The 56,489-nt window shown below is 62.1% G+C and carries 52 protein-coding genes and 2 pseudogenes (1 of these 54 running past the window's edge); 38 read left to right on the forward strand and 16 right to left on the reverse strand.

Annotated features, from left to right (window positions below; all coding sequences use genetic code 11):
• Positions 1-171: pseudogene (locus ACFQND_RS14235) on the forward strand (methyl-accepting chemotaxis protein); the annotation flags it as partial.
• A gap of 105 nt (positions 172-276) precedes the next feature.
• Here ACFQND_RS14235 and ACFQND_RS14240 read toward each other — a convergent pair.
• From ACFQND_RS14240 to ACFQND_RS14265, 6 genes and pseudogenes are all read right to left on the reverse strand, one after another.
• Entirely contained in the window at positions 277-963 is a 687-nt protein-coding gene (locus tag ACFQND_RS14240; RefSeq protein ID WP_371438232.1) for a GntR family transcriptional regulator, read from the reverse strand.
• A 3-nt stretch (positions 964-966) separates the two neighbouring features.
• Complete coding sequence (locus ACFQND_RS14245; protein ID WP_371438233.1) at positions 967-2,433, reverse strand: NAD-dependent succinate-semialdehyde dehydrogenase; 1,467 nt, start codon at positions 2,431-2,433, stop codon at positions 967-969.
• 94 nt (positions 2,434-2,527) lie between these two features.
• Complete coding sequence (locus tag ACFQND_RS14250) at positions 2,528-3,379, reverse strand: alpha/beta fold hydrolase (protein WP_371438234.1); 852 nt, start codon at positions 3,377-3,379, stop codon at positions 2,528-2,530.
• Positions 3,369-3,959, reverse strand: coding sequence for an amino acid synthesis family protein (locus tag ACFQND_RS14255; RefSeq protein ID WP_371438235.1), 591 nt, complete (start codon positions 3,957-3,959; stop codon positions 3,369-3,371). The genes ACFQND_RS14250 and ACFQND_RS14255 overlap by 11 nt, the downstream gene beginning before the upstream one ends.
• A gap of 91 nt (positions 3,960-4,050) precedes the next feature.
• Positions 4,051-5,061 carry a Bug family tripartite tricarboxylate transporter substrate binding protein gene (locus tag ACFQND_RS14260; protein ID WP_371438236.1) on the reverse strand — a complete coding sequence of 337 codons (1,011 nt, stop codon included), beginning with the start codon at positions 5,059-5,061 and terminating at the stop codon, positions 4,051-4,053.
• A 245-nt stretch (positions 5,062-5,306) separates the two neighbouring features.
• Positions 5,307-5,402: pseudogene (locus ACFQND_RS14265) on the reverse strand (exodeoxyribonuclease III); the annotation flags it as partial.
• A gap of 11 nt (positions 5,403-5,413) precedes the next feature.
• On the opposite strand from ACFQND_RS14265, the gene pyrE reads away from it, so the two are divergent.
• On the forward strand, positions 5,414-6,175 hold the full coding sequence (pyrE, locus tag ACFQND_RS14270) for an orotate phosphoribosyltransferase (protein ID WP_371438237.1): 762 nt from the start codon (positions 5,414-5,416) through the stop codon (positions 6,173-6,175).
• Positions 6,168-6,860, forward strand: coding sequence for a DUF4124 domain-containing protein (locus tag ACFQND_RS14275; RefSeq protein WP_377413962.1), 693 nt, complete (start codon positions 6,168-6,170; stop codon positions 6,858-6,860). The genes pyrE and ACFQND_RS14275 overlap by 8 nt, the downstream gene beginning before the upstream one ends.
• Positions 6,861-6,939: 79 nt before the next feature.
• On the opposite strand, the gene ACFQND_RS14280 is transcribed toward ACFQND_RS14275, so the two are convergent.
• Positions 6,940-7,923, reverse strand: coding sequence for a Bug family tripartite tricarboxylate transporter substrate binding protein (locus tag ACFQND_RS14280; RefSeq protein WP_371438239.1), 984 nt, complete (start codon positions 7,921-7,923; stop codon positions 6,940-6,942).
• Between the two features lie 183 nt (positions 7,924-8,106).
• On the opposite strand from ACFQND_RS14280, the gene ACFQND_RS14285 reads away from it, so the two are divergent.
• Entirely contained in the window at positions 8,107-9,012 is a 906-nt protein-coding gene (locus ACFQND_RS14285) for a LysR substrate-binding domain-containing protein (RefSeq protein WP_371438240.1), read from the forward strand.
• A 7-nt stretch (positions 9,013-9,019) separates the two neighbouring features.
• Here ACFQND_RS14285 and ACFQND_RS14290 read toward each other — a convergent pair whose 3' ends face one another.
• The 4 genes from ACFQND_RS14290 to gatC all read right to left on the reverse strand — a co-directional run bounded on the left by ACFQND_RS14290 (position 9,020) and on the right by gatC (position 13,278).
• A complete protein-coding gene (locus ACFQND_RS14290; RefSeq protein WP_371438241.1) occupies positions 9,020-9,832 on the reverse strand; it encodes a TauD/TfdA dioxygenase family protein in 813 nt (270 codons plus the stop codon).
• Between the two features lie 122 nt (positions 9,833-9,954).
• Positions 9,955-11,415, reverse strand: a complete 1,461-nt coding sequence (gatB, locus tag ACFQND_RS14295) for an Asp-tRNA(Asn)/Glu-tRNA(Gln) amidotransferase subunit GatB (RefSeq protein ID WP_371438267.1) — start codon at positions 11,413-11,415, stop codon at positions 9,955-9,957.
• A 49-nt stretch (positions 11,416-11,464) separates the two neighbouring features.
• Positions 11,465-12,982 carry an Asp-tRNA(Asn)/Glu-tRNA(Gln) amidotransferase subunit GatA gene (gatA, locus tag ACFQND_RS14300; protein ID WP_371438242.1) on the reverse strand — a complete coding sequence of 506 codons (1,518 nt, stop codon included), beginning with the start codon at positions 12,980-12,982 and terminating at the stop codon, positions 11,465-11,467.
• Positions 12,979-13,278, reverse strand: coding sequence for an Asp-tRNA(Asn)/Glu-tRNA(Gln) amidotransferase subunit GatC (gene gatC / locus ACFQND_RS14305; RefSeq protein ID WP_371438243.1), 300 nt, complete (start codon positions 13,276-13,278; stop codon positions 12,979-12,981). The genes gatA and gatC overlap by 4 nt, the downstream gene beginning before the upstream one ends.
• A 259-nt stretch (positions 13,279-13,537) precedes the next feature.
• Here gatC and ACFQND_RS14310 point away from each other — a divergent pair, with 259 nt between their 5' ends.
• The 4 genes from ACFQND_RS14310 (at position 13,538) to mrdA (ending at position 18,321) form a co-directional block, all read left to right on the forward strand.
• Positions 13,538-14,581 carry a rod shape-determining protein gene (locus ACFQND_RS14310; protein WP_371438244.1) on the forward strand — a complete coding sequence of 348 codons (1,044 nt, stop codon included), beginning with the start codon at positions 13,538-13,540 and terminating at the stop codon, positions 14,579-14,581.
• A 57-nt stretch (positions 14,582-14,638) separates the two neighbouring features.
• Positions 14,639-15,568, forward strand: coding sequence for a rod shape-determining protein MreC (gene mreC / locus ACFQND_RS14315; protein ID WP_371438245.1), 930 nt, complete (start codon positions 14,639-14,641; stop codon positions 15,566-15,568).
• Positions 15,565-16,083, forward strand: a complete 519-nt coding sequence (gene mreD / locus ACFQND_RS14320; protein ID WP_371438246.1) for a rod shape-determining protein MreD — start codon at positions 15,565-15,567, stop codon at positions 16,081-16,083. The genes mreC and mreD overlap by 4 nt, the downstream gene beginning before the upstream one ends.
• A 189-nt stretch (positions 16,084-16,272) precedes the next feature.
• On the forward strand, positions 16,273-18,321 hold the full coding sequence (mrdA, locus tag ACFQND_RS14325; RefSeq protein WP_371438247.1) for a penicillin-binding protein 2: 2,049 nt from the start codon (positions 16,273-16,275) through the stop codon (positions 18,319-18,321).
• Positions 18,322-18,369: 48 nt separating this feature from the next.
• On the opposite strand, the gene ACFQND_RS14330 is transcribed toward mrdA, so the two are convergent.
• The gene (locus ACFQND_RS14330) at positions 18,370-19,128 is read right to left on the reverse strand and encodes a sulfite exporter TauE/SafE family protein (protein ID WP_371438248.1); all 759 of its coding nucleotides are present in this window, start codon (positions 19,126-19,128) and stop codon (positions 18,370-18,372) included.
• Positions 19,129-19,554: 426 nt separating this feature from the next.
• The gene (locus ACFQND_RS14335; protein WP_371438249.1) at positions 19,555-20,121 is read right to left on the reverse strand and encodes a pseudouridine synthase; all 567 of its coding nucleotides are present in this window, start codon (positions 20,119-20,121) and stop codon (positions 19,555-19,557) included.
• Between the two features lie 126 nt (positions 20,122-20,247).
• Here ACFQND_RS14335 and ACFQND_RS14340 point away from each other — a divergent pair, with 126 nt between their 5' ends.
• The 12 genes from ACFQND_RS14340 to ACFQND_RS14395 all read left to right on the forward strand — a co-directional run bounded on the left by ACFQND_RS14340 (position 20,248) and on the right by ACFQND_RS14395 (position 33,260).
• Entirely contained in the window at positions 20,248-21,729 is a 1,482-nt protein-coding gene (locus ACFQND_RS14340; protein ID WP_371438250.1) for an ammonium transporter, read from the forward strand.
• Between the two features lie 32 nt (positions 21,730-21,761).
• Positions 21,762-22,223: a hypothetical protein gene (locus ACFQND_RS14345; RefSeq protein WP_371438268.1), complete on the forward strand. Its 462-nt coding sequence runs from the start codon at positions 21,762-21,764 to the stop codon at positions 22,221-22,223.
• Between the two features lie 141 nt (positions 22,224-22,364).
• Positions 22,365-23,192 carry a phosphate/phosphite/phosphonate ABC transporter substrate-binding protein gene (locus ACFQND_RS14350; protein WP_371438251.1) on the forward strand — a complete coding sequence of 276 codons (828 nt, stop codon included), beginning with the start codon at positions 22,365-22,367 and terminating at the stop codon, positions 23,190-23,192.
• A gap of 151 nt (positions 23,193-23,343) precedes the next feature.
• Positions 23,344-24,117, forward strand: a complete 774-nt coding sequence (locus ACFQND_RS14355) for a crotonase/enoyl-CoA hydratase family protein (RefSeq protein WP_371438252.1) — start codon at positions 23,344-23,346, stop codon at positions 24,115-24,117.
• 47 nt (positions 24,118-24,164) lie between these two features.
• On the forward strand, positions 24,165-26,075 hold the full coding sequence (locus ACFQND_RS14360) for a feruloyl-CoA synthase (protein ID WP_371438253.1): 1,911 nt from the start codon (positions 24,165-24,167) through the stop codon (positions 26,073-26,075).
• Between the two features lie 10 nt (positions 26,076-26,085).
• The gene (locus ACFQND_RS14365) at positions 26,086-27,336 is read left to right on the forward strand and encodes a thiolase family protein (protein WP_371438254.1); all 1,251 of its coding nucleotides are present in this window, start codon (positions 26,086-26,088) and stop codon (positions 27,334-27,336) included.
• A 114-nt stretch (positions 27,337-27,450) separates the two neighbouring features.
• Positions 27,451-27,870 (forward strand): acyl-CoA thioesterase, encoded by a 420-nt coding sequence (locus ACFQND_RS14370; protein ID WP_371438255.1) that lies wholly within the window; start codon positions 27,451-27,453, stop codon positions 27,868-27,870.
• A gap of 40 nt (positions 27,871-27,910) precedes the next feature.
• Entirely contained in the window at positions 27,911-29,044 is a 1,134-nt protein-coding gene (locus ACFQND_RS14375; protein WP_371438256.1) for an ABC transporter substrate-binding protein, read from the forward strand.
• 152 nt (positions 29,045-29,196) lie between these two features.
• Entirely contained in the window at positions 29,197-30,237 is a 1,041-nt protein-coding gene (locus ACFQND_RS14380; RefSeq protein WP_371438257.1) for a branched-chain amino acid ABC transporter permease, read from the forward strand.
• A 1-nt stretch (position 30,238) separates the two neighbouring features.
• On the forward strand, positions 30,239-32,008 hold the full coding sequence (locus ACFQND_RS14385; RefSeq protein WP_371438258.1) for a branched-chain amino acid ABC transporter ATP-binding protein/permease: 1,770 nt from the start codon (positions 30,239-30,241) through the stop codon (positions 32,006-32,008).
• Between the two features lie 2 nt (positions 32,009-32,010).
• Positions 32,011-32,784, forward strand: a complete 774-nt coding sequence (locus ACFQND_RS14390) for an ABC transporter ATP-binding protein (RefSeq protein ID WP_371438259.1) — start codon at positions 32,011-32,013, stop codon at positions 32,782-32,784.
• The gene (locus ACFQND_RS14395) at positions 32,781-33,260 is read left to right on the forward strand and encodes a MarR family winged helix-turn-helix transcriptional regulator (protein WP_371438260.1); all 480 of its coding nucleotides are present in this window, start codon (positions 32,781-32,783) and stop codon (positions 33,258-33,260) included. The genes ACFQND_RS14390 and ACFQND_RS14395 overlap by 4 nt, the downstream gene beginning before the upstream one ends.
• A gap of 142 nt (positions 33,261-33,402) precedes the next feature.
• Here ACFQND_RS14395 and ACFQND_RS14400 read toward each other — a convergent pair whose 3' ends face one another.
• The gene (locus tag ACFQND_RS14400; protein WP_377413970.1) at positions 33,403-34,200 is read right to left on the reverse strand and encodes an SDR family oxidoreductase; all 798 of its coding nucleotides are present in this window, start codon (positions 34,198-34,200) and stop codon (positions 33,403-33,405) included.
• A 20-nt stretch (positions 34,201-34,220) separates the two neighbouring features.
• Positions 34,221-35,354, reverse strand: a complete 1,134-nt coding sequence (locus tag ACFQND_RS14405) for a hypothetical protein (RefSeq protein ID WP_371438262.1) — start codon at positions 35,352-35,354, stop codon at positions 34,221-34,223.
• A gap of 235 nt (positions 35,355-35,589) precedes the next feature.
• On the opposite strand from ACFQND_RS14405, the gene ACFQND_RS14410 reads away from it, so the two are divergent.
• The 14 genes from ACFQND_RS14410 (at position 35,590) to ACFQND_RS14475 (ending at position 51,020) form a co-directional block, all read left to right on the forward strand.
• The gene (locus ACFQND_RS14410; protein WP_371438263.1) at positions 35,590-36,258 is read left to right on the forward strand and encodes a TetR/AcrR family transcriptional regulator; all 669 of its coding nucleotides are present in this window, start codon (positions 35,590-35,592) and stop codon (positions 36,256-36,258) included.
• Between the two features lie 161 nt (positions 36,259-36,419).
• Positions 36,420-38,081, forward strand: a complete 1,662-nt coding sequence (locus tag ACFQND_RS14415) for a class I adenylate-forming enzyme family protein (protein ID WP_371438264.1) — start codon at positions 36,420-36,422, stop codon at positions 38,079-38,081.
• A gap of 228 nt (positions 38,082-38,309) precedes the next feature.
• Positions 38,310-38,777: a nuclear transport factor 2 family protein gene (locus ACFQND_RS14420; RefSeq protein ID WP_371438265.1), complete on the forward strand. Its 468-nt coding sequence runs from the start codon at positions 38,310-38,312 to the stop codon at positions 38,775-38,777.
• A 1-nt stretch (position 38,778) separates the two neighbouring features.
• Complete coding sequence (locus tag ACFQND_RS14425) at positions 38,779-39,651, forward strand: enoyl-CoA hydratase/isomerase family protein (RefSeq protein ID WP_377413974.1); 873 nt, start codon at positions 38,779-38,781, stop codon at positions 39,649-39,651.
• A gap of 6 nt (positions 39,652-39,657) precedes the next feature.
• Positions 39,658-40,428, forward strand: coding sequence for an enoyl-CoA hydratase-related protein (locus tag ACFQND_RS14430; protein ID WP_377413977.1), 771 nt, complete (start codon positions 39,658-39,660; stop codon positions 40,426-40,428).
• 30 nt (positions 40,429-40,458) lie between these two features.
• Positions 40,459-42,102 carry a flavin-containing monooxygenase gene (locus ACFQND_RS14435; protein ID WP_377413980.1) on the forward strand — a complete coding sequence of 548 codons (1,644 nt, stop codon included), beginning with the start codon at positions 40,459-40,461 and terminating at the stop codon, positions 42,100-42,102.
• A gap of 59 nt (positions 42,103-42,161) precedes the next feature.
• The gene (locus tag ACFQND_RS14440) at positions 42,162-42,815 is read left to right on the forward strand and encodes a carboxymuconolactone decarboxylase family protein (protein ID WP_371435901.1); all 654 of its coding nucleotides are present in this window, start codon (positions 42,162-42,164) and stop codon (positions 42,813-42,815) included.
• A gap of 225 nt (positions 42,816-43,040) precedes the next feature.
• A complete protein-coding gene (locus ACFQND_RS14445; RefSeq protein ID WP_377413983.1) occupies positions 43,041-44,219 on the forward strand; it encodes an aromatic ring-hydroxylating oxygenase subunit alpha in 1,179 nt (392 codons plus the stop codon).
• Positions 44,220-44,243: 24 nt separating this feature from the next.
• On the forward strand, positions 44,244-45,065 hold the full coding sequence (locus tag ACFQND_RS14450) for an ABC transporter ATP-binding protein (RefSeq protein WP_377413986.1): 822 nt from the start codon (positions 44,244-44,246) through the stop codon (positions 45,063-45,065).
• Complete coding sequence (locus tag ACFQND_RS14455) at positions 45,062-45,841, forward strand: ABC transporter ATP-binding protein (RefSeq protein WP_377413989.1); 780 nt, start codon at positions 45,062-45,064, stop codon at positions 45,839-45,841. The genes ACFQND_RS14450 and ACFQND_RS14455 overlap by 4 nt, the downstream gene beginning before the upstream one ends.
• Entirely contained in the window at positions 45,834-47,750 is a 1,917-nt protein-coding gene (locus ACFQND_RS14460; RefSeq protein ID WP_377413992.1) for an AMP-dependent synthetase/ligase, read from the forward strand. Before ACFQND_RS14455 ends, ACFQND_RS14460 begins: the two co-directional genes overlap by 8 nt.
• Positions 47,747-48,619 (forward strand): branched-chain amino acid ABC transporter permease, encoded by an 873-nt coding sequence (locus ACFQND_RS14465; RefSeq protein WP_377413995.1) that lies wholly within the window; start codon positions 47,747-47,749, stop codon positions 48,617-48,619. Before ACFQND_RS14460 ends, ACFQND_RS14465 begins: the two co-directional genes overlap by 4 nt.
• The gene (locus tag ACFQND_RS14470) at positions 48,619-49,665 is read left to right on the forward strand and encodes a branched-chain amino acid ABC transporter permease (RefSeq protein ID WP_371439512.1); all 1,047 of its coding nucleotides are present in this window, start codon (positions 48,619-48,621) and stop codon (positions 49,663-49,665) included. The genes ACFQND_RS14465 and ACFQND_RS14470 overlap by 1 nt, the downstream gene beginning before the upstream one ends.
• Before the next feature lie 191 nt (positions 49,666-49,856).
• On the forward strand, positions 49,857-51,020 hold the full coding sequence (locus ACFQND_RS14475) for an ABC transporter substrate-binding protein (RefSeq protein WP_371439511.1): 1,164 nt from the start codon (positions 49,857-49,859) through the stop codon (positions 51,018-51,020).
• A 234-nt stretch (positions 51,021-51,254) separates the two neighbouring features.
• Here the strand turns inward: ACFQND_RS14475 and ACFQND_RS14480 are convergent, their stop codons facing one another.
• Entirely contained in the window at positions 51,255-53,018 is a 1,764-nt protein-coding gene (locus tag ACFQND_RS14480) for a GMC family oxidoreductase (RefSeq protein ID WP_371439510.1), read from the reverse strand.
• 309 nt (positions 53,019-53,327) lie between these two features.
• Between ACFQND_RS14480 and ACFQND_RS14485 the strand changes: the two genes are divergently transcribed.
• The 4 genes from ACFQND_RS14485 to ACFQND_RS14500 all read left to right on the forward strand — a co-directional run.
• A complete protein-coding gene (locus ACFQND_RS14485) occupies positions 53,328-54,455 on the forward strand; it encodes an MlaE family ABC transporter permease (protein ID WP_371439509.1) in 1,128 nt (375 codons plus the stop codon).
• A gap of 125 nt (positions 54,456-54,580) precedes the next feature.
• Entirely contained in the window at positions 54,581-55,369 is a 789-nt protein-coding gene (locus tag ACFQND_RS14490; protein WP_371439508.1) for an ABC transporter ATP-binding protein, read from the forward strand.
• A gap of 47 nt (positions 55,370-55,416) precedes the next feature.
• Positions 55,417-56,349, forward strand: coding sequence for an MlaD family protein (locus ACFQND_RS14495; RefSeq protein WP_371439507.1), 933 nt, complete (start codon positions 55,417-55,419; stop codon positions 56,347-56,349).
• An 8-nt stretch (positions 56,350-56,357) separates the two neighbouring features.
• Positions 56,358-56,489, forward strand: the 5' end (the start) of a protein-coding gene (locus tag ACFQND_RS14500) for an ABC-type transport auxiliary lipoprotein family protein (RefSeq protein ID WP_377413999.1). 579 nt of this gene lie beyond the right edge of the window; only the first 132 of its 711 coding nucleotides appear in the window; the start codon lies at positions 56,358-56,360; its stop codon lies off the right edge, out of view.

Raw genomic sequence — 56,489 nt, forward strand, 5'->3', positions numbered from 1 at the left:
GACCAGGTGACGCAGCAAAACGCAGCCTTGGTGGAAGAAGCCGCAGCCGCAGCGGCTTCCCTGCAGGAACAGGCCAGCGGCTTATCTCAGGTGGTCAGTGTGTTCAGGCTGGGTGGTGGTGAGCGACGTAGCGCCCCTGTGGCGCTGGTTGGGTATCAAAAGGGCCTGTAGCCATTGATGAGTGCGCGCAGGCAGCTATTGTTTTGATAGCTTTCGGTAATGAGCGCTTGGGTTTGAGTCGCCGGTTTCTTGCCGGCGGTAGCCCGCATCCGGCATTTATCCCGCGCTTGCCGCCAGGCGCTGCGCCGCGATTTCTGCCACGCGCCGCACATGTGCCTGTGATGCTTCCTGGGCGGCCTGCGGGTCGCGATTGCGCAAGGCCTGCACAATGCGCTCCATCTCTGCCGCCGCTTCTGCCTTGCGGCCGCTGGAGCTGATGGTCATGGCGCGCAGGCGATTGATGCGCGCATTGAGGGATTGCACGACATCCCATGCCATGGTCAGGCCGCTGCCGATAAACATGGCTTCGTAGAAAGCCGATGTCCGCACCATGACCTCATGAAAGTCGTTTTCACTGAAGGCGGCCTGGATGTGGTCGTTCAGCTCGCCCAGGCGCTGGATGGTCGCATCGCTGGCCTTTTCCGCGCACAGGCGCGCGGCGTGGCCTTCCAGCAGCGCGCGTAACTCGTAGATTTGCGCGGCCCGGTCGGCATCCAGACTGGCGACCACCGGGCCCTGGTGCGGAATCGACTCGACCAGGCCCTCGGTTTCCAGGTGCCTGAGCACTTCCCGCACGACGGAGCGGCTGACATCCAGCTGCTCGCAGAGATTGCGCTCGACCAGGCGTTCCCCCGGCTTGAAATGGCCGCTGAAAATCGCACCGCGCATGCTCTCAAGCGTGAGTTCCCTCAGCGTCTTGGTGCTGCGGTCGACTTTGATGGAGCTGGTTTGGGTGGCTGGCACGGTTTAATGGTCCTGATCGAGATCGCCGAGGCAGAAGTATTTCACATCCAGGTAGTCATCCATGCCGTAGTGGGAGCCTTCGCGTCCGTAACCGGACTGCTTGATGCCGCCAAACGGCACGGCCTCGGATGAAATCAGGCCTGTGTTGATGCCAACCATACCAGTTTCCAGGGCTTCGGCAACGCGCCAAACCCTCGCCGTGTCCGCCGTGAAGAAATAGGCGGCCAGGCCAGCTTCCGATGCATTGGCTTGGGCAATCACGTCGGCCTCGTCCCTGAAACGCAGCAGCGGGGCCACCGGGCCAAAGGTTTCTTCCCGGGCGATCAGCATGGCCGGCGTGACGCCGCGCAGCACTGTGGGTTCGAAAAAGAACCCGCCCAGCGCGTGCGGCGCGCCGCCGGCCGCCAGCGTTGCGCCTTGCGCCAGTGCGTCCGAGATATGTGACTGGACCTTGGCCACGGCTTTCGCGTCTATCAGGGGCCCCTGGGTCACGGCCGGGTCCATGCCGTTGCCGACCTGAAGGCGGGCGACCGCTGCGGCGAGTTTTTCGGCAAAGGCCTCGTACACACCGTCCTGTACATAGATCCGGTTGGCGCAGACACAGGTCTGGCCGGCATTGCGAAATTTCGAGTCCATGGCGCCGCGCACGGCCGCGTCGATGTTGGCGTCGTCAAACACGATAAAGGGCGCGTTGCCGCCCAGCTCCATGCTGACGCGTTTGACGGTGTCGGCGCATTGTTTGATCAGCAACTTGCCGATACCGGTGGAGCCGGTGAAGGTCAGCTTGCGCACCAGCGGGTTGCTGGTCATCTCGCCGCCTATGGTTTTGGGGTCACCCGTCACGATGTTGATCACGCCGCGCGGAATGCCCGCCAGTTCGGCCAGCCTGGCGAGCGCCAGCGCCGACAGCGGTGTCTGCTCGGCCGGTTTGGCCACCACCGTGCAGCCGGCCGCCAGTGCCGGCGCCAGCTTGCGTGCCAGCATGGCATTCGGGAAGTTCCACGGCGTGATGGCGGCCACGACGCCGACCGGCTGCTTGAGTACGACAAAACGCTTGTCGGTCTGCGGCGCGGGAATCACGTCACCGTAGACACGTTTGGCTTCTTCCGCAAACCATTCGATATACGACGCGCCGTAAGCGATTTCGCCCCTGGCTTCGGCCAGCGGCTTGCCCATTTCCGCGGTCAGTATTTTCGCCAGCACCTCGGTATGCGCAACGACCAGGTCAAACCAGCGCCGCAAGAGCCGCGAGCGCTCCTTGGCAGGCAGCGCCTTCCAGGACACGCCGGCCTTGTGGGCCGCCGCAATCGCCAGCCGTGTTTCGGTCGCGCCCAGCAAGGGAACGCTGGAGACCACGGCTCCGGTCGCGGGGTTGATGACGTCGAAGTGCTGTATGCCGGCAATCCATTGGCCGTCGATATAACAACGGGTCGCCAGCAGTTCGTCATGGGTCAGGAGAGTCGTGCTCATGCGGTCTTTCGTGAAGGTGTTTCGGTTGCGTTCAGGCACGCCGGAGCCGGACCAGGGTGTTCCTGGCCCGGCTTTCATGTGTGCCGGTGGTGGTTCAGGCCGCGAGCGGGGTGGTCGCGGCTTGTTGCGCGCCGGGCATCGTCAATGGTTGTGCCAGGAATTCCTGCAGGCCCTGGTTGACGCGCTGCGGATCGGTCAGGTTCATCATGTGCCTTGCACCCGGCACGATGTTGAGTGTGGACACGGGTGTCCGTTCTGCCATGGCTTGCGACATGGCCGGGCTCGAATTCGGGTCGAACTCGCCGGTCATGAACAGGGCCGGCATGGCCAGTGTGGCCAGGCGATCGGCATGAACCCGGTCGCAGCTGGCAAACAGCTGGTAGGTGCGCGCGTAGCCCTGCGGATGCACGCGTGCGAGGATGCCGGAAACCAGGCTGGCAGAGGCCTGCAGGTCAGCCGGCACCGGGTCGCCGAACCAGCGTGCGATGGTCGAGTCCACCGTGGCCTGCACGCCTATGTCCTGCAATGCGGCGGCACGCGCCATCACGGCGGCCTTTTGCTCCGGCGTGCGCATGAACACCGCGTTCAGCGCGGCGACGCGCAGTGTGCGTGCCGGGTAAGCCAGCGCAAACTCCAGGGCCACCAGCGCGCCCATGGAATGGCCCACCACATTGGCGGCCGGCAGGCCGAGGTGGTCCAGCAGCTCTGCCAGCTGCGCGGCATACTCGGCCAGCGTCACGCCTTCGTCCGGGATGCGGCTGGCGCCGTGACCCAACATGTCGTAGACGATGACCTGGTGACCCCGGGCCAGCTCGCTGACCTGCGGTGTCCATGCGTCCTGCTCCATGCCGACGCCGTGGATCAGGACTAGCGGCTCACCTGAGCCATAAACGCTGTAGGCTGTCCCGCTCGCTATGCCCTTGACGGGCGTTGGCTCACGCGTCATTGCTGCCCAGCGCCTCGAGGTCCTTGTAGCGGTCGCCGATACGGTGGTGCGGCCGGCCGCCTATGGAAGCACCGAGCGCCACCACGATTTCATCGGGGGCGGGTGCATCGTTGATGGCGAACTGCAATGTCAGGTAGTGCGAGCGCATGCCCTCGTCATCCTTGTGCATCATGGGGATGGCGATGGAGCAATTGGGGCCGCCCCGCACGTTGGTAAAGCTCAGATAGCTTTTGGCGCCCACGGCCTTGCGGTAGAAGTTGCCGAAGTGCAGGGTGTGGATCAGGGCCGAGGCGTGTTCCACCTCGCCGCTGGTGCCGACGATGGCTGCCTTGCCATAAGCCTCGATGACAGCGCCGGAGCCGGTCATGCCGAGCATGGTGTCCGTCAGCAGCTTGCCGAGGACGGGCGCGATGGCCATGATTTCCGGCTTGAGGTCTTCAACAAAACCGCGACCGGCCCAGGGGTTCCTGAGCACGGCGGCGGCGCCAAACATCCTCAGGGGGGTAGCTGCCTGTTTCTGGCCTTCGATCAGGGTTTCTTCGCAATAGGTGACGATTTTGCGGATGCCGCTGTTTTGCATGACAAATTCTTTCGTGAATGAAAATTCGGGTAATTGCCCATCAAGGGGACAAAGGCCGCTGAAAAAAGCGGCCCTCTGTCATTGAGGCTTTTTATTGGCCGGTGATCTTGGCTGCCTTGACCACGGCGCGGTATTTTTCAACCTCGGTTGCCATGAACTTGCGCAACTCGTCAGCGGAAGCACCGGAAGCGCTGATGCCTTGTTCAGCCAGCTTCTTGCGGATGGCCGGATCTGCCAGCACCTGCTGCGCGGCCGCCTGGACTTTTTGCAGGATCTCGGGCGGCGTTTTGGCCGGCATGAACAGGCCGAACCAGACGCCCAGATCAAAACCTTCCAGCCCGCGCACCATGCCCAGCGCAGGAATGCCCGGTGCGAGCTCCGACGGTTTGGCGCTGGTCACGGCATAGGCCTTGATTTTTCCGGACTTGATGTAGGGTTGGGCGGCGCTGAGCGTCGAGACGCCCAGGTCGATCTGGCCGCCTATCAGGTCCACCAGCGCCGGTGCTGCGCCGCGGTAGGGAATGTGCGTCATGAAGATGTTGGCGCGCATTTTCAGTAACTCACCGGCGACGTGCATGGGTGTGCCGTTACCTGCCGAGGCGTAGCTAAGAACGCCGGGTTTGGCGTGTGCCAGGGCCAGCAGCTCGGTGACATTGTTCGCGGGCAGGCCGGGCTTGCCGACCAGCACCATCGGACCGGTGCCGACAAAAACGGCGGGTGCGAGGTCCTTGATGCCGTCGTAGGCGAGCGCCGGGTTGATCAGCTTGTTGATCAGGATTTCAGAGCCGGAGCCCAGCAGGATGGTGTAGCCGTCCGGTGCGGCGCGTATCGTGCGTTGCGTGCCGAGCAGGCCGCCGGCACCGGACACGTTGTCGATGATGACGCTCTGGCCAAGGCGCTCACCGAGCATGGGCGCCAGGTTGCGCGCCACGATGTCGGAGCTGCCGCCGGGGGCGAACGGGACCACCAGCGTGATGGGCTTGTCGGGGTAGGCGGCAAACGCGCCGCCCGCGCCCAGTAGCAGGCCGCAGATGGCGGCAACACGGCTCGTACGCGGCAAAAGGCGCTTGGCGAAGAAGTTTTTCAATGTAGGGATGCTCATGGAAGTCCTGTCTGGATGGGTTCAGGTGATTGAAATTGTATTCTTGTATGTTGGTATACCAATTATGAAGAGCAAAGGCGTTTAAAAATCCTAGGGAAAACCCTTGATTTATGCGTGAGTACCGAGCATTGGTGCGAATCACGCAGGCGCCACAGCGTGTGTGTCCGGAGGGCAGAAAAAGTGCCCAAAAGACGCTTTTGCCAAGGCTGCCGGCAATGTCGGGGCTGCGCTCGTGCAGACCCGCCAATACAATCCAGCATGGACTGCACAAGCCGGTCTTCAGGGCCTTTGCTGGTGGCAGAGCGGATGCCGTTGAGGTTCGGGCTGGTTAATTTAAACAAGGACATCTTCAATGAGCACCCCAACGGCAACGCCAGGGCAGAAAAACAACAACACGGCAAACGCGCAGACGGACAGCGCGCTGGCACTGGAATTCGTGCAATTTGCCGTTGAATCGGGGGTATTGCGCTTTGGCGAATTCAAGACCAAGGCCGGGCGCCTGAGCCCCTACTTTTTTAACGCGGGCCTGTTTGACGACGGCGCCAAGCTGGGCCGGCTGGCCCAGTTTTATGCGCGCCAGCTGCTGCTGGAAGAGAAAAACACCGGCCTGCAGTTCGACATGATTTTTGGCCCCGCCTACAAGGGCATTCCACTGGCGGCCGCAGTGTCCATAGAGCTTGCCAGGCTGGGCCGCAACCTGCCGTTTGCCTACAACCGCAAGGAAGCCAAGGACCATGGCGAAGGCGGCTCGCTGGTGGGCGCGCCGGTCAAGGGACGGGTGCTGATTGTGGACGACGTGATGTCGGCCGGCACGGCGGCGCGCGAGTCGATTGCCATCATCAAGGCCGCCGGGGCGATTCCCCATGCCGTGGCGATTGCCCTGGACCGGCAGGAAAAAGCCACGGAAAAGGGCCTTGACGTGAACTACAGCGCTGTGCAATATGTTACAAATCAGCTGGGTTTGCAGGTTTGTGCGATTGCCCGACTGACTGACTTGCTTCAGTATCTGGCTGCGCAGGGCGATGCTTCCCCGGCCGACCAGGCCGACGGTGGCTCGCTTGGCGGGCATTACCAGGCCGTATTGGCATACAGGGAACGCTACGGCGTTGATTGAAATTCAAGTGCTCTCGACAACGGTGGTTTTTGCGGGGTGGATGGCTGCGATGCTCGTGTCGGGCGCAGCCATGGCCCAGGGCATTTACACCTGCGTTGACGGCAAGGGCCGCAAGATTACCTCGGACCGCCCGATTGCGGAGTGCACGGACCGCACGCAACAGGAGATCACGCCAAGCGGCACGGTCAAGCGTGTGATAGGCCCGACGCTCACCGCACAGGAGCGTGCTGTGCAGGACGAAAAGGACAAGGCCGCAGCCGAGGCGCGTGCACTGGCGGCCGAGGAAAAACGGCGTGACCGCGCCTTGCTGCTGCGCTACCCCAACCGGCAGGTGCACGACAAGGAGCGCGGCCTGGCGCTGGCCCAGGTGGACGAGGTGATCAAGGCCTCAGCCAAGCGGACGCAGGAGCTAGCCGAGCAGCGCAAGGCCATCAATGCCGAGCTGGAGTTTTACAAAAAAGACCCCAACAAGGCGCCGCCGCCCCTCAAGCGCAGGCTGGAAGAAAACGAGAGCAGCGTGGCGGTGCAAAAACGTTTTGTGGCCGACCAGGACATGGAAAAGCAGCGTGTCAACCTGCGTTTTGACGAAGAGCTGGTCAAGCTCAAGCAGCTCTGGGGCATGATGGCGCCGCCGCCTACCAGTACCGCCGGCGCCAGCAGCCCCAAAGTCACTTCCAGTAACTGATTTCCGGGAGTTTCAGGCCCCTGGCGTCCATATTCAGCGTGCAGATAGCTATGGTTTTAATAGCGTGCCAGCTGCTGCATCATTCCACACGCACATTGGCTTTCTTCACCACCGCAGTCCATTTCGCAATGTCCTTGCGGGTGTAGGCATCGAAAGCTTCGGGCGTGGAACTGGTGGCATCTGTGCCCATCGTTTTGAGAGTGTCCAGGTAGGCCGGGATCCTGGCGATGCGCACCGTCTCGGCGTTGAGGATGCTGATGATGGCTTTGGGCGTGCCGGCCGGTGCCGACAGGCCGGTCCAGGAACTCGCGTCGAAGCCCGGGATGCCGGATTCCGCGACCGTGGGTATCTCCGGCGCGGCCGACGAGCGTTTGCCTGAAGTGACCGCCAGCGCATTGAGCTTGCCGCTGCGCACGTGGGGAATGGCGTTGGGGATCGTCTCAAGCATCATGGACACCTGGCCGGCCATCAGGTCGGGCATGGCGGCGCCACCACCCTTGTAGGGAACATGAACGATATCGATACCGGCGGAGATCTTGAACAGCTCGCCGAACAGGTGTGAGGCCGAGCCGTTCCCGGCCGACGCAAAATTGAGCTTTCCCGGATTGGCTTTGGCGTAGGCGATCAGCTCGCTGACGTTTTTTGCCGGTACACCGGGGTTTACAAGCAATATGTTCGGCAGCGTGTGAAGCAAGCCGATAGGGGCAAGGTCCTTTAGTGGGTCGATCTTGCGGGCCGGGTAAAGCGCCGGGCCTATGCTGTGCGTGCCATTGGTGGCGAACAGCACGGTGTAGCCATCGGGCGCTGCATGGGCCACGGCGTCCATCGCAATGACGCCGCCCGCGCCGGGCCGGTTGTCAACAATGACCGGTACCTTCAGCCCGTCGGACATGAAACGCGCGACCGAGCGCGCCAGCAGGTCCGACGAGCCGCCGGCTGCGAACGGGACCACGATGCGGATCGGTTTGTCCGGGAATGTCTGGGCTGATACGGGGTTTGCAGCGCCGAACACGGCAGCGGTCATTGCAAGGGACGCAATGGTCTTGATGAATTTTCTTTTCACTGGGGGGCTCCATGGAATTGAGGTAGGTGCATGACGCAAGTTTCAGTCCAAACGGCGGGTTCGCAAAGGCGTTTTAAGGGCAAAAGGCCGCGCGGCTGGTTGTGCCCATCACTAGCAGCTATGCGGCCAGTGCATACGACATCCGGATGCGCGTGTTAATGTTGTGCAGCCGGAAGAAAAAAAGTGGAACTCAGTCAACTCAGCTACTTCGTACAGGTTGCCGCACACGGCAGCTTTTCGCGTGCGGCGGCCGTCCTGGAAGTGACGCAGCCTTTTCTCAGCCGGCAGATTCGCCGCCTTGAAGTGGAGTTGCACCGGCATCTTTTTTACCGTCATGGCCGGGGCATCTCGCTGACGGACGATGGGCAAAACTTCCTGCTGATTGCCAAAAGCGTGCTGCACCAGCTGGAGCTTGCATCGCAGGTCAGGACGGCTGATGAAAACGAGTTGAGCGGCCGCTTTGTCCTGGGCCTGACGCCGTCGCTGGCACGCATACTGACCGTGCCGCTGGTCAGGGCCTTCACGGCCCGCTTTCCGCTGGCCAAATTGTCGATCGTTGAAGGGCTCTCGCGCAGCCTGCACGAAATGCTGCTGGTCGAACGGCTGGATGCGGCGGTATTGCACGACCAGGCGCCTTCGTCGCTGATCGATATAGAACCTGTCATGGTGGATGTCCTTTGCATGATTGCGCGCCGTAGCGCATCGGGCGAGGAGCCGGCATCCATCAGCTTTGATGCGCTGGCGAAGCTGCCGGTTATTTTTCCAAGTGCACCGCATCCGCTGCGCTCCATCGTCGAGGCGCAAGCCACCAAAAACGGCGTCAAGCTGGATGTGGTGCATGACATTGACGGCGTCGAGACGATTCTTGAACTGGTGCAGGAAGGCTTTGGCCATACCATCGCCTCGGCCATCGTGCTGAAGGCCGGGCGCTGGTCCCAGACGCTTGCCGCCATCCCTATCGTGGGGCCATCCATGACCACCACGCTGTCGCTGGCAACCTCAGTGCGGCATCAGCCCAAGGCCTTGCACCGCATGACGCTGGACATCATCCGCGAACTGTTCAGCCGGCTGCCGCCGACCGTCCCGTAGCTGCGGATCAACCGGCGACCGGCGCCGCGGTTCCTTCTATCTGCACCCGGAAACCCGAGCGCACATTCGGCCAGTAATCCCAGATGGCCTGGTGGTGCGTGCAGCGGTTGTCCCAGAACGCAATCGAGTGCGCACGCCAGCGGAAGCGGCAGGCCCATTCGGCGCGGGCACAGTGGTCATAGAGAAACTGCAGGATGCGGTCGCTCTCCTGGCGCGGAATGTCGTTGATGTGCGAGGTGAAATCGGTATTGACGTAGATCAGCTTTTTGCCTGTTTCAGGATGCTGCGTGATGACCGGATGGACCGAGACCGGCGTGCCCGGGCCAAACACCCTTGTGCCGTCGTGTGTCGCCATCAGGCCGTCGAGGTATTGCTTCATCTTTGGCGACAGCGCCTCGTAGGCCGAGTACATGCTGGCGAACATGGTGTCGCCGCCACCGTGCGGCGGAACCGTGTGGTTGTACAGCATGCTGCCCAGCGGGGGAATGGCCGCGCAGGACTGGTCGCTGTGCCAGTTCTCGCCCGAAACGCGCGTGGAGGTTTCATCGTAGTGAAACCTGCGCACCAGCGGGTTGTCGGTGGACTTGCTGATGGTGTTGACGCCGACGTGCTTGCCGAGCGGGCCGAAATAACTGGCCACCCGGATCTGGTCGTCAAAGCTGATTTTCTGGTCGCGAAAGAAAATCACCTGGCTTTCAAGGAAGGCCTGCTTGAGTTCTGCAACCTGTTCATCCGTGAGCGGACGTGTGAGGTCGATGTTGCCGATTTCCGCGCCTATGTGGGGTGAAAGCGGTGTGACGCTGATGTGCTTGTAGCTCATGGGGGCTCCGAAGTTGTGGGGTAAACAAATTCTAGGAGCGGGCCACCCCGTGGCATAGCCTTGCACCGCACTACTAGGTATGCAGGCGGTGCATGGCTTGGGCGCTGGTTGGCGCCCCGGCTTCAGCCGAGCTTTTTCTTCAGCAGTTCGTTGACCTGCGCAGGGTTGGCCTTGCCCTTGGTGGCTTTCATGGCCTGGCCGACCAGTGCGTTCATGGCCTTGCTGTTGCCGGCTTTTACTTCTTCAACGTTTTTGGCGTTGGCGGCCAGCACCTCGTCGATGATTTTTTCCAGCTCACCGGTGTCGCTCATGGACTTGAGGCCCCTGGCTTCGATGATGGCGTCCACATCGCTGCCTTCGCCCGACCACAGGGCATCGAAGACCTGGCGGGCGGCGTTGTTGGCGATGGTGCCGTCGGCAATGCGGCCAATCAGTGCTGCCAGTTGTGCGGCGCTGACGGACGAATCCTCGATGGATTTCTCTTCTGCATTCAGGCGGCGCGACAACTCGCCCATCACCCAGTTGCTAGCCAGCTTGGCTTGTTTGCTCGCGGCCGCTACGGCCTCGAAATAAGACGCAGTGGCCTTGCTTTGCGTGAGCTGGCCGGCGTCGTATTCGGGCAGGCCGTAGTCCGCCACAAAACGCGTGGCCATCACGCGCGGCAACTCGGACATCTCCGCGCGTGTCTTTTCAACCCAGTCGCGGCCAATCACCAGCGGCGGCAAATCCGGGTCGGGGAAGTAGCGGTAATCCGCCGCATCTTCCTTGGTGCGCATGGCGCGTGTTTCACCGGTGTCGGGGTCAAACAGCACGGTGGCCTGCTGGATGGCGTGCCCGTCTTCGATCTGCTCGATTTGCCAGCGCACTTCAAAGTCGATGGCCTGCTGCATGAACTTGAAGCTGTTCAGGTTCTTGATCTCGCGGCGCGTGCCGAGTTCGGCGCCGGGTTTGCGCACCGACACGTTGGCATCGCAGCGGAAGCTGCCTTCCTGCATGTTGCCGTCGCAAATGCCAATCCAGGTCACGATCTTGTGCAGCTCTTTGGCGTAAGCCACGGCCTCTGCCGACGAGCGCATGTCGGGCTCGGTCACGATCTCCAGCAGCGGCGTGCCAGCGCGGTTCAAATCGATGCCGCTCATGCCTATGAAATCCTCATGCAGCGATTTGCCGGCGTCTTCTTCGAGGTGGGCACGCACCAGGCGCACCGATTTTTTCTCGTCACCCAGGAAAAATTCCACCGAGCCGCCTTGCACCACGGGGATTTCGAACTGGCTGATCTGGTAGCCCTTGGGCAGGTCGGGGTAGAAATAATTCTTGCGCGCAAACACACTGCTCTCGGCAATGTGCGCGTTGACGGCCAGGCCGAACTCGATGGCGCGTTGCACCGCGCCCTTGTTCATCACCGGCAGTGCGCCGGGCAGGGCGAAGTCCACCGCAGAAGCCTGCGTGTTCGGCTCGGCGCCAAAGGCCGTGGAGGCGCGGCTGAAAATTTTCGATCGGGTGGTCAGCTGGGTGTGGGTTTCAAAGCCGATGATGACTTCGTAGCCCTGCACGAGCGGCCCGATGGGCCGGCCGACCTGCATGTCGGCAAAGGGGTTCGCGGTAGTTTGGGTCTGGCTCATGTCAAATCACTCAAATGCCTTGCGGTTTGCGCTGGTGCCAGTCGGTCGCCAGCTGGAACTGGTGCGCGGTGCCCAGCAACTGCGCTTCCTTGAAATAATTGCCTATCAGCTGCAGGCCGACCGGCATGCCGTGTGCGCCGAAGCCGGCCGGCACACTCATGCCGGGCAGGCCCGCCAGGCTGCTGGACAGGGTGTAGATATCGGCCAGGTAGTTGGCGACCGGGTCGTCCCCTTTTTCGCCTATCTTCCAGGCCACGGTGGGAGACACCGGGCCGGCAATGATGTCGCACTGCGCAAAGGCTTTCTGGAAATCCTCGGCGATCAGGCGGCGGATTTTTTGCGCCTTGAGGTAATACGCGTCGTAATAACCGTGCGACAGCACATAGGTGCCAATCATGATGCGGCGTGTGGCCTCGTCGCCAAAACCTTCCGAGCGCGACTTTTTGTACATGTCGTTGAGGTCGGTATAAGCGGAGGCCCTGTGCCCATACCGCACGCCGTCATAACGGCTCAGGTTGCTGCTGGCCTCGGCCGGGGCAATCACGTAGTAGACCGGAATGGACAGCTCGGTGAGCGGCAAATCCACCTCCACCAAGACCGCGCCCAGCTTTTCCAGCTCGGCCAGGGCTGCGCGTACGGCGGTCAGCACGTCAGGGGCACAGCCGGAGCTGAAAAACTGCTTCGGAAGGCCGATTCTCAAGCCTTTCAGGCCGCTGGCCAAGGTGCCTTGCGCGCTGGTAGCTATCAAATCAGTAGCGTAGTCGGTGGCGGGCATGTCCAGCGAGGTCGAGTCGCGGTCCAGGTCGGGGCCGGCCATGCTGGACAGCAGCAGCGCGCAATCGAGCGCGCTGCGCGCCATCGGGCCGGCCTGGTCCAGGCTGGAGGCAAACGCCACCATGCCGTAGCGCGAGCAGCGGCCATAGGTTGGCTTGATGCCGGTGAGGCTGCTCATCGATGCGGGCTGGCGGATAGAGCCGCCGGTGTCTGTACCGGTGGCGGCGGGCGCCAGGCGAGCCGCCACGGCCGTGGCCGAACCACCCGAAGAGCCGCCGGGAATGCGGCTCAGATCCCAGGGGTTTTGCACCGGCTTGTAGGCGCTGTTCTCATTGCCTGAGCCCATGGCGAACTCGTCGCAGTTGAGTTTGCCCAGGGTGACCATGCCGGCGCCGTTAGTGACACCGAGCTTGCTGACCACAGTGGCGTCAAACGGGCTGCGGTAGTTTTCCAGCATTTTCGAGCCGGCGGTGGTCACGAAATCGCGCGTGACAAACACGTCCTTGTGCGCCAGCGGCACGCCCAGCAGGGGCGTACGTTCGCCGGCGGCCAGCCGCGCATCGGCGGCTTTGGCCTGTGCCAGCGATACGTCCGCATTGGTGGCGAGGAAAGCGCCCAGGCCCTCATGTTGCCGGATGCGCGCCAGGAAGTGCTGCGTGACCTCGACGCTGGAAACCTCGCGGGCGGCCAGTCTGGCGGCCAGATCAAACACGCCCAGGTCGTGCAGGTCGGTATTGGACGGGGTCGTGCTCATTCGATCACCTTGGGAACAAGGAACAGGCCGCGTTCGACGGCGGGCGCGCTGACCTGGCTGATGTCGCGCTGGTTCGGTTCGCTGGCGATGTCCTCGCGCAGGCGCAGGGCGACCTGGCCCAGCACGGCGGCCGGATGGGCCAGCGGTGCCACGCCTTCGGTATTGACTGCATTCATCTGTTCGACCAGGGCGAAAAAACCGTTGAGCTGGCCGAGCACGCGCTCGGTTTCGTCAGGGCGCAATTCAAGCCTCGCCAGGTTGGCGACGCGTGCAATGTCTTGGGAGTTCAAAGCCATGGGTAAAAGAGCTCAAAAAGAGGGCTGAAACGAGGTGTAAAGATAAAGCAATGGCCTTAATATCGACCATTGGTAAAGAGGGGATGCGTTATTATCCCGCCTTTGATGTGAAATCAGGGCGGGATGCACGCTTTAGGCGGTTTTTAAAGGCTTGAATCGGGTTTTCCCAAGACGCTTTCGTTTCTTCTCCAATTTTGACCCATCACAAAAAGGCGATAGGGCAACGAAGTTTGCCCATGCCCCAACCGGACTTCTGAACATGTTTGAAGCATTCCGTCGGTATTTTTCCACCGACCTGGCCATCGATCTTGGCACCGCCAACACCCTGATTTTTGTACGTGACCGCGGCATTGTGCTGGATGAGCCCTCCGTCGTCGCCATTCGCCATGAAGGCGGCCCCCAGGGTAAAAAAACCATCCAGGCCGTCGGCCACGAAGCCAAGGCCATGCTGGGCAAGGTGCCCGGCAACATCGAGGCGATTCGCCCCATGAAGGACGGCGTGATTGCCGACTTCACCGTCACCGAGCAGATGCTCAAGCAATTCATCAAGATGGTGCACCCGCGCAGCTTCTTCAAGCCCAGCCCGCGCATCATCATCTGCGTGCCCTGCGGCTCTACCCAGGTCGAGCGCCGCGCCATCCGTGAAAGCGCCCTGGGCGCCGGCGCCAGCGACGTTTACCTGATCGAGGAACCCATGGCTGCCGCGATAGGCGCAGGTTTGCCGGTGAGCGAAGCCAGCGGCTCCATGGTTGTCGACATCGGCGGCGGCACCACCGAGGTCGGCGTGATCTCGCTGGGCGGCATGGTCTACAAGGGCAGCGTGCGTGTTGGCGGCGACCGTTTCGACGAAGCCATCATCAACTACATCCGCCGCAACTACGGCATGCTGATCGGCGAGCCGACGGCCGAGGCCATCAAGAAAAACATCGGTTCGGCCTTCCCCGGCGCCGAAGTCAAGGAAATGGAAGTCAAGGGCCGCAACCTCTCCGAAGGCGTGCCGCGCAGCTTCACGATCTCGAGCAACGAAATCCTCGAAGCCCTGACCGACCCGCTCAACAACATCGTCAGCGCCGTCAAAAACGCGCTGGAACAGACCCCGCCCGAGCTTGGCGCCGACATTGCCGACCGCGGCATGATGCTGACCGGCGGCGGCGCGCTGTTGCGCGACCTGGACCGTCTGCTGGCCGAGGAAACCGGCCTGCCGGTGCTGGTGGCGGAAGAGCCGCTGACCTGCGTGGTGCGCGGTTGCGGCATTGCGCTGGAGCGCATGGACCGCATGGGCTCGATCTTCACCTCGGAATAAGTATCGTCCACGCCGTTCTTCATGCTGTATGAAGCGGGGCCAGCCTGACAGCGAACCATGCCCTTAGGAACACTAGACAGATCTCCGCCGCCCATTTTTAAACAGGGGCCGTCGGCGCTGTCCAAACTGATGTTCTTCAGCGCCTTGTCGCTGTTCCTGATGGTGGCCGACACGCGTTTCAGCATTACCCAGCCGGTGCGCGCGGCGCTGGCCACCGCGCTTTACCCGATACAGTGGCTGGCCTTGCAGCCGGTGCGCGCCGTGCAGGGCAGTGGTGAGTACTTCACCGGCCTGAGCCGGGCCAATGCCAACAGCGAAGACGCCCGCAGGAAACTGGCCCTGCAGTCGCTGCGCGCAGGGCAGGTCGAGCAGCTGTCGCAGGAGAACAGCCGGCTGCGCAAGCTGCTGGGCCTGCGCGAGCAACTGGTCACCCCGGTCATGGCTGCAGAAGTGCTGTACGACGCGGCCGACCCCTACACACGCAAGGTCATCATCGACAAGGGCATGGCGCAGGGCGTTGAACTCGGCTCGCCAGTGCTGGACGAGTCCGGCGTGCTGGGCCAGGTGACACGGGTGCACCCGCTGGTCAGCGAGGTGACACTGGTGATTGACCGCGACCTGGCGATTCCCGTGCTCAATGTACGTACCGGCGCGCGCAGCGTGGCTTACGGCGACCCTTCCACCCCGGGCGGTGGCCTGGAACTGCGCTTCATGGGCAGCAATTCTGACGTGCAGCAGGGCGACCTGCTCACCACCAGCGGCGTTGACGGCGTGTACCCGCCAGGCCTGCCCGTTGCAAAGATCAGCCGGATCGAGCGCCGTGCCGAATCCGCCTTCTCCAAAATTTACTGCGCGCCGCAGGCGCTGGTGACCGGCGCGCGGCATGTCATGGTGGTCAAACCCGTCGCGGGCCAGATACCGACGCGGCCGGAGGCTGATGCCATGGACGCGGCCCAGGCGCCGGCCAAAAAGGGATCAGCCAAATGATCATGCGATCAGGCCAGCAGCTGCTGCTGCCCGCCAACCCGGTATTCATCTGGAGCAGCCTGATCGTGGCGCTGCTGCTGGACATGCTGCCGCTGGGCCGTGTGCCCTGGATGCCCGACTTCCTCGCGCTGGTGCTGGTTTTCTGGAACGTGCACCAGCCGCTGCGCGTGGGCATAGGCGTGGCCTTCATGTTCGGGCTGGGCATGGACGTGCACCAGTCGTCCTTGCTGGGCCAGCACGCCCTGTCGTACACGGCGCTGAGCTTTTTGGCGACCATGATCCACCGCCGCCTGCTCTGGTTTGCGGTGCCGTCGCAGGCCCTGCAGGTGTTGCCGCTGTTTGCGCTGGCGCATGGCGTGGAGTTGATCATCCGCATGATTGGCGGCGGGATTTTCCCGGGCTGGATCATGTTGCTGGCCCCCTTGCTGGAGTCGCTGCTGTGGCCTGTGGTGAGCATCCTGCTGCTGGTGCCGCAACGGCGGGCGCCGAATCCTGATGAAAACCGGCCACTATGAGGCCCCCACGGTCGTTCACTTCGTGTAACTCCCTGCCCCCCGAGGGGGCCGCTGCGCCTGCGGTCTGGCGGAGCCAGTCCCGCGGCCCCTGCTTGAAGGTGCGGGGAGGTCCTTTGCTGCGTTTGGTGCCACCACGTTCGTCCGTTGTATGTGCAGGGCACTTTGCGGCGCTTGTCGAGTCGGACTGCCATGACTGAACTGCGCAATGTGGAAGCCGACCTGTCGCGCTTTCGTGCGCGGGTTCTGGTGGCGAGCCTGGCTGTGCTGCTGGGTTTTGGCTTGTTGGCGGGCCGGCTGGTTTACCTGCAGGTGTATCGCCATGACGACCTGAGCGAGCAGGCTGAAAGCAACCGCACGGCCGTGGTGCCCATCGTGCCGAATCGCGGCCTGATCCTGGACCGCAACGGTGTGGTGCTGGCCACCAACTATTCGGCCTATACGCTGGAGATCACGCCGTCCAAGGCGGGCAACCTGGAGGAGACCATCGCCGCGCTTGAAAAGGTGGTTGACATCCAGCCGCGCGACAAACGCCGTTTCAAGCGCCTGCGCGAAGAGTCCAAGAACTTTGAATCCCTGCCCATACGCACGCGTTTGACGGATGAGGAGGTCGCCCGTTTTGCGGCGCAGCGTTTCCGTTTTCCCGGGGTGGACATCAAGGCCAGGCTGTTCCGCAGCTATCCGTATGGCGAACTGGGAAGCCATGTGGTGGGTTACATAGGCCGCATCAACCGGGCCGAAAAGGAAATGATCGAGGACAGTGATGACGAGGGCAACTACCGCGGCACCGACTACATCGGCAAGCTCGGGGTGGAGCAGGCGTTTGAGCAGCAATTGCACGGCACGACCGGCGTCGAACAGGTTGAAACTTCCGCCGGTGGGCGTGCCGTGCGCAAACTGGCCACCAACCCGGCGACTCCTGGCCACACCGTGATGCTGTCGCTGGATATCAAGCTGCAGAAGCTGGTGGAGGACATGTTCGGCGAGCGGCGCGGCGCGCTGGTGGCGCTGGACCCCAAGACCGGCGACGTGCTGGCCTTTGTGAGCAAACCGACTTTTGATCCCAACCTGTTTGTGGATGGCATAGACACTGAAAGCTGGGAAGCGCTCAACGAGTCTATAGACAAGCCCCTGCTCAACCGTGCCCTGCGCGGCACCTACCCGCCGGGCTCGACCTACAAGCCCTTCATGGCCCTGGCGGCGCTGCAGACCGAGAGCCGTTCACCCACGGCGCTGGTCAACGACCCGGGTTTTTACATGTTCGGCGGACGCCGCTTTGGCAGCCCGGAGAACGAGCGCGGCGGCATCATGGACATGAACCGCGCCATCGTTGAATCCAGCAACGTGTATTTTTATTCGCTGGCCAACGACATGGGCGTGGACAAGATCCACGATTTCATGAAACCGCTGGGCTTTGGCCAGATCACGGGCATTGACATCAACGGCGAGGTTCGCGGCATCCTGCCCAGCCAGGAGTGGAAGCGCAATTACTTTAAGAAACCCGAGCAGAAAAAATGGTTTGCCGGTGAAACCATCTCGCTGGGTATTGGCCAGGGCTACAACAGCTTCACCATGCTGCAGCTGGCACAGGCCACGGCCGTGCTGGCCAACAACGGCGTCAAACACAAGCCGCGCCTCGTCATCGGTACGCAGGATTCGGTCACGCGCGTGATGCACCCGCTGCCGCTCGCGCCCGCAGAAGACCTGGGCTACAAACCCGAGAACGTGGCCCTGGTGCGCAAGGCCCTGGTGGGTGTGACTCAGGGCGGCACCTCTACCCGGGTCTTCGCTGGCGCGGGTTATATAAGCGGCGGCAAAACCGGGACGGCCCAGGCCGTGACCATGGCTGCAAAAGGCAAATACAACAGCGCCAGGATGGAAGAGCACCAGCGTGACCACGCGGTGTACATGGCCATGGCGCCGGCCGACGACCCAAAAATTGCGCTGGCCGTCATTGTCGAAAACGCCGGTTGGGGCGCGGGCGCCGCCGCACCGATAGCGCGCCGGGTGTTTGACTACATGCTGACGGGCCTCTACCCCAGCGAGGAAGACCTTGCCGCTGTGCAAAAAGGGCAGGCCGGTGCGCCTATAGGCAAGCAGCGCCGTGCGGCCGACATGGCAGCCCAGTTCACACCGGTCAACGGTGTGGCGGGTGCGGCTGATGCCGGCAAGACGCAGGCCACAGCGGCGCCGGTGGCCAGCCCTGCAGTGGCACCGGCCGTCCCTCGCCGTACGCGGTAAGACCCGGATTGCCTCCCCGGGTCGCGGTGTGCGACCGGCTCGCCGCGCTTATTTCATGAACGCGTCAAACCCGGTCTTGAGAATCAGCGCACTGACGACAAGGATAAACACCAGGCGTACAAAACCTGCACCGTGCTTGAGCGCCAGCCGTGTCCCCAGCAGGCTGCCCACCACATTGGCGACGGCCATGGTCAGCGCAAAATGCCACCAGACATGCCCTTTGTATGCGAACAGTGCCAGCGCGGCCAGGTTGGTTGCGGTGTTGAGCAGTTTGGCCGAGGCCGAGGCGTTCAGGAAGTCGTAGCCCAGCCAGCGTACAAACAAAAACACAAAAAAGCTGCCCGTGCCGGGGCCAAAAAAACCGTCGTAGAAACCCAGCACCAGCCCGATGCAGCAGGCCGCCAGTGTTTCGGCCATGCCGCTAAAGCGCGGCGTATGGTGGCGGCCCATGTCTTTTTTGACGACGGTGTAGATCAGCACGGCCACCAGCACAAACGGCAAGGCCTTGCGCAGGAAGCCGGCGGATATGACGGTGACCAGCCAGGCGCCAGCCAGCGAGCCGGCAAAACCTGCCGCAGCAGCCGGCAGCAGCGCCGACCAGCGCAGGTCCACGCGGCGGGAGTACTGGACGGTCGCGACAGCCGTGCCCCAGATCGATGCGCCCTTGTTGACACCGAACAGGGTTGCCGGGTGGGTGGTGGGGAAAACCGCAAACAGCGCAGGCACCAGGATCAGGCCGCCGCCGCCCACAATCGAGTCCACAAAACCGGCCAGCAACGAGGCGATGGAGACAATCAGCAATTCCATGGCTGTGATTGTCTCATCGCGCAGGCGCTACTGGTTGCTATTGTTTTGGTAGCTGACTGCGCAGGTGGAACGGCGGCCAGCGGCCAATTCCATCAATACTTTCAGCAATGGAGCAGCGCCAGGGGTAAAAAACGACAGGCATAAAAAAAGCGCTGGGGTTACCAGCGCTTTTGCAAAACAACATCTTTTGGAATGTTTGTCCGCGTGTAATCATTCTTGCTTTGTCTCGTGTCTCCTCGGCTCCTCGCTTTGCGAGCAGCTAGGCTCGTCGGCAAGACCACCAATGTAGCCTGCGCACCCGGATAGTGCATTGGGGATTTCCCGCCCCCGGGCCTATACCCGAGAAGCCTTGGGGGGTTATGGCCGCCGGGGGATGGCCTGTCCTTCTGGCGGTCTTCAACTGCTGATGAGCGAATCGGCGGACCGCTAGCCCTGAAGCACCGGGCTTTCGCGTAAAGCCCCCGGCGCCAGGCCTTCCAGCGTGTAGGGGCCTATGGCGGCGCGTATCAGCCGTAGCGTCGGAAACCCCACGGCCGCCGTCATGCGCCGTACCTGGCGGTTGCGGCCTTCGCGTATGCCGAGTTCTATCCAGGCCGTCGGGATGGACTGGCGAAACCGCACCGGCGGATTGCGCTCCCACAGCGAGGGCGGCATGGCCATCAGGCGGGCACTGGCCGGTCGGGTCATGCCGTCGTTGAGCTGCACGCCGCGGCGCAAGGCTTGCAGCGCAGCCTCGTCGGGCAGGCCCTCGACCTGCACCCAGTAGACCTTTTCCATCTTGAAGCGCGGGTCGGCAATCCGCGCCTGCAGCTGGCCGTCGTTCGTCAGCAGCAACAGGCCTTCGCTGTCGGCATCGAGCCGCCCGGCCACATAAATGTCGGGAATGTCTATGAAGTCTTTCAGCCCGCGCCAGCGGCCCTCAGGCGTGAACTGGCTCAGCACGCCGTAGGGCTTGTTGAAAAGAATCAGGCGGGAGGCCGGGGGCGAATGCATGGCGGCGAAGCATAGCACCCGCCTCTTGTGCCTTTGGATCGGGGCTGGCATGGAACTGGCGCCATTGGCACGACTTATGCGTGTTGTTACCAATTGTTGGCTGATTGGAAGAAAGGCGCACGCTGTATGGCTCTCAAACGGTTCATTGCGGTAGGTCTGTGTTTCTGGATGGGGCTGGCATTCCAGCCGGCGGGTGCCCAGGCGCCCGTCAGTGTGGCCTCAACGCCGGGAACGGCTGCCAGCGCTCCTGCCCCGGCCACACCATCCTCTGACGCTGTTGTGGCGCCGCCTGCGGCTGCCGTTGCTGCAGCCGCGCCGGCAGTGACGGCTTCAGCCCCGGCCCCTGCGCCCCTGACGCAGCCAGGCCTGGTGGACGCGTCCACTCTCAACGGCGCAGACACCGCCTGGATGATGACGTCCACCGCGCTGGTGCTGCTGATGACGCTGCCCGGCATCGCCCTGTTTTATGGCGGCATGGTACGCCGCAAAAGCGTGCTCAATGCCATGGCCTGCGTCGTCGCCATCTGCGCGATCGTCAGCGTGTTGTGGTTTGCCGTGGGGTATTCAATCGCCTTCACGCCCGGTAGCGGTGCGCTGGGGCACTACATAGGCGGCGTGGACCGGCTCTGGTTTGCCGGGCTCGACTATGTAAAAGACAGCCAGAAGGTCGCCGTCAGCCATATCGCGCCCAATATCCCCGAGTCGGTTTATGCCATGTTCCAGCTCACCTTTGCCATCATCACCGCCGCGCTGGTGGTGGGTGCTTTCGTGGAGCGTATGCGCTTTTCCGCCGTGGTGATCTTCATGTCGCTGTGGACCCTGATCGTCTACGCGCCGATTGCCCACTGGGTCTGGGAGCCCAACGGCTGGCTGTCGCGCCTGGGTGTGCTGGATTTTGCCGGGGGCTCTGTGGTTCACATCAATGCCGGTGTGGCCGGCCTGGTCTGCGCCTACGTGCTCGGCCCGCGCAGGGGCTATGGCCGTGAGCCTTTTTCTCCGGTCAACCTGGGTCTGACCATGGCCGGCGCGGGCATGCTCTGGGTCGGCTGGTTTGGTTTCAACGCCGGCTCCGCCGTTGCCTCCGATGGCCGTGCGGGCCTGGCCATGGCGGTTACCCACATTGCAGCAGCAGCCGGTGCCCTGTCGTGGATGGGGGCCGAGTGGCTGGTGCGTCGCCGTCCCTCCCTGCTGGGTTTGTGTTCCGGCCTGGTGGCGGGCCTGGTCGCCATCACCCCGGCGGCAGGTTTTGTATCGCCGCGCTCGGCCTTGCTGATAGGCCTGATTGCAGGCATCGCCTGTTACTGGGGCGCGACCGGCCTCAAACGACTGCTGAATGCGGACGACTCGCTGGACGTCTTTGGTGTGCATGGCGTTGGCGGCATTGTGGGTTCCCTGCTCACGGGCGTGTTTGCCAGCAAGACCATTTCGGGCTCCGAAGGTGATGTGTTGATCCAGTTCATCGGCGCCGGTTCGGTCCTGCTTTACAGCTTCCTGATGACAGGCCTGGCCTTGTGGATCACCTCGCTGCTTGTGAGCCTGCGTGTGGGCGAAACCTCGGAGACTGATGGGCTTGATATTTCCCAGCACGCCGAACGCCTGGGTAGCTGACCCGCCAGTTCTGACTTTGGAGGACCGTCGCCATGCCTTCCAGTGAAAAAATCGCTATTGCGGCCCACCTGCATGTGCTGTTGCGCCGCAAGACGGGTCGTGTGACCGATACCGAGTGGATGGCCAGCAACCAGGAGTACGCGGCCGAGATCACCCGCTTTGCGCGGGAGAAAGCGGCCGAAGACGGGCACCCGGACCTGGCCGCCTGGGCTGACAAGCTGGAGGAAATCATGGCGACGCCGGATGCAAAACAACGCGTGCCGCTGGTCCGTATGGTGTCCGATGCGGTGAAGGACCGCAGCCTGCCGGTGGTTTCATCCGCACCGGTGCCGGACCGGCAAAGCGCCCAGTCCGTCAATACCGAAGAGGAGGTTTACCCGGAGTCGGGTTTTATCGAATCAACTTTCGGCGCGATTTTTGGCGAAGGCGATCCCAACCACCCGAAAAAGCCGCGCGATCCCAACGCACCGCGTTACGTGAAAGGTTTGCGCTGAGCGCAGGGATACCGTGCACCTGAGCAACCAAAACCCACTGACTGTGGGTTTGTTTTGGTAACAACGATTAACAAAATGTGCTGACGGCGTTTCGGCCAAAACAGTAGCATGTTTGTTTTGGATGACAGGAGCGGGGGGCTTATGCACACACGTATCTTGGCGATGCTTGCGCTGGGCATCAGTATCTCCATGGCTGCCGGTACTGCGCGTGCGCAGGCCCAGCAGCTGGTCCTGGGCATCAGTGAGGGAACCTCGGGCGGGCTGGACCACGCGCAGGTAATTGCCAAGTACCAGGGCCTGGCGGAAGTCATAGGCCGGGCGATGAAATCCAAGGTCAGTGTCGTGTTTGCGCGCGAGTTCAGGCAGCTTGAAGAAGGCATGCAGACGGGCCGCTTCGACTTTGTGATGGCCAGGCCCAGCGACTATCCGGCCCGCGGCATGCGCGACTATGGCTACAGCTACATTGCCAGCACCAAGCCCGATGGCCAGTGCTTCATCATTGTTCCCAAGGGCTCGGCCCTGAAGACCATCAACGACGTGAAGGGCCAGCGCATCGCCCTGCCGGAACAGGTCGCCTACATGTCGCGCTTCTGCGCCGCCGAGCTCCGGGACAAGGGCATCCTGATAGGCAAGGAAAACGTGCAGTTTGTCCGTGAGCAGGCGGCCGTCGGTTTTTACCTGGACAACAGGTTTGCCGACGTGGGCGGCGTGGCTTCCTATTCGGGCATCGCCAAAAAATGGGAAAAGGACGGCGGCCGCATCCTGCACAAGAGTGTGTCGCAACCTTACTTCCCCCTGGTCGCCAACAAGAGGGTAAAGCCGGAGCAGCTCAAGGCCATACAGCTAGAGTTGCTGGCATTGCCGGACAGCGAAGCCGGCAAGGAGCTGCTCAAACGGATTGGCGTTGAGCAATTTGATACAACTTCAGAGCCACGCATGCGCGAGTTGCTCAAGTGGCTGAATCTCTGATCGCCTGATCGCACGCCACCGGATCCATTCCGGCCTTCTGGCGGGTTCCGTCCGTCACCGCCCTAGGGGTATGTACTGAAGGAAAAGTGCTTTTACCTCGTTGTAATGGTTATTACATATAACCATAATCAGCCCTATCGGAAAGCGCCACATGACCAACAAAGATCTCCACTTCGAAATGCGCGGCGATATTGCCGTGATCCGCCTGTCACGCCCCGCCAAGCGCAATGCGCTGGGCGACGCCCTGATCCTTGCCCTGCGGGACCAGCTTGAAAACCTGCCCGGGGAGGCCAGGGCTGCCGTGCTTTGCGGCGAAGGCGAGCACTTCTGCGCCGGCCTGGACCTGAGTGAACTCAAGGAGCGCGATGCCGGCCAGGGCCTGCACCACTCGCGCATGTGGCATGCCGCGCTTGAGCGCGTGCAGTACGGCCCGGTGCCCGTGATTGCCGCCCTGCACGGTGCGGTGGTTGGCGGTGGCCTGGAACTGGCGAGCGCCTGCCACATACGTGTTGCAGACGAAAGCACCTTTTACGCCTTGCCCGAGGGTTCGCGCGGCATTTTTGTGGGCGGCGGCGGTGCGGTACGCATCCCGCGCCTGATAGGCGCCGCGCGCATGACGGACATGATGCTGACCGGCCGCGTCTACAACGCGCAGGACGGCGAGCGCATAGGCCTCGCGCAATACCTGGTGCCTCAGGGCGAAGCTTTTGACAAGGCGCTGGAACTGGCCCAGCGTGTTGCGCAAAACGCGCCGCTGACCAACTACGCGCTGATGCACGCGCTGCCGCGCATTGCCGAGCAGCCGGCAGACCAGGGCTTTTTCACCGAGGCCCTGATGGCTGCTGTGGCGCAAAGCGCGCCCGAGGCCAAAAGCCGAGTGAAGGCCTTTCTGGAAGGCAAGGCCGCCAAGGTCAAAAAAGCCTGATTGCCAATCCTGCAAACCCGACAGCCAACACTGACCCGAACCGGACCATGAGCACGACCATGAATGCTGCGACAGCTGCGCCTGCCACCGCGCCTTCACCCAAATACCGGCCCCTGGCCTTTGGTGTGACGCGCATTGCCCTGGGCGCCGGACAGAACGGGTGCCGTTACATCGAAGCCGACCAGGCACTGGCGGCTTACGCCGCACGCATGACGGACCGCTTTTTGCACTGGGCGCAAACCACCCCGGCGCACAGCTTCCTGGCGCGCCGCCGCAAGCTTGCAGATGGCAGCCTGGGCGACTGGCAACACCTGAGTTACGGCCAGGCGCTGGCGGCCGCGCGTGCGCTGGGGCAGGCCCTGCTGGACCGCGGCCTGAATGCTGAACGCCCGGTGGTGATCCTGAGCGAGAACAGCCTGGAACACGCCAAGATGGCAATGGCCTGCATCTACGCAGGCATCCCTTATTGCCCCGCATCGCCAGCCTACAGCCTGATGGGTGGCGACTACGGCAAGTTGCGGCACATCCTCAAGACACTGACACCCGGCCTTGTATTTGCCACCGATGCGGCGCGTTACGGCAAGGCTATCCAGACGACGGTGGGGCATGACGTTGAAGTCGTGCTCCATGAGGGCGCGCTGGAGGACCGGGCCACAAGCTCGTTTGATGCGCTGCTGCAGACCGTGGCCACACCGCAGGTCGATGTTGCCATGCAGGCCACGGGCCCGGACACCATTGTCAAATTCCTTTTTACCTCGGGCTCGACCAAGCTGCCCAAGGCCGTGATCAACACACATCGCATGTGGTGCGCTAACCAGCAGCAGATGCGCCAGTCCATGCCGGTGCTGGCGGAGCAGGCTGAAACTGGCGGGCCGGTGCTGGTCGACTGGCTGCCCTGGAACCATACCTTCGGCGGCAACCACAACGTCGGCCTGACGATTTACAACGGCGGCACGCTTTACATCGACGACGGCAAACCCACGCCTGCCCTGATGGGCGAGACCCTGCGCAACCTGCGTGAAGTCGCACCAACCCTGTACTTCAATGTGCCTACCGGCTTTGAGGCAATTGCCAACGCCATGCAGACCGATGCACAGCTGCGCAAGACGCTGCTGTCGAAAGTGCGCATGTTTTTCTACTCGGGTGCCGGGCTCGCGCAACCCATCTGGGACAGCCTGCATGCCACGCAGGAGGCCGAGATCGGCGAACGGATCGTCATGGGCACAGGCCTGGGCATGACGGAGTCCGCGCCCTTTGCCGTGTTTGTCACCAGCCCGAATGTCAAGGCCGGCGACATCGGCGTGCCGGCGCCCGGCATACAGCTCAAGCTGGTGCCGACCGGCGGCAAGACCGAGGTGCGTTACCGCGGCCCCAACGTCACGCCAGGCTACTGGCGCTCGCCCGAGGCCACGCAGGAAGCCTTCGACGAAGAAGGTTTTTTCTGCACCGGCGACGCGGTCAAATTCATCAATGATGCCGACATTCACCAGGGCCTGAAGTTCGACGGCCGCATTGCCGAGGATTTCAAGCTGGCCACAGGGACCTTTGTCAGTGTCGGGCCGCTGCGCGCCAAAATCATTGCGGCGGGTGCGCCCTATGTGCAGGACGTGGTGTTGACCGGCATCAACCTCAATGAGGTCGGTGCGCTGGTATTCCCCACACCCGCCGTGCGTGTGCTGGCCGGGCTCGACCCGGATGTGCCGCTGCGGCAGGCGCTGGACAGCGCGCCGGTCATGGCGCACTTCCAGAAAGTGCTGGATGAACTCGCTGCGGCTTCCACCGGCAGCGCCAACCGCATAGCGCGCCTGCACCTGATGCACGAGCCGCCTTCACTCGACAAGGGCGAAGTCACCGACAAGGGCTCCATCAACCAGCGTGCTGTGCTGATGCACCGCGAGGCGCTGGTGAGCGGGCTGCACGACGGCACGGCGCAACCCATTCTTAAACCCGCACACTGAAGTTCACACCATGCAAGCCAAAGGATTTTTCTCCGCGTTCAAGGACATCTGGATCATCGACGGCGTGCGCACGCCCATGGTTGATTACTGCGGTGCCCTCGGCCATATTTCACCGACCGACCTGGGCATCAAGGCCGCGCGCGGTGCGCTGCAACGCGCCGGTGTCAGCGCCGGCGACATCGATTCCGTGATTGCCGGCAACATGGCGCCCGGCGACTTTGACCAGTTCATGGTGCCGCGTCATATCGGCCTGTATGCAGGTGTGCCGGTGGAGGTGCCGGCCATCATGGTGCAGCGCATCTGCGGTACAGGGTTTGAATTGTTCCGCCAGGCCGGTGAGCAAATCCAGAGTGGCGCTGCCGACGTGGCGCTGGTGGTGGGCGCGGAAAGCATGACACGCAACCCGATCGCGGCCTTTGACCACCGCACCGGCTTCAAGCTGGGTGCGCCCGTGGGGTTCAAGGACTTCATGTGGGAAGCGCTCAAGGACTCGGCCGCCGGCATCAACATGATCCAGACGGCCGAAAACCTGGCCAAAAAATACGGCATCACACGCGAGCAGGTGGACGAGTTTGCATCCCACTCTTTTGCCAAGGCGGTTGCGGCGCAGGCGTCAGGCTTTCATGCCGGCGAGATCGTGCCTGTGGTCACCGAGAAGTTCGAGCTCGCGGGTTACGCATCACGCGGCATACGGCTGCAGGGCAAGCTCACCGAAGTGGCGCAGGACACCCATGCGCGCCTTTCGCCGGTGGAGGTGCTCGCCAGGCTCAAACCCGTTTATGAAGGCGGCGTGCAGACCGGCGGCAACAGTTCGGCGCTGGTCGATGCCGCTGCCGCTGCCGTTGTGGCCTCGGGCAGCTACGTCAAGGCCCATGCAAAGAAGCCGCTGGCCCGCGTAGTGGCCGCCGCAGTCGTGGGTGTGCCGCCCGAAATCATGGGCATAGGCCCGGCACCGGCGATCCGCCTGCTGCTGCAGCGCTGCGGCCTGACGCTGGACCAGATCGGCCGTTTTGAGATCAACGAGGCACAGGGCGCGCAGACCCTGGCCGTGGCGCGCGAGCTGGGGCTGGACATGACGCGGCTCAACGTCAACGGCGGCGCCATTGCACTGGGCCATCCGCTGGCCGCAACGGGTGTGCGCCTGACCATCACGGTGGCGCGCGAAATGCATCGCGCCGGTATGCGTTACGGCATCTCGTCGGCCTGTGTGGGCGGCGGCCAGGGCATTGCCCTGCTGCTTGAAAACCCGGAAATCAACTGACATGAAGCCCTTTTTGAGAATAAAAATGGCCCGTAGCCAAGCAGGAATGCGCGCAACCAGCTATCAAAACAGTAGCAATATTGCATGCTGCCATGACACGGGGGAAATCCAGCCGTGAGCAAAACCGTTGTCTACGAAGTCCCGGTAACCTTTGGTGATTGCGATCCGGCCGGGATTGTTTTTTTTCCGAATTTCTCAAGGTGGATGGATGCCTCGTCGCTGAATTTTTTTGTCAAGTGCGGCGTGCCGCCCTGGCGTGAACTGGTCAAGACCACCGGCATCATCGGCACGCCGTTGCTTGAAATCAACACCAAGTTCAGCCGGCCCGCCGTCTACGGCGAAATGCTGCAAATCCACACCAGCGTGGACGAGTGGCGCGACAAGGTGTTTGTGCAGCGCCATGTCGTGAAACGCGGAGATGACCTGATTTGCGAGGGCACCGAAGTGCGCGCCTTCTGCATGCGGGTACCGGGTGATCCGGACCGCATCAAGGCGATTCCGGTACCGGAGGATATCCGGGTCCTGTGCAGCTGATTTTTCCGTTCCCGTTCATAAAACCCATAGGAGACAAAGCATGAAAATCGTAAAGACCCTTCTCGCCACAGCTGCTGCCATGCTGATGGCCGGCGCTGCGCACGCGGACCTCACGATAGGCGTCAGCCTGCCGTTGACCGGGCCAGCGTCCGGGCTCGGCATCCCGATGAAAAACCAGCTCGCGCTCTGGCCACAAACCGTTGCCGGCGAAAAACTCAAGGTCATCGTGCTCGACGACGCAACCGACCCGACCAACGGCGTCAAGAACGCCCGCCGTTTTGTGACCGAAGACAAGGTCGACCTGATCCTCGGCTCTGCTGCCACGCCGGTGGCGATTGCAATGGCGGAAGTGGCTGCCGAAGGCCAGACGCCGCAACTGATAGCCTCGCCCGCACAGTTGCCGCCCGGCAAGGACACCTGGAGTTTCCGCTTGCCGCAATCGAACGCGGTCATGTCCCATGCCGTGGTGGAACACATGAAAAAGCAGGGCGTCAAGACCGTCGGCTTCCTGGGGTACACCGATGCCTACGGCGAAGGCTGGCTGAAAGACTTCACCCCGATTGCCGAGAAAGCCGGCATCAAGGTGGTGGCCACCGAGCGCTTTGCCCGTACCGACACCAGCGTGACTGCGCAGGCCCTGAAGCTGGTTTCCGCGAACCCCGATGCGATGCTGATCGTGGCCTCCGGCAGCGGTGCAGCCATGCCGGAAATGGCCGTGGTCGAGCGCGGCTTCAAAGGCAAGATCTACCAGACCCATGCAGCCGCAACCAAGGACCTGATGCGCGTGGGCGGCAAGGCGGTGGAGGGCACCTACGTGGTGTCCGGTCCGGTGATTGCACCCGAGCAACTGCCTGAGAGCCACCCTTCGAAAAAGCTGGCGATGGACTTTGTGCAGAAGTACGAAAAAGTTTATGGCGCAGGCAGCCGCAACCAGTTTGCCGGTCACTCGTATGACGCCCTGATCGTGCTTGAGAAAGCCGTGCCGCTGGCGATGAAAAAAGCCAAACCCGGCACAAAGGAATTCCGCATCGCCTTGCGTGATGCGATCGAAACCATGGGCCGCACCAACTTCGCCCACGGCGTCATGAACTGGACCAGGGACGACCACTGGGGTTACACCAATGAGACCGGCGTGATTGTCAAGGTGGTCAACGGCGACTGGAAAATGGAGTAATCCCGGGTCCAGATCATCCGTGCACTTTGTCGGCTTCGCATTCACGAATGATGTGGATGCGGGGCAAGCAATTTTTTGCATGACACACGGGGCGGCTTGAAAAAGCCGTCCCGCATGCGGGCTTTATTTTTCCTCTACCAGGGTTTCCGAACATGGATTCATCGATCGCCAGCATCCTGCTGCTGGACGGCCTGACCAACGGCGCGATTTACGCGCTGCTGGGGCTGGCCACCGTGCTGGTGTTCACGGTCACGCGGGTCATCTTTATCCCGCAGGGTGAGTTCGTGGCCTATGGTGCGTTGACGCTGGCCATTTTGCAGACCGGCAAGGTGCCCGGAACGGTCTGGCTGCTGTTGATCCTGGCGGGCGTTGCCGCGTTGATGGACATGCGCAGCGCCTGGCTGCGGCATCGCCGCCTGCCGCTGGCGCTGAAGGCCGGCCTCAAGACCTTTGTCGCCCCGGCGTTGCTGGCAGGGTTGACGGCCTGGGCCGCACCGCATCAATTTCCGCTGGGCGTGCAGGCCCTGTTGAGTGTGGTGCTGGTGACTGCGTTCGGCCCGCTGGTTTACCGTGTGGCCTACCAGTCGCTGGCCGATGCAACACCGCTGGTGCTGCTGATTGTTTCCGTCGGCGTGCACTTTGCCATGACGGGTCTGGGCCTGCTGTTTTTTGGCGCCGAGGGTTTTCGCAACCAGTCCTTCTGGGAACTGCGCCTGGCTCTGGGCCCGGTCACGCTGTCGGGCCAGGCCATCATTATTTTTGCGGCCTCGCTGGCGCTGATCACCTTGCTCTGGCTGTTTTTTGAGCGCTCGCTGCTGGGCAAGGCCTTGCGCGCCACCGCCGTGAACCGGCTGGGCGCGCGGCTTATGGGGATTTCGTCGCAGACCTCAGGGCAACTGACGTTTGCCATGGCCGCCCTGATAGGTGCCTTGTCGGGCCTGCTGATAGGCCCGACCACCACGGTGTTTTACGACTCAGGTTTCCTCATTGGCCTCAAAGGTTTTGTGGCCGCCGTGATCGCCGGGCTGTCCAGCTACCCGGGGGCGCTGTTCGGGGCCCTGTTTGTCGGTGTCATCGAGGCCTTCGGCTCCTTCTGGGCCAGCGCCTTCAAGGAGGTGATCGTGTTTACCCTGATCCTGCCGGTGCTGCTGTGGCGCTCCCTGCGCAGCGGCCCTTCGGACGAGGAGCACTGACATGCTGCTGGCACGACGTTATGGCTTGCTGGCGCTGGTGATCGTACTGGCCGTCATCGCAGTGGCACCGCTGCCCGATTTCTGGATCACCCAGCTCAACTACATAGGCCTGTACAGCCTGGTGTGCCTGGGCCTGGTGTTGTTGACCGGGATCGCCGGGCTGACCTCGTTTGGCCAGGCGGCGTTTGTCGGCATAGGCGCCTACGCCACTGCCTGGGTCACACTCAATACCGGCCTGTCGCCGTGGCTGGGACTGCTGGCCGGCCTGGCCATCACCGGCGTGTCGGCGCTGATTGTTGGCGGCATCACCTTGCGCATGTCGGGCCATTACCTGCCGCTGGCCACCATTGCCTGGGGCCTGTCGCTGTATTACCTCATGAGCAACCTTGATGCGCTGGGAAAATACGACGGCCTGCTGGGTGTGCCTGGCCTGTCCCTGTTCGGCATGGAGGTCGGGCAGGGCCGCGGCTTTTTTGCGCTGACCTGGTTCATCGTGGTGCTGGCCGCGCTGGCCGTCATCCGCCTGCTGGACTCGCGCCCGGGTCGCGCCATGCGCGCGCTGCGCACCGGGACACAAATGGCCGAAGCCATGGGCGTGAACACGCTGCGCTACAAGATCGTTATCTTCATCATTGCCGCGCTGCTGGCCTCTGTCTCGGGCTGGCTGTATGCGCATTACCAGCACTCGGTCAACCCCTCGCCATTTGGCCTGAAGATGGGCATCGAGTACCTGTTCATGACGGTGGTCGGCGGTGTGGGTTATGTCTGGGGCGCCATCACCGGCGCGCTGCTGACCAAGCTGCTGGAGGACCAGTTGCAGGTATTGCTGCCCTGGCTGATAGGCACCAGCGGCAGTTATGAAATCATCGTGTTTGGCATGGTGCTGGTCATTGTTCTCAAGTACCTGCCCAGCGGCTTGTGGTCCCTGGTCGAGAGCCGGCTGCCGCGCCCGCCGCGCAGCATGGACTGGGCCGACGCTGCCGCACTGCCCGAACGCCGCAAGCCCGCTGCCGGTGAACTGGTTCTTGACGTGCAGTCCATACGCAAGGAATTTGGCGGCCTGGTGGCGGTGAACGACATCAGCTTCAAGCTGCATGCCGGTCAGATCCTGGGGCTGATAGGCCCGAATGGCGCAGGCAAGTCGACGACCTTCAACCTGGTCACCGGCCTGCTGCGACTGACCAGCGGCAAGGTGGTTTTTTGCGGTGAAACCATCAGCGGGCAGCGCTCGCGCGAGATCGCGCGACGGGGTATCTCGCGCACCTTCCAGCATGTGCGCATGATTCCCGACATGACGGTGCTGGAGAACGTGGCGCTCGGTGCGCACCTGCGCGGCGGCAAGGGCGTGGTGTCCGCGATGACCGGCCTGAACCGCCAGGAAGAGCGGCAACTGATGCGCGAGGCACAGCGCCAGCTGGAACGTGTTGGCATGGGCGCCAGCCTGCATGAGCAGGCCGGCAACCTGGCCATGGGCCCGCAGCGCCTGATGGAAATCGCCCGTGCGCTGTGCAGCGACCCGGCCCTGCTGCTGCTGGACGAGCCGGCCGCCGGCCTGCGCCACAAGGAAAAACAGGCCCTGGCCGATGTGCTGCGCCAGCTGCGGAGCGAGGGCGTGAGCATCCTGCTGGTCGAGCACGACATGGACCTGGTCATGGACGTCTGCGACCACCTGGTGGTGATGGAGTTCGGCACCCACCTGATGGAGGGCACGCCGGCAGAGGTCCAGCAAAGCCCCGCGGTGCGTGCAGCCTACCTGGGTACGGAACATTGAGGATGACTGGCATGAACTCCCCCCTTCTTCATGTGAGCGGCCTGCGCGCCGGCTACGGCGAGGCCGAGGTGCTGCATGGCATTGAGCTGAAAGCCGACAAGGGCAGCGTGGTCACGGTCATAGGCCCGAACGGCGCAGGCAAATCCACCCTGCTCAATACCCTGATGGGCATACTGCCCGGGCGCGGCGCGATGGCATTCAATGGCGAGGACCTGGGTGCACTGACGCTGGAAGAGCGTGTCATGCTGGGCATTGCGCTGGTACCCGAAAAACGCGAACTGTTCGGCAGCATGCCGGTGGAAGACAACCTGGTGCTGGGCGGTTTCCGCCAGATGCGTTTGCGCAATGCGCAGTGGCGTGACCGCATCGATGACGTGTACCAGCTGTTTCCCCGCCTCAAGGAGCGCCGGCACCAGCTGGCCGGCACCTTGTCCGGCGGCGAACGCCAGATGCTGGCCGTCGGCCGTTCGCTGATGTCGCGCCCCAGCCTGCTGATGCTCGACGAGCCCAGCCTGGGCCTGGCACCGCTGGTGGTGCGCGAGATCTTCGGCATCATCAACGAGCTGCGCAAAACCGGTGTCACGATTGTCCTGGTCGAGCAAAATGCGCGTGCTGCGCTGGCGGTGGCGGACTACGCCTATGTGCTTGAAATGGGCGGCATCGGCCTGCACGGCCCTGCGGCGGAGCTGGCTGTTGATCCTCGCGTGATAGACACCTATCTGGGCGCGGCGCGAAAAAAAGCTGAGATCCCGGGCGCAGGTAGCATCGCTGCATGAAAGCGCCTGAAAGTCCCATTTCTGTCATCCCCGAACCTGTTCCCGCCGTGGATGAGGTAGACACTTCCTATCTTGAAACCCTGATGGGTTACAACGCCACGCGTGCTTCGCTCAAGGTGATTGAGCTATTTACCAAACGCATGGCGGTGTATGAACTCAGGCACGTGGATTTTTCCATCCTGTCGCTGATCACGCACAACCCCGGAATCACCTCGCGCCAGCTATGCGGGGTGCTCGGCATCCTGCCGCCCAACCTGGTCGGCAAGATCAGCATCATGGAAAAGCGCGAACTCGTCAGTCGCAGGCCACACCCGCAAGACGGCCGCGCCGTTGGCCTTTACCTGACCGAGACCGGCGCAAAACTGATGGCGGATGCCGAGCGCACCGCTACCGCGCTGGAAGACGACGTGACGCAGAAGTTGAGCGCCACGGAAAAAAAGACGTTGATGCGTCTTCTGCAGAAAATCTATTTGTAGGTACCTGTATTCGGGCTCCAGCAGTCCGGAACATGCTCCCGATCGCCATTAATAAGATAGCTAATTCCGACAGTGTCTATTGGCCCGAAGCCCGGTTTGATGCCTGAAAACCACCAGTGCATTCAAACCCCAGCCAGTCGCTTCAAGCCTGTCGGGTCAGGAATTTCCGCATGCCAGCCAGCCAGCGGTCAATATTGGCCACTTTGCGCTCGGCAAACCCCTGCACTTCGGGGTGCGGCAGGATCAAAAAGATTTCATCTTCCAGGCCCTTCATGACGCAGGCCGCCACTTCGTCGGGCTCCAGCAGTTTGCCAACCTTCGCAAACGCATCTGATGCAGCGTTGCCCGAGCTGATCGAGTCTTCCAGCAATTTTGTGCGCACGGCCTGCGGGCAGATCACACTGACTCTTATGCCTGCATCGCCGTGTGTGATGGACAGCCACTCGGCGAGCGCAATGGCCGCGTGTTTTGTCACCGCATAGGGCGCTGCGCCGGGGCTGGTCAGCAGGCCGGCCGCCGAACAGGTGCTGAGCAGGTAGCCGCTGCCACGTGCCAGCATGCCGGGCAGCACTGCGCGGGCCGCAAACACATGGGCCATGACGTTGATGTTCCAGGACCGCTCCCATTTGCTGTCGGGCGCATCTGCCCCGCCTTCATCGACGATGCCGGCGTTGGAGCAAAACAGGTCTACCGGCCCGAAGCGGGATTCGGCCGTTTCAACGAGCCGCTTTATGGCCGCCTCGCTTGACACATCGGCGGCCACGCCGAATGCCCGGCCACCCGCCGCAACAATATCGGCCGCCACCCGCTGTGCATCGGATTCGCTGATGTCGCTCACCAGCACACCTCGTGCGCCGGCAGCAGCCATGCGTTTTGCCAGTGCCTCGCCTATGCCATTGCCAGCACCGGTCAGCACGGCTACCTTGTTTTCCATCTTCATTGGTCTGGTCTCGGGTTGTGTCAGTGTTGGGCCGGCGGCGCAGTTTGCTCTGGCTGGGCCGGGTGGTCATAGGGATGCGAGCGGACCAGTGGCTTGCTGCAGTCCGGCGCCTGGGCGCAGGCCGCGTCCCACCAGGCGAGCAGGCGGTCTTCTGCTGCATAGTCGAAATCGTCCGGGCCGAGCCGGCCGGACAGCCCGTCGGCCAGCGGCGGCGACTTCAGCCAGTGCGCCACGGTTTCACGAATCCAGTCGGCGGGCGCCACGGCATCTTCATAGCCGAGCTGCACCCGGGCTTTTTCGTTGCTGACCAGCGAATGCCGCAGGCGCCCTGCATCCACATCCGTTGCGCGTACCCAGTTGTATTCCCCGGCCATGGGAACGGCGGAACGACCCAGGGCACAGATCGCAGCAGGGATGTCGACCGGCTGGAACGGATGGTTCATGGCGCCGCCAACCATTTCAACCCATTCGCGCAGCGTGTACTGGCGGGTGTCGGCAGCGTGGTATATCTCGCCGCCCGCGAGCTGCGGCTGGTCCAGCACCAGGCCGACCAGCCGGGCTGCGTTGGGCGATGCGCAGCGGCCTTGCAGGGCGAGGCCGGCACCCTGGTATATCCACCGGCGGCGGCCGTCCAGCACACGCCGGATCACGTGCCACTCCAGCGGAACGACGGCGTGCGGGCCGTAGACATAGGGATAGCGCACCACGGTCCCTGCGAAATCCCCGCGAGCATGGGCGGCCAGCACAACCTCTTCTGTCTGCGCAATTTTCGGTAGCAGACCCCGCAGGCCCGCGGGCGCGTGCTGCGCCGTTTCGCAGGGGAAGTCTTCACGCATGGGAACGCCCGGCTGCATGCCGACAACCGGCGTGCCGCTGATTGACACAAAGTGACCGGTGCGGTCCCGCATCGCGGCGGCCAGGTGGCGTATGCGGCCATAGGTTGCCACGGTCACGTCCCAGCGGCGGCCCGCCAGGTCGCGGTCTATGGTGGTTTCGTGGTGCGGGTCGCCATGGATGTGTTCCATGTCAGACAGTTCCGGGAGCTCATGCAGGCCCCGGTGGTAAATGGTGACCTCAAAGCCGCGGGCGCGCAGCTCTGCCGAAATGGCAATGCCCGTGGCTGCGGTGCCCCCCACCAGGAGTGCGGTTTTCATGGCGCCTTCCGGCCGGGTCTGCGGTGAACTGTCATGTGCGGTGTCTCCACTGGAGGGCCTGGCGGCCACTCTCCTGTCCGGCAGTTTGATGTAAGCTTGCGTCATTGTCAACAATAATGTTGACTTGGTGTTGGCGCTATGCGGCATCGATAAAACACCCTGTTTCATCCATAATGCACACGAGACGTCGCCGCGCACCGCGGCTTTGAGAAGTACCATAAAGACGAACATCACCATGGAAAATGGCAGCAACATTGCCCGCCGCCGCAAGTCGGCCCTGTCGGACGGCAGCGCGGACTACAAGGTCAAGCGCGATGAGATCGTCAAGGCGGCCTCCCGCCTGTTCAGGGAGCGCGGCTACAAGTCCACCACGCTGGCCCATGTCGCCGAAGTCGCCGGCGTGGACCGTGCCACGGTGTATTACTACGTCGGCAGCAAGGAGGAGCTGTTCCGCGAAGCGGTTCAGGACCTCGTCAACAAGAACGCCGCCAAGGCACAGCGCATCTTCCGGTCCAAGGAGCTCGACGCCAGGCAAAAGCTGATGCAGCTCGTCGAAGCTCTGATGTGTTCCTATGAAGAGCACTACCCGCACATGTATGTCTACATCCAGGAAGAAATGCACCAGGTCGACGGTGATACGTCGGAGTGGGCGCTGGCCATGTCGCGCCACACGCGCCGCTGGGAAACCATCTTCATGAAGCTCGTCGAGGAAGGCATGGCCGAAGGCATACTCCGCAGCGACATACCGGCCAGCATTTCGGTCAATGCCCTTTTCGGCATGCTCAACTGGACGCACCGCTGGTTCAAGCCGGGCGGCAAGCGCGGTGCGAAGGAGATTGCAGCCGGCTTTTGTGAAATCTTCTTCAACGGCATGAATCCGCAACCGGCGCGCGCCAAAAGCTAAACGGGGCTGAAAGGAGGCAGTGGCTTACCCGTCCTTATCAACTCAGGTGTTGACGAATGCCGTGCCGCCACGTATCCTGCCGCCCAACGGTAGAGTTGCGCGTGCGGTGTGTTGTGCGGCACTCAAGTCCTTAACCTAATGAAGCTGAAGAAGCGCCCGACATGTTGACATCCAGCCCCTGGACCGAGGTTTCGCCACTGGGCGACCTGCTGGTCAAAAGCGCAAGCCGCAGTCCCGACCGGGACGCACTGGTTTTCCCTGAATCACGCGCGACCTATTCGCAGTTGCTGGAGGGTGCCATGCGCGTGGCGCGCGGGCTGCTCGCGCAGGGCGTGCAGCCGGGCGAGCACGTTGGGCTGCTGGCGTCGAACAGCGTGGACTTTGTCCGGGCATTTTTCGGCATTGCGCTGATGGGCGCGGTTGTGGTGCCGCTCAACGTGCGGCACAAGTCGACCGAGCTGGCCTATATCGTGCGCAATGCAGACCTGGTGGCCGTGCTCACCGAGGCGGATGAAGACGCACACGTCAACTTTGCAGCCCTGCTGTGTGATGCGCTGCCGGGGCTGGCAGATACCCCCGCCGGTGCGGATATTGCCTTGCCCCAGGCGCCCATGCTCAGGCGTGTGGTCCTGTTGCGCGGCGCTGCCCGGCCAGGTTGCATGGCCCCGCAGGCGTTTGCGTCGGCTGCAGAAAGCGTTGCGGTCTCGCGTGTGCAGGCGCTGGGCAAGCAGGTCAGCCTGCGCGACACGGCCATCATCATCTACACCTCGGGCACCACGGCCAATCCCAAGGGCTGCATGCTCTCGCACGAGGCGCTGTCGCGCGGCCCGGTCGAGCGTGCGCAGTTCCGGCTGGCCTGCGGTGGCAACGATGTGCACTGGGGCGCCGGGCCGCTGTTTCATATCGGCTCGCTGGGGCCTGCCATAGGCGCCTGGGGTGCGGGCATGACCTACACCACCGACCTGTATTACGACGCCCCGCGCGCCCTCGCATTGATACGGGACGGCAAAGCCACCACCATCTGGCCCTGGTTTCCCGCCATCGTGCTGGGCTTGATGGAGCAACCGGGTTTTGACGCCGCAAGCCTGCCGCACCTGAAACGCATTGTGCTGATCGCTGCCGGCGCATTGGTCGAGCGCGTGCAGGCGCGTTTCCCGGGAGCAGAAATCATCCAGGGCTGCGGCATGACCGAGACCGCAGGCATCTTCGGCCTCAGCGCGCCTGACGACAGCGCGAAGGCGCGCGCCAACACACAGGGCAAGGTCTACCCCGGCATGCAGGTACGCCTGGTGGATCCGCAAACCGGTGAAGAAAGCCGGCCAGGCGAGGTCGGCGAGATCTGGGTACGCGGCTATTGCGTCATGAGCGGCTACTACAAGGACCCCGAGAAAACGGCTGCCACGCTGGATGCCGAAGGCTGGCTGCATACCGGTGACCTTTACGTCGGGACGGAAGACGGCGACCTCGTCTTTAACGGCAGGCTCAAGGACATGCTCAAGGTGGGCGGTGAAAACGTCGCCGTCGTTGAGGTGGAGTCCTACCTGAGCCAGCACCCGGCCGTGCGCATCGCCGAGGTGGTGGGCAAGCCCGACGCCCGGCTCGACGAAGTGCCGGTAGCGTTCATCGAACTGCATGAAGGCGCTGAACTCACTGCAGAGCAGCTGATCGATTTCTGCAGGGGCCGTATCGCCAACTACAAGGTTCCGCGTGAAGTTCACTTCGTGGCACCCGGCGACTGGCCCATGTCCCTGACCAAAATCGACAAGCGTGGCCTGCGCCTGCGCCTGCGCCTGTCCGAATCCGTAAATACCCCCAAGGCCTGACCAAGCCTGACGAGGCTTTACGGGGGCTCCTGCATGCTGCGCGGGCTTGTATAGCCCTTGCCATTCCTCACACGCAATGCGCGCCGGATGGCGTTTCCGGTCCCGAACCAATCAGTAGAAACCCGGATGCTTGGTGGATTGTCGCCGATATTTTCAACAGATGTGTTGACACGAATAACGGCCATGCCTATTATCAACACTCATGTTGACAAATAGGAATCCAATCCAATGAGCATCACATCGCAAGACTCCGGCGTGCAGCGCCTGATGGACATCGAGGCCATCAACAAACTGATTTTTGATTACGCGTATCACCTGGACATGAACCATCCGCAGGAGCTGGTGAACCTCTTTGTCGAGGACTGCGAGGTGATCTACGGCCCCAACTTCGGCGCCGTCGGCCGTGAGGCTTATGCCAAGACACTGGAGGGCATAGGCACTTACTTCGTGGGCACCAGCCACCATGTCTCCAATATCGTCCATGACTTCAAGAGCAATGACGAAGCGCATACGCGCGCCGTGCTGTACGCCTGGCACCGCTACACGCGCGAGCGGCCCGACTCCCATGTCTACGGCCAGTACCACGACGTGGTGGTGCGTGTGAATGGCGAGTGGAAGTTCAAGCGCCGTGAACTGCGCGTCACGGGGCACAAGGACTTCCATGTCAAGGAGTGCGTTCCCATCGGACGCGCCTGAAATGGACAACTCCACCAGGCCCTTCAGCTACAACACGATCCGCATCGAGCATGCGGGCCCGCTGACGTGGCTGATATTGAACCGTCCGGACAGGGCCAACGCCCTGTCCACCGAACTGCTTGATGAATTCAGCGACGCACTCAAGCGGCTGGAGGCAGAAGGCGGCGCGGTCATCGCCATACGAGGCGAGGGCCGCGGCTTCTCCTCCGGTTACGACATGGGTCAATATGGCAAGGTGGGCAACTCCGATGACCCGGTGGCCGACCGGGACCGGCTGCGCCGCAACCTCGAACGTTACCTGGCCATCTGGGATCATCCTAAACCCGTCATTGCCGCCGTGCACGGTTACTGCGCGGCAGGTGCCACGCAAATATGCGTGTATGCCGACATCACCATTGTTGCGAATGACGCGCGCATCAGCGAGCCGACGCTGCCCATAGGCGGTGGTTACATCGCCCCGGTGTGGACGCCGCTGGTCGGGCCCAAACGCGCCAAGGAAATGTCCTTCATACCCGGCAACAGCATAGACGGCCCTACTGCCGTCGAATGGGGTTGGGCCAACCACAGCGTACCGGCTGAAGAGCTGGTGTCTGCGGTGGAGTTCCTCGCGCACCGCATTGCCAAGACGCCGCCGGCCGTGCTGCGTATCAAGAAGCTGTCCATCAATCGCGCAGCAGAAGCCTGCGGCTTTCGCGAAGCGGGCGCGTCGGTGGCCGAGATGGATGCGCTGCTGCACATGACACCGTCAGTGCTGGAGCTTCGCAAGTGGATCGGCGAAGTCGGCATGAAGGACGCCATCGCAGCTTACCGTTCACCGCCGAGCACGCCGCTGACCGCGCCGGCCCCCGAGACTTACCGAAAGACACAGGAGTAGATATTCATGGCAGATGTAGAGTTTTCACGCGAAGGTCATGTGGCCCATGTCCGGTTGAACCGGCCCAAATCGCTCAACGCCATCACGGGCGAAATGAACCACCTCCTCCATGATGCATGGACGGAGATCAACAACGACCCCGACATCTGGGTGGCCGTTCTGTCGGCCGAAGGTGAAAAAGCTTTCTGCGCCGGCGCCGATGTGAGCGGCGACGCTGAGCCGACCAGCCGGATCGCTTTTGGCGGCGGCCTTACAGGTGTAGGTGGCCCCCTGTTGACGCTTAAAAAACCGCTGGTGGCTGCGGTGCATGGTTATGTGCTGGGCGGTGGTTTCGAGATGGTCATGTGTGCCGACGTCATGGTGGCCGCCAGCAACACCCAGTTCGGCATGCCTGAAACCAAGGCCGGCATCATGGGTGAATCCGGCATCATGCATCGCGCCATCCGCCAGTTGCCACACCGCATCGCCATGACCATGATCCTGACTGGCGAACGGATGCCGGTGAAGGACGCGCTGACCTTTGGGTTGGTGAACGAGGTGGTTGAGCCGGCAGACCTGATGGCTGCCGCCCAGCGCTGGACTGAAAAATTGTGTGCTGCATCCCCGCTGGCGGCGCAGGCAGCCAAGGCTGCCGTGCTGTCCCGCCTGGACATGCCTCTGGATGTGGCGCTGGCTACCCGTTATGAGCCGATCGAAGCCTATGCCTTTACCGCCGACAGGCTTGAAGGCCGCAAGGCCTTCGCCGAAAAACGCAAGCCCCAGTGGCAGGGCCGCTAAGGCGCTGACCCCAGTCATGGAGATTTCCAGATGTTGAAAAAAGTTGAAGCCCGCAGTGTGGATGCCGTTGTCATAGGCGCAGGCATCACGGGCATGTACCAGACCTATGTGTTGCGCGAGATGGGGTTTTCCGTCCAGGGCTATGACGGCTCCAGCAATGTGGGCGGGACCTGGTACTGGAACCGCTACCCGGGCTGCCGGCTGGACACGGAGAGTTATGCCTACGGCTACTTCGGCCTCAAGGGCATCATGCCCGAGTGGACGTGGACCGAGCGTTTCGCCAGCCAGCCGACCATGCTGCGCTACTGCAACTATGCAGCCGACAAGATGGATATCCGCAAGGACTACCAGTTCAACACCCGTGTCAGCAGGGCGCATTTCAACGAGTCCACCGACATGTGGGACCTGGGCCTTGACGATGGCAGCGAGGTCTCGTGCCGTTACCTGATTTCTGCCGTCGGCCCGCTGTCAGCCACCCGCATGCCCAACATCGCAGGCATAGAAGACTTCAAGGGCGAGTCCTTTCACACCTCGCGCTGGCCGCGTGACCCGTCCGACCCGAACGGCGCGCAGCAGATCGATTTCAGCAACAAGCGTGTGGGCGTGATCGGCACCGGCGCCACCGGCGTGCAGGTGATCCCCATCGTCGCAAAGTCGGCAAAGGAGCTTGTCGTCTTCCAGCGCTCGCCGAACTGGTGCACACCGCTGGGTAACACGCCCATCACCGAAGACGAGATGGTCAAGCTGCGCAGCGAGTACGAAAAGATACTGGCCTTTGTATCGTCCACGCCCACAGGCTTTCCGTACGAGCGCAACATGAAGAAGGGCAGCCAGACCACGCCCGAAGAACGGCAAGAGCTGTTTGAATCCTTGTATGACATGCCCGGTTATGGCATCTGGCTGTCGGGCTACAGGGATTTGCTGACCAGCAAGGCGTCCAACAACTACCTGGCCGAATTCATTGCCAACAAGATACGCCAGCGCGTCAAGGACCCGGCGACGGCTGAAAAGCTGATTCCCAAGGATCACCCCTTCGGCACCAAGCGTGTACCCATGGAGACCTATTACTACGAGGTCTACAACCAGCCCAATGTGAAGCTGGTCGATGTGCGCGAGACGCCCATCACCCGCGTCACGCCCACGGGCCTGCAGGTGGGCGACAAGACCTACGACCTGGACGTCATCGTCTATGCCACAGGCTTTGATGCGGTCACCGGCTCGCTGGACCTGATCGACATTCGCGGCCGTGGCGGCGAGCCTCTCAAGCAGACCTGGGACGATGGCCCTCTGACTTACCTCGGTTTGCAGGTCCGCAAGTTCCCCAACTTCTTCACGCTTGTTGGCCCGCACAACGGCGCCACCTTCTGCAATGTCGGCGTCTGCGGCGGTTTGCAGGTGGAGTGGGTGAGCCGTATGCTGGGTTATATGCGTGACCACAAGCTGGTCTATTCCGAGCCGCTGGAAGAAGCGCAGGACAAATGGACCCAACAGGTGTACGAAGACTTTTCCAAGACCCTGCTGACCGAGGCCGATGCATGGTGGGTCAAGGTCAAGAACCACCCGGACGGCACACAGACCCGGCGTGCCATGGTGCATGTCGCCGGAGGCCCCGAGTACCGCAAGTTCTGCGAGGACATTGCCTCCAGGGACTATGAAGGTTTTGTCCTGAGATAAGACTGCGGCGCAGCCCCAATACCCGGTTATTTACCCACTCATTCATTCACACGCCAACCATGGTCACACTGTCAGACATACGCAAAGAGGCCGCGCGGCTGATGCAGGCAGCAGATGCAGGTCCGGTGCTGGACGATTTGTCCTGCGCGCTGATTGCGTTTGCGGTGCGTATATCGGTGACCACGCTGGACAGCGAAGGTGCCCGCCACCATGCCCGGCTGGCAATGGACCTGGGCGCCAGTACCGGCCAGTTGCATGAAGTGGTGCTGCTGGTGTCGGGGCTGGGCGTGCATTCATTGTTTGAGGGCACACGACTGGTCAACAGTCTGTCGGTGGCTTCAGATGCAGCAAGCGCAGCACCACCGCTTGACGAGACGCGCCAGCAGCTTTGGGAAAAGTGGATAGGGACGGGTGGTTATTGGCAGGAATTTGAACGTGAGGTGCCGGGGTTTCTGGCAACCCTGCTCAAGGCTTCTCCCCAGGGTTTCGATGCATTTTTTCGTTACTGTGCGGTGCCCTGGAAGTCCGCTCACCTGCCGGTCCTGACCAAGGAGCTGATTTCACTGGCGGTAGATGCCACGCCCACACATCGTTTCCTGCCGGGCATGCGCCTGCACCTGGGCAATGCGATGAAGCTGGGCGCAGGGCGCATCATGGTGATGAAGGCGCTGGAGATTGCGGCCGCAGCACCAGAGCATCCGGGCGTTGCGTGATGCCGCTTGTACGGGGACTAAAAATTGCACGTTAAGCCATGACGGCACAAGGGTTTCACCAAGGGTTCACCCCGAGAAGATTCATCAACACAAGTGTTGACGATTAAAAAATTCTGTTTGACAATCACATTCATGGCACCAAATTTCTCATGCCGCCGAGTGGGCCGGTCCGGGAATGTGTTGAGAGCTTTATCAACTGATCACTGAAAAGAAGAGGCAATCGTTATGGACAGGGCAACGCTTGACGCCATCGTCACTGAAGTCGAAGGCTTCATGGACAACGGAACCACAGCAATGTGGGAAAAAGAAGCGCCCCAGAACGCCAGCAACTATGCCGATCCGGCCTGGCTGGCGAAGGAGCAGCAGGTGCTGCGCAGCCACCCGGTGATCGTGGGGCACAGTTCCAAAATCAAGGCGCCCGGCGACTACTTCACCCATGATGCCACTGGCTTGCCTCTGCTCATCGTGCGTCAGGAAGACGGCTCGGCGCGCGCCATGCTAAATATCTGTACCCATCGCGGCACCCGCCTGTGTGCACAGGGAGAAGGCAATCGCAGGGCTTTTGTTTGCCCCTATCACGCATGGACCTTCAAGACCGACGGCGGCCTGCGCGGCATTCCCCGGCAGGAAGCCTTCCCCAACATCGACAAGGCCCAATACGGCCTGCAGCAGTTGCCGTGTGAAGAGCGCCATGGCTTTATCTGGGTCGTGGCCACACCGGGCGCCTCCATAGATGTCGCCGCCCATCTGGGTGCGCTCGATGCCGAACTCGCCTGCTACAAGCCGGCGGATCTGGTGATGGAGCGCGAGGCCTTCATGCCCGCTGACATCAACTGGAAGTTTGTCCTCGACGGCTTCCTGGAGGTCTATCACTTTTCGGCCCTGCATGCCAAGAGCATTGCCCCCTACTTTCACGGCAACCACTCCCCGTTCCAGGCCTTTGGCCCGCACGGGCGCATGGTCGGTGTTCGGGCCTCGTTTGACAAGCTGCGCGGCCAGCCCAAGGCGCATCTTGAGACGATGGAGCTGATCAAACACTTCGCCGTCAACTACATGATCTTCCCCAACACGGTGCTGGTGTGGCAGGGCGACCACTTCGAGTGCTGGACGTCTTTTCCGGCAGGGCAGCCGGACAAATGCCTGACGCATGTGCAGTCCATCACGACAAAGGAAATGGCACAAGCCGAGTTCAGGGACAAGTGGAGTCGCAACTGGAACATCATGACGGGCACGGTAGTCGCTGAAGACTGGGCAGTCTCCAAAGGTATACAGAACTCCATACATGCCGTTCCCGGCAACCGCATCGTTTTCGGCCGCAACGAGCCCGGCCTGCAGCATTTTCATGGCCAGCTGGCGCAGTGCATAGGCGAAGCGTCGCGACAGCCGTTATCGCAACCGTCATAAAGCGAACGGCAGAACATTCACAAAATGACAGACCACACCATGCCCGCAGGTGAGCCGCTGCTGGCCGTCAACAATCTTCAGGTTGTCTACGGCGGCGCTATCGAGGCCCTGCGCGACGTTTCTTTTGAAGTCCACCCCGGTCAGATCGTGGCCCTGCTGGGCGCCAACGGCGCCGGCAAGTCAACGGTGCTGAAAGCCATTTCGGGCATTCTGGATTTTGAGGACGGCAAGATTGAAAAAGGCGAAATCCGCTACGCGGGTGCGCAGTTGGGCCGCATGACGGCTGCAAACATTGTCGGCCGCGGACTGGTCCACGTGCCGGAAGGGCGCCGCCTGTTTGCCTCCATGACCGTGCAGGAAAACCTGGTCGTCGGCGGCCACCACCGCAACCGCGCGGGTTTGGGTGACAGCCTGGATTACGTCTACAACCTGTTCCCGCGCCTGCTGGAGCGGCGTGCGCAGATTGCCGGCTACCTGTCCGGCGGCGAGCAGCAGATGGTCGCGATTGGCCGCGCACTGATGAGCAAGCCGCGCATCCTCGCGCTCGATGAACCGGGCCTGGGTCTGGCGCCGCTGGTGGTCAATGAGATATTCGAGCGCATACGCCAGCTGTCACGCGACGAGAAGCTCACCATCCTGCTGGTTGAGCAGAACGCCATGAAGGCGCTGGCCATTGCCGACCGCGCCTACATCATGGAAAACGGCCGTGTCATGCTGACCGGCAGCTCCGCAGACCTGAAAGACAACCCCGATGTGCGCGAGTTTTACCTGGGAATCAAGAGTGGTGAAGTTCAAAGCATGCGCGACGTGAAACATTACAAACGGCGCAAAAGGTGGTTGTCATGACCCACCTGATGGAAGCGCGCGGCGTGGTCAAGAAGTTCGGCGGCCTGACGGCCGTCAACGATGTGAGCCTGCATGTCAATGCCGGTGAAATCTGCAGCCTGATAGGCCCCAACGGCGCAGGCAAGACCACGCTGTTCAACCTGATCAGCGGCGTGCTCAGGCCCACCACCGGGGAAGTTTTCTTCAAGGAAAAAAGCATGGCGCGCGAGCGCCCCGAGAACTACGCCGCAGCGGGCATGGGTCGGACTTTCCAGAACCTGGCGCTGTTCAAGCACAGCACGGTGATAGAGAACCTGCTGGTCGGGCGGCACACGCACATCAAGTCCAATCCGCTGGAGTCCATCTTTTTCATGGGCCGCGCACGGCGCGAGGAAGCGGCAGCGCGTGAGCGCGTCGAGCAGATCGTGGAGTTTCTTGAGATTGAAAGCCTGCGCGACAAGATCGTCGGCTCGCTGTCTTACGGCCAGCAAAAGCGGGTTGAACTGGGCCGGGCGCTGGCCAGCGACCCGGACCTGCTGCTGCTAGACGAAATCGTAGCCGGCATGAATCGCGAAGAAAAAGAAGACATTGCGCGCTTCATTCTTGATATCCGCGACGAACTGGGCATCACGGTGCTGATGATCGAGCACGATATGCAGGTCGTGATGGACCTGTCTGACCGTATCTATGTGCTTGATTTTGGCTGCCTGATCGCCACCGGAACGCCCGCGGAAATCATGAACGACCCGGCCGTGACCAAGGCCTACCTGGGCGAAGAGGCGGTCTCAGATGCATGAAGAACTCACACTCGCAGCCGCGCAGGCCATGACCTTGCCGCAACTGCTGGCCTGGCGCGCAGAGCGCACGCCGCACGCTACCGCCTTGCGACAAAAAAGCCTGGGTATCTGGCAGGGCGTTTCATGGGAGCGCTACAACAAGCAGGTGTGCCTGGTGGCACTCGGCCTGCGCGAGCTGGGCCTCAAGCGGGGCGACCGTATCGCCATTGCAGCCGAGGGCGTGCCTGAATGGTTTTTTGCCGACCTGGGCGCCGAGCTTATGGGTGTCGAGGTGGTGGGCATTTACCCCACCAACCCCTGGAACGAGTTGCAGTACGTGGTGCGCCACTGCAAAGCCAGTGTCGTGATCTGTGGCGACCAGGAGCAGACCGACAAGGTGCTGGAGGCGATGCAAAAAGAAGGCGGCCTGCCCGACCTCAAGCACGTCATCTGCATGGACGCCAAAGGCATGCGGCACTATGACAAGGCCGTCGTGCGCAGTTTTGGCGACCTGCTGGCCACAGGCCGGCGATTGCTGGACACGCAGCCCGAAGCTGCAGACTGGCTCAAGCGCGAGCTGGATGCCGGCCGCATCGACGATGTCAATGTGCTGATCTACACGTCTGGCACCACCGGGCCGCCCAAGGGCGCCATGCTGACGCATCGCAACCTGACCTTTGCCAACTGCCGTTTTGCCGAGGCCAGCGGCCTCAAGGCGGGCCAGTACGAGGCTGTGTGTTACCTTCCGCTTTGCCATGTGGCCGAGCGTTCGTATTCCATGGTCCTGCACCTGGTGCTGGGCGGCGTGGTGAATTTTGCCGAATCCATAGACACCGTGTCCGCCAACATCCGCGAGATAGCGCCCAGCTTTTTCCTGGGCGTGCCGCGCATCTGGGAAAAGCTCCAGCAAAACACCACCTTCAAGGCGCGCGAGCCGGGCAATCCGTGGCGCCGGGTCTTCAACTTTGCCATGAGTCGCGGGCGCAAGCTGGCTGAAAAGAAGGCCGCGCGGCAAGGCCAACGCTCATTGCTGGAGAGCATTGAATACAGCTTCTGGTACTGGCTGATGTATCGCAACATGCAGCGCCAGATGGGGCTGGACCGCACGCGCGTGCGGGTCTGTGGCGGCGCTTCCGTTTCGCCTGAGACCTTGCTGTTCTTCGACATCCTCGGCCTGCAGATATGCCAGGGCTACGGCCTGACCGAAAGCTGCGGCATGGCCTTTGTGCAGCGCCCTGACCGCAGCAGCCGCATAGGCACCTGCGGCCTGCCGCTCGACGGCGTGGAACTGAAGTTTGCAGACGATGGCGAAATCCTGCTCAAGTCGCCCGGCGTCTTCAAGGGCTACCTTTACGACGAGGCGGCCACTGTCTCGACGATGGATAACGGGGGCTGGCTCAGCACCGGCGACATAGGCACGCTTGACGAGGCGGGCGAGCTGGTCATCGTTGATCGCAAGAAGGCCATCATCATCACCAGCGGCGGCAAGAACATCGCGCCCTCGGAGATCGAGAATGCGCTGCGCGACAGCCCCTTCATCCACGAAGCCATCGTTGTGGGTGATGGCCGCCACTTCCTGGGTGGCCTGATACAGATCGACTTTGAAACGGTGGGGCGCTGGGCCAGCGAAAGGGACATCTCCTACAGCGGATACAAGTCGCTGGCCATGCACCCCAAGGTGCGCGAACTGGTGCAGGGTAACGTCGATGAGGTCAACGCCCGCTTTGCCCGGGTCGAAAACATCCGGCGTTTCGTGATCCTCGAAAAAGAACTGGACCACGACGACGGTGAACTGACCGCAACCCAGAAGATACGCCGCGCAGTGATTGAAAAGAAATTTGCGCGCGAACTCGCCATGATCTACGGCGAAAAGAGCGACAAGACCGAGAGCACGCAAGAGACCAAAAAGACAGAAAGGGCACAGGCATGAGATACACCCTTGAACTGGTCTACTCCGGTGTGGCCATAGGCGCCATCTACGGCCTGATGGCGATGGCCTTTGCCATGACCTACAAGGCCACCGGCCTGCTGAACTTCGCGCAGGGCGAACTCGGCATGCTGATCGCCTACATCTCGTGGTCCATCAGTACGGCACTGGGCTCCAGTACCTGGGCGCTGGTGGGCGGCGCGCTGTTGTCCAGCATTGTGCTGGGGCTGCTGATTGAGCGCTTCATCATGCGCAAGATGATCGGGCAGCCGGTATTCTCTGCGGTGCTGGTCACGGTGGGTCTGGGTGTCATCATCACGTCCGTCGTGCTGATGATCTGGGGTGGTGAGCAGCAGCGCGTGGATGTGCAGTACGCCAGCGACATCGTGGTGTTTGCAGGCCTGCGCATGCGCGTGAGCCAGATCGCCGTGATTGTGGTGCTCCTGCTCGCCCTGGCGCTCACGCATGTGTTCTTCCGCTACAGCCGTTTCGGCATTGCCATGCGGGCGGTGGCTGCCGACGCACGCACTGCCAGCCTGATGGGCATCTCGGTCTCGCGCGTGCAGGCCGTGGCCTGGGCCACGTCATCGGTGCTTGCCGGTCTGGCCGGTTTGTTTTTTGCCGTCAGCTTCGAGCTGTCGCCGTCCATCTTCACGCTGGGCTTGAAGTCCTTCCCGGCCACGGTGTTTGGGGGACTGGATGCCGTCATAGGATCCGGCGCCAGCGGTATCTTCATCGGTGTTTTCGAGAACCTGGTTGGCGGCTACGTCGCCCCGCTGCTCAAGGAAATTGCCGGTTTCCTGATGATCCTGGTCATCCTGATGGTCAGGCCGTTCGGAATGTTCGGCCAGAAAGACATTGAGAGGGTCTGATGCAAAGCGGTCACTTCAAACAGAGCTTTTCGGAGCAACTCGACCTCACCGACTCCAGTGCGGTGCGCCTCTGGTATGCGGTGGTGCTGGCGACGCTGGTGGCATTGCCCTTTGTCGCCTCGCCTTACGTCACAGGTTTTTTTACCACTGTGCTGTTCACGCTGGTCGGCGTGCTGGGGCTCAATGTGCTGACCGGTTTTACCGGGCTGGTGTCGCTGGGTCACGTGGCCTTCCTTGTGCTGGGCGGTTATGCCTATGCCATTGCCACCGTCAGGTTGGGGCTGCACCCGCTGCCGGCCTTTGCGTTGGCAGGAGTGGTGCCTGCCGTGGCCGGCCTGGTCGTTGGTGTGCCGTCACTGCGCCTGAAGGGCCTGTACCTGGCCATCACGACGCTGGCTTTCACCTTCATTGTGTATTCGCTGATTCTGGCGGGTGGCGATTTCACGGGCAGCGGTCGCGGCCTCATGGTGCCGCGCCCCATCATCTTCGGCATTGATTTTTCGTCGGAGCGTGCGCTGTACTGGCTGTGCCTGGCGGTGACCTTGCTGACCTTGCTGGGCGTGCTCAATATCCGCCGCAGCCGGCTGGGCCGGGCCTTCATTGCCATACGCGACAACGACCAGGCGGCGGTTGCCATGGGAATTTCGCTCACCAAATACAAGCTGCTGGCGTTTGTCATCAGCTCCTTCCTGACCGGCATCAGCGGCGCATTGATGGTGCTGTTCATCAATTTTGCCAATGTTGAGGGCTTTCCCTTTCTGCTCAGCATAGAGGCGGTGGCCATCCTCATCGTGGGCGGCATAGGCTCGGTGCTGGGCACGGTGATAGGCACCATCTTCATCATCTCGCTGCCGGAAGTCAGCACGCAGTTGCTGGGCGCGGTTAGCGCGGCCTTCGGCTGGCAGCTCAACTCCGTCGCGCTCGAAATCAAGGGCATCCTGTATGGCTGCGCCATCGTCGGTTTCCTGATGCTGGACCCGCGCGGCCTGGTCGGCTTGTGGATAGACCTCAAGCGCCTCTGGACCAGCCGGCCCATGCGTTATTGACACGCGCTTTACCCGCGTTGCCCGATTTACCCGGTTGACCGCCCCCTTTGCGCGAAGTAGCATGCATGAAAAATTTGTCAACAAAAACGTTGATGTTTACTTAAACCTAAAAAACCACCCTGAACGCCCCTTCGGCAGATTCGTGAGAACGCCTTTCTTCCCTTCTTGAAAACCAATAGCAGGAGACAAACATGAAACTGAATTTCAAACGTGCATTACCCGCCCTGGCCGCTGCCTTGGTGATGGCCGGTCCGCTGCTGGCCCAGGCGCAACAGGGCGTGACGGACACCGAAATCCTGATTGGCGAAATCGCACCGCTGACCGGCCCGGCTTCAGTCGGAAGCGTGGCGCTGAGCCTTGGAACCAAGATGGCGGTGGCCGAGGTCAATGCCGCCGGCGGCATCAATGGCCGCAAGATACGCGTGATCTCCGAGGACGACGGTTATGTCGTTACCCGGGCCGTACAGGCTGCCCGCAAGCTGATCACCAGCGACAAGGTGTTTGCCCTGGCCGCCATCTCAGGCTCCGCACCCAGCGTGGCGCTGCTGCCCATGCTGAAAGAAACCGGCATACCCGCCATCAACGTGCTGAGCTTTCCCGATTCCCTGCACACGCCGGTCGTGCCCAATATTTATGTGGCCGGCGCCTCACACCAGGACAGCGTTGAAGCGCTGGTCACCGAGCTGAACAAGCTCTACCCCAACAAAAAATGGGCAGTGGTGACGCAGGACGACGAACTCGGCTCGTTGATGCGAGAAGGCTGGGACCGTGCGCAGGCCAAATACAAGCTCAATGTCGTCTACAAGACGGCGTACCGCCGTGGACAGAAGGACTTTTCTGCCGAGATGCTGTCCGCCACCAAAGCCGGTGCCGAGGTGCTGCTGGCCGGCGGCATCGTGACCGAGAACGTCGCCATGGTGAAAGAGCTTGAGCGCCTGGGCTCGAAGATCCCCGTGGGCGCGACCTGGATTGGCCGCTATCCGTCGGCACTGCAGGCCATGGGTTCTGCGGCTGGCAACTTCTACATGATCGACTACGTGGTGCCCGAGGGCAGTGCCCAGAGTCGCGCCTTTTATTCGCGTGCGACCAAGCTGCTGCCCGAAGACGACCTCAAGCGCGTCAACCGCTACACGCCGGTGGCCTACGCCGGCACCAAGACCCTGATCGAGGCGATGCGCCGCTGCGGCAAGGCCCTGACGTGGGCCTGCACCATCAAGGAAATGGACGCCACCAAGGACATGGAAACCTCGGTGATGGCACCCATCAACTTCACGCCCAAGTCACACTTCTCACGTCAAAAGCTCAGCCTGATGAAGGCCAACGTCAAGACGCTGGAGTTTGAACCGCTGCAGTAAGCGCCAGGAGCCCGCGCTGGGCAGCCTGTTGATTTGCTACTAATAAAATAGCTAGATCCGCCCATCCCTATTGGGCTGTATCCAGATTTGATGCCTGGAATGGCCTCTTTTGGCCATTCTGATGTCTGTCGGCAATCCCCAAAAAACTAAACCCCTGAAAAGCTAATATGGAAGTCGGCTTTTCAGGGGCTTTGATTTTTGAGACCCGGGTTAAATTTCAGGCCGTAGTGCTCGTCAAAGCCCGGCCTGAATCCACTCCGCAGCCTTCTCCGCAATCATCAAGGTCGGTGAGTTGGTATTGCCGCTGGTGATCAGCGGCATCACGCCGGCATCGACCACCCGCAGGCCGCGTATGCCGCGCACCCGCAGGTGCGAGTCCACCACGGCCATCACGTCGTCGTCGCGCCCCATCTTGGTGGTGCCCACCGGGTGGAAGATGGTGGTGGCAATGTCGCCGGCCAACCGCGTCAGGTCCTCGTCGGTCTGGAACTGCACGCCGGGCTTGAACTCCTCGGGTTTGTATTTGGCCAGTGCGCTTTGGCTGACGATCTTGCGCGTCACGCGCAGCGAATCGGCGGCCACCTTTCGGTCTTCGGCGGTGCTCAGGTAATTGGGCGCAATCGCCGGCGCATCTTCAAAGCGCGGGCTTTTGATGTGCACCGTGCCGCGGCTGGTCGGGTTGAGGTTGCAGACGCTGGCCGTGAAGGCATTGAAGTTGTGCAGCGGCTCGCCGAAGGCATCCAGCGACAGGGGCTGCACGTGGTACTGGATGTTTGGGTAGGGCTGCTCGGGCGAGCTGCGCGTGAAGGCGCCAAGCTGCGAGGGTGCCATGCTCATGGGGCCGGTCTGGCGCAATGCGTATTCGATCCCTATGCGGGCCTTGCCCAGCAGCGAGTTGGCCATGGTGTTGAGGGACAGGCCCCAGCCGTCTTTTCCCCCCTTTTCGGTGCTGCCCTGGATTTTGTAGACCGAGCGGATCTGCAGGTGGTCCTGCAGGTTGGCGCCCACGCCGGGCAGGTCCTGCACCACCGGGATGCCGTGCTGCTGCAGCAGTGCAGCCGGGCCAATGCCCGAGAGTTGCAATATCTGCGGCGAGTTGATGCTGCCGGCGCAGAGGAGGACTTCACCTATCAGCCCTCGGTCCTGGCCGGAATCACGCGTGGCGTGCACGGTCATGCGTTCGTCCCCGGTCCAGACCTCGACGCCGGTGCAGCGCTTGCTGCCGTCGGCCTGCACCTCAACCACCAGCTTGCAGACCTGGGCGTTGTTCCAGAGTTCGAAGTTGGGGCGTGCGTAGCAGGCGGGCCGCAGGAAGGCCTTGGCGGTATTCCAGCGCCAGCCGCCTTTCTGGTTGACCTCGAAGTAACCCACACCCTCGTTGTTGCCACGGTTGAAGTCGTCTGTCGCCGGAATGCCGGCTTGGGTGGCGGCCTGTGCAAACGCATCCAGGATGTCCCAGCGCAGGCGCTGCTTCTCGACCCGCCATTCACCGCCGGCATTGCGGTGCCGCAGCACCTTCTGGTAGGGCACGTTCTTGTCCAGCATCAGCGAAGGGGCCGTGCCGCGCGCGCCGTGCATCGCGTCAGCACCCTTGTAGTGGTCTTCATGCAGCTTGAAGTGCGGCAGGGAATTTTCCCAGCGCCAGGCCATATCGCCCGTCAGGTGGGCCCACTCGTCATAGTCGCGGGCCTGGCCGCGCATGTAGATCATGCCGTTGATGCTGGAGCAGCCGCCCAGGGTTTTGCCGCGTGGGTAGCGCAGCGAGCGGCCATTGAGCCCGGCATCCGGCTCGGTGTTGTAAAGCCAGTCGGTGCGCGGGTTGCCTATGCAATACAGGTAACCCACCGGAATGTGGATCCAGTGGTAGTCGTCCTTGCGGCCCGCTTCAATCATCAGCACGCGTTTGGACGCGTCGGCACTCAGGCGGTTGGCCAGCAGGCAGCCGGCCGTGCCCGCGCCGATGATGATGTAGTCAAAGACATGGTCGTTATCTTGCATGGGTGTTTTGTCTCTCGGTTTTTTGCGAATTCTTGTTGAGCCCGGGCCCGGGCGGTTTTGTGTATTTTGCCTTTGCTGCCTAACACCGGGCTGACCGGGGTCCGGAGGAAGAATCCTGGTTGCCTGCGACGGGGTGGTTTTGTACGAAAGCGCCTGCTCTTGTCCGTTCTTCCGGGCCTGTAGGACGCGGGCGACAGACCCAGGCCGGCTGGCCGGATTTATGCTTTCGCAGTTACCATGGCAAGCTTGTGCCGGGCGCAGCGACTGTTGCGGGTTTGCCGTCCGGCCCCCTTTTGATCTTTGAGGTCTATGGATTCATCCACTCCCCGAATTGAACAGCAGGACACGCCGCAAGGCCGGCTGTTTGTCGTGCTCGGGGCCTGGACCGCGGCCGACCTGACCCCAAAGCCGGTGTGGGAGGCGCTGACGGCGCAGCTCCAGCAACTGGGCGGTGACAAGTCCCCCGGCAGCTGGGATTTGCGGCAGCTTGAAAAGCTGGACCACCTTGGTGCACAGCTGCTCTGGAACCACTGGGGCCATGCATGGCCTGCACAGCTTGAGGTTGAATCCAGCCAGCGGGCGGTGCTTGAGACCGTGGCCAGGTTTCCGGTCACGCCAGCCAAACCGCGCAAGACCAACTGGGCAGAGCCGGTCATCTTGCTGGGCGAGCGGGCGCTTGCATTTGTGGACCACCTCAAATCCTTGGTCCGCCTGGTCGGCCAGTTGCTGCTTGACGTCATCCGGCTTGCAAAACGTCCGCATGAGGGTCCCTGGCGCGATTTCTCGGGTCATCTCTACCACATAGGTGCGACGGCACTGCCCATCACGGCGCTGGTGGGTTTCCTGATTGGTGTGGTGCTGGCTTACCTGATCTCGCAGCAGCTCAGGCAGTTTGGTGCGGACGCCTTTATCGTCAACATCCTGGGCATTTCGCTGATCCGCGAGCTTGGGCCGGTACTGGCGGCGATTTTGATTGCCGGGCGCTCGGGCTCGGCCATCACTGCGCAGATAGGCGTGATGCGCGTCACTGAAGAGCTGGATGCCATGCGTGTCATGGGCATTGCCAAGGGTTTCCGTCTGGTGATGCCGCGTGCGCTGGCGCTGGCGGTGGTGATGCCGCTGATCAGCGTCTGGACCACCCTTGCGGCACTGTTGGGCGGCATGCTGGCGTCCCACGCGGCGATGGATGTGACGCCCTCGTTTTTTATCAATTCCCTGCCGGATGCCGTGGAGGTTGCCAACCTAACGCTGGCCAGCGCCAAGTCGGTTGTTTTCGGCCTGTTGATCGTGCTGGTGGGCTGCCACTACGGTTTGCGCGTCAAACCCAACACAGAGAGCCTGGGGCAGGGCACCACGGCTTCAGTGGTAACGTCCATAACGGTAGTCATTCTTGTAGATGCATTGTTCGCCGTTTTATTCAGGAACGTCGGCATCTAATATGGCCCTCACGCTTGTCACTTCGCATACTGCGCTGCCCCCCGAGGGGGATTCCGATCGTCCTGAGCTTGTCGAAGGATGGGGCGGCCCTGCGGAAAATTACGCCATGTCGACTGCCGTCGAATATGAGTGAATCCGTCGTTGAAATCAAAAAACTGTGGACCATTTTCCAGAATGGCGACAGGGAATCGGTTGTCCACAAGGACCTGGACCTGACTGTGGTGCGCGGTGAGGTGCTTTCGCTGGTCGGCGGCTCGGGCACCGGCAAAACCGTGCTGCTGCGCCAGATGCTGGGCCTTGAAACGCCGGCCAGGGGCGAGATCACCGTGCTGGGAAAACCGGCGGCCGAGCTGGGCAAGCGTGGGGCGGCCAGCCGTGTGGGCATGTTGTTCCAGCAGGGCGCGCTGTTTTCGGCCTTTACAGTGCTGGAGAACATCGCCTTTCCTTTGCGTGAACTGAAAATCCTGCCGAGCGCGCTCATACGCGAGGCCGCCCTGGTCAAGCTGCAGATGGTTGGCCTGGCCCCCGACGCGGCAGACAAGATGCCCAGCGACCTCTCCGGCGGCATGATCAAGCGCGTGGCGCTGGCGCGTGCCCTCATCATGGACCCGCCGCTCCTGCTGCTGGACGAACCGACCGCCGGCCTGGACCCGGAAAGCTCCGACAGTTTTTGTGCGCTGCTGCGCTCCCTGCACCGCGACATGGGGCTGACGGTGGTGATGGTCACGCATGACCTGGACACGCTGTTTGAACTCAGCACCCGCATCGCCGTGCTGGCGGACCAGAAAGTCATCATCAACGATGTACCCAAAGAGGTCGTGGCCTTTCCACATCCCTTTATTCACCAGTTTTTCCTCGGGGAACGGGGTCAGCGTGCAATGGAGTTGCTACGCGAGTACCCATTCACCGTTTGATGCATCCCTGTTTGCATTTGTTGCATTTGTACTAGAGAGGTTTCCAAATGGAAAACAAAGCCCATGCCATGGTTGCCGGCGCATTTGTGCTGGTGGTCACTGCCTTGCTGGCCGTGCTGGCAATCTGGCTCATGCGCGACAACACCCAGCGCGACCTTTACGAGATGTCTACCTCCGAAATCATCTCGGGCCTGCAGCCGCAGGCGCCTGTGCGCTTTCGCGGCGTGCAGGTCGGCAAGGTCGAGCTCATAGGTTTTGACAGCAAGATAAAAGGCAATGTGCTGGTTCGTGTGTCGATAGACCGTGGTGCGCCCGTGACGAAGTCTGTTTTTGCCACGGTGGCCTCGCAGGGTGTGACGGGCCTGGGTTTTATCCAGCTGGACGACAACGGCACGTCGACCGAACGTCTGGTGCCAAACGACGACGACCCGCCGCGCATTCCCCTCAAGCCGGGTGGCCTGGACAAACTGCTCAAGCAGGGGGAACGCATCTTCGACCAGGTCGAGCAGGCCAGTACCAGCCTGAACAAACTGTTGTCCGACGAAAACCAGAAATCCATCAACACGGCCGTCAGCCAGCTTGGTGAAGCGGCCGGCAGCCTGAACCGCGTAGCCAAGGGCCTGGAGCCGACGGTGGCCGGCCTGCCCGCGCTGTCGCGTGACGCCAGCGCAACCTTCCGGTCGATCCAGAAAACCAGCGACCAGCTGGGTGTGACCGCCAGCCGCCTCAATGAAAAAGGCGGGCCGATCGACAAGCTGGCTGAAGGCGGCGCGGCGCTGGCCGCGGGCGTCGAAACCTTCAGCGCCGCCACGCTGCCCAAACTCGGCGAGGTGGCTGACGAAACCGCACGCACCATGCGCCAGTTGCGGCGCACAGTGAGTGCGGTGGATGACAACCCGCAGTCGCTGATCTTTGGCAATGGCCCGGTTTTGCCCGGCCCGGGCGAACCCGGTTTTTCGGCAGCAGGAGCAAAAAAATGAAGTCCCGGATGTTTGAAAAACCAAAAAACGCTATCGATTTGATAGCTGGTCGCGCTCATGGAGCATGCGCTACAGGCTATTTTTGCCTTGTATTTGCACTGTTGGCGGCCTTTGCCCTTGCGGGCTGCTCCGGCCTGCCC

The organism is Polaromonas aquatica (genome assembly GCF_042659145.1).
Taxonomy (GTDB): Bacteria; Pseudomonadota; Gammaproteobacteria; order Burkholderiales; family Burkholderiaceae_C; genus Polaromonas; species Polaromonas aquatica.

Excerpts from the sequence above, each read along its gene's own strand:
- ACFQND_RS14245 (WP_371438233.1), bottom strand. The coding sequence starts at position 2,433 with ATGAGCACGACTCTCCTGACCCATGACGAACTGCTGGCGACCCGTTGT.
- ACFQND_RS14250 (WP_371438234.1), bottom strand. The coding sequence starts at position 3,379 with ATGACGCGTGAGCCAACGCCCGTCAAGGGCATAGCGAGCGGGACAGCC.
- ACFQND_RS14255 (WP_371438235.1), bottom strand. The coding sequence starts at position 3,959 with ATGCAAAACAGCGGCATCCGCAAAATCGTCACCTATTGCGAAGAAACC.
- ACFQND_RS14260 (WP_371438236.1), bottom strand. The coding sequence starts at position 5,061 with ATGAGCATCCCTACATTGAAAAACTTCTTCGCCAAGCGCCTTTTGCCG.
- pyrE (WP_371438237.1), top strand. The coding sequence starts at position 5,414 with ATGAGCACCCCAACGGCAACGCCAGGGCAGAAAAACAACAACACGGCA.
- ACFQND_RS14290 (WP_371438241.1), bottom strand. The coding sequence starts at position 9,832 with ATGAGCTACAAGCACATCAGCGTCACACCGCTTTCACCCCACATAGGC.
- gatB (WP_371438267.1), bottom strand. The coding sequence starts at position 11,415 with ATGCAGGTCGGCCGGCCCATCGGGCCGCTCGTGCAGGGCTACGAAGTC.
- gatA (WP_371438242.1), bottom strand. The coding sequence starts at position 12,982 with ATGAGCACGACCCCGTCCAATACCGACCTGCACGACCTGGGCGTGTTT.
- gatC (WP_371438243.1), bottom strand. The coding sequence starts at position 13,278 with ATGGCTTTGAACTCCCAAGACATTGCACGCGTCGCCAACCTGGCGAGG.
- ACFQND_RS14310 (WP_371438244.1), top strand. The coding sequence starts at position 13,538 with ATGTTTGAAGCATTCCGTCGGTATTTTTCCACCGACCTGGCCATCGAT.
- mreC (WP_371438245.1), top strand. The coding sequence starts at position 14,639 with ATGCCCTTAGGAACACTAGACAGATCTCCGCCGCCCATTTTTAAACAG.
- mreD (WP_371438246.1), top strand. The coding sequence starts at position 15,565 with ATGATCATGCGATCAGGCCAGCAGCTGCTGCTGCCCGCCAACCCGGTA.
- mrdA (WP_371438247.1), top strand. The coding sequence starts at position 16,273 with ATGACTGAACTGCGCAATGTGGAAGCCGACCTGTCGCGCTTTCGTGCG.
- ACFQND_RS14330 (WP_371438248.1), bottom strand. The coding sequence starts at position 19,128 with ATGGAATTGCTGATTGTCTCCATCGCCTCGTTGCTGGCCGGTTTTGTG.
- ACFQND_RS14335 (WP_371438249.1), bottom strand. The coding sequence starts at position 20,121 with ATGCATTCGCCCCCGGCCTCCCGCCTGATTCTTTTCAACAAGCCCTAC.
- ACFQND_RS14340 (WP_371438250.1), top strand. The coding sequence starts at position 20,248 with ATGGCTCTCAAACGGTTCATTGCGGTAGGTCTGTGTTTCTGGATGGGG.
- ACFQND_RS14345 (WP_371438268.1), top strand. The coding sequence starts at position 21,762 with ATGCCTTCCAGTGAAAAAATCGCTATTGCGGCCCACCTGCATGTGCTG.
- ACFQND_RS14350 (WP_371438251.1), top strand. The coding sequence starts at position 22,365 with ATGCACACACGTATCTTGGCGATGCTTGCGCTGGGCATCAGTATCTCC.
- ACFQND_RS14355 (WP_371438252.1), top strand. The coding sequence starts at position 23,344 with ATGACCAACAAAGATCTCCACTTCGAAATGCGCGGCGATATTGCCGTG.
- ACFQND_RS14360 (WP_371438253.1), top strand. The coding sequence starts at position 24,165 with ATGAGCACGACCATGAATGCTGCGACAGCTGCGCCTGCCACCGCGCCT.
- ACFQND_RS14365 (WP_371438254.1), top strand. The coding sequence starts at position 26,086 with ATGCAAGCCAAAGGATTTTTCTCCGCGTTCAAGGACATCTGGATCATC.
- ACFQND_RS14375 (WP_371438256.1), top strand. The coding sequence starts at position 27,911 with ATGAAAATCGTAAAGACCCTTCTCGCCACAGCTGCTGCCATGCTGATG.
- ACFQND_RS14380 (WP_371438257.1), top strand. The coding sequence starts at position 29,197 with ATGGATTCATCGATCGCCAGCATCCTGCTGCTGGACGGCCTGACCAAC.
- ACFQND_RS14385 (WP_371438258.1), top strand. The coding sequence starts at position 30,239 with ATGCTGCTGGCACGACGTTATGGCTTGCTGGCGCTGGTGATCGTACTG.
- ACFQND_RS14390 (WP_371438259.1), top strand. The coding sequence starts at position 32,011 with ATGACTGGCATGAACTCCCCCCTTCTTCATGTGAGCGGCCTGCGCGCC.
- ACFQND_RS14395 (WP_371438260.1), top strand. The coding sequence starts at position 32,781 with ATGAAAGCGCCTGAAAGTCCCATTTCTGTCATCCCCGAACCTGTTCCC.
- ACFQND_RS14400 (WP_377413970.1), bottom strand. The coding sequence starts at position 34,200 with ATGAAGATGGAAAACAAGGTAGCCGTGCTGACCGGTGCTGGCAATGGC.
- ACFQND_RS14405 (WP_371438262.1), bottom strand. The coding sequence starts at position 35,354 with ATGAAAACCGCACTCCTGGTGGGGGGCACCGCAGCCACGGGCATTGCC.
- ACFQND_RS14410 (WP_371438263.1), top strand. The coding sequence starts at position 35,590 with ATGGAAAATGGCAGCAACATTGCCCGCCGCCGCAAGTCGGCCCTGTCG.
- ACFQND_RS14415 (WP_371438264.1), top strand. The coding sequence starts at position 36,420 with ATGTTGACATCCAGCCCCTGGACCGAGGTTTCGCCACTGGGCGACCTG.
- ACFQND_RS14420 (WP_371438265.1), top strand. The coding sequence starts at position 38,310 with ATGAGCATCACATCGCAAGACTCCGGCGTGCAGCGCCTGATGGACATC.
- ACFQND_RS14425 (WP_377413974.1), top strand. The coding sequence starts at position 38,779 with ATGGACAACTCCACCAGGCCCTTCAGCTACAACACGATCCGCATCGAG.
- ACFQND_RS14430 (WP_377413977.1), top strand. The coding sequence starts at position 39,658 with ATGGCAGATGTAGAGTTTTCACGCGAAGGTCATGTGGCCCATGTCCGG.
- ACFQND_RS14435 (WP_377413980.1), top strand. The coding sequence starts at position 40,459 with ATGTTGAAAAAAGTTGAAGCCCGCAGTGTGGATGCCGTTGTCATAGGC.
- ACFQND_RS14440 (WP_371435901.1), top strand. The coding sequence starts at position 42,162 with ATGGTCACACTGTCAGACATACGCAAAGAGGCCGCGCGGCTGATGCAG.
- ACFQND_RS14445 (WP_377413983.1), top strand. The coding sequence starts at position 43,041 with ATGGACAGGGCAACGCTTGACGCCATCGTCACTGAAGTCGAAGGCTTC.
- ACFQND_RS14450 (WP_377413986.1), top strand. The coding sequence starts at position 44,244 with ATGACAGACCACACCATGCCCGCAGGTGAGCCGCTGCTGGCCGTCAAC.
- ACFQND_RS14455 (WP_377413989.1), top strand. The coding sequence starts at position 45,062 with ATGACCCACCTGATGGAAGCGCGCGGCGTGGTCAAGAAGTTCGGCGGC.
- ACFQND_RS14460 (WP_377413992.1), top strand. The coding sequence starts at position 45,834 with ATGCATGAAGAACTCACACTCGCAGCCGCGCAGGCCATGACCTTGCCG.
- ACFQND_RS14465 (WP_377413995.1), top strand. The coding sequence starts at position 47,747 with ATGAGATACACCCTTGAACTGGTCTACTCCGGTGTGGCCATAGGCGCC.
- ACFQND_RS14470 (WP_371439512.1), top strand. The coding sequence starts at position 48,619 with ATGCAAAGCGGTCACTTCAAACAGAGCTTTTCGGAGCAACTCGACCTC.
- ACFQND_RS14475 (WP_371439511.1), top strand. The coding sequence starts at position 49,857 with ATGAAACTGAATTTCAAACGTGCATTACCCGCCCTGGCCGCTGCCTTG.
- ACFQND_RS14480 (WP_371439510.1), bottom strand. The coding sequence starts at position 53,018 with ATGCAAGATAACGACCATGTCTTTGACTACATCATCATCGGCGCGGGC.
- ACFQND_RS14485 (WP_371439509.1), top strand. The coding sequence starts at position 53,328 with ATGGATTCATCCACTCCCCGAATTGAACAGCAGGACACGCCGCAAGGC.
- ACFQND_RS14490 (WP_371439508.1), top strand. The coding sequence starts at position 54,581 with ATGAGTGAATCCGTCGTTGAAATCAAAAAACTGTGGACCATTTTCCAG.
- ACFQND_RS14495 (WP_371439507.1), top strand. The coding sequence starts at position 55,417 with ATGGAAAACAAAGCCCATGCCATGGTTGCCGGCGCATTTGTGCTGGTG.